Source organism: Delftia sp. PX-1, assembly GCF_055797465.1.
On the sequence record NZ_CP184763.1, the window covers coordinates 2812860 to 2867932 of the forward strand.

General features: G+C 66.7%; 51 protein-coding genes and 5 tRNA genes (2 of these 56 cut by a window edge). 34 read left to right on the plus strand and 22 right to left on the minus strand.

Annotated features, from left to right (window positions below; all coding sequences use genetic code 11):
- Nucleotides 1-244 carry the 3' portion of an aminotransferase-like domain-containing protein gene (locus tag ACN20X_RS13040; RefSeq protein WP_016445250.1) on the plus strand. The gene continues 953 nt to the left of window position 1, outside the view, so 244 of the gene's 1197 nt are visible here — the last part of the coding sequence; the start codon falls outside the window, past its left edge; its stop codon occupies nt 242-244.
- Nucleotides 241-498, plus strand: a complete 258-nt coding sequence (locus ACN20X_RS13045; RefSeq protein ID WP_034363106.1) for a SlyX family protein — start codon at nt 241-243, stop codon at nt 496-498. The genes ACN20X_RS13040 and ACN20X_RS13045 overlap by 4 nt, the downstream gene beginning before the upstream one ends.
- Before the next feature lie 52 nt (nt 499-550).
- Here ACN20X_RS13045 and ACN20X_RS13050 read toward each other — a convergent pair whose 3' ends face one another.
- The 3 genes from ACN20X_RS13050 to ACN20X_RS13060 all read right to left on the minus strand — a co-directional run bounded on the left by ACN20X_RS13050 (nt 551) and on the right by ACN20X_RS13060 (nt 3346).
- Nucleotides 551-685, minus strand: a complete 135-nt coding sequence (locus tag ACN20X_RS13050; protein WP_016445252.1) for a DUF3149 domain-containing protein — start codon at nt 683-685, stop codon at nt 551-553.
- A gap of 208 nt (nt 686-893) precedes the next feature.
- Nucleotides 894-2321 carry a M20 family metallopeptidase gene (locus tag ACN20X_RS13055; protein WP_016453036.1) on the minus strand — a complete coding sequence of 476 codons (1428 nt, stop codon included), beginning with the start codon at nt 2319-2321 and terminating at the stop codon, nt 894-896.
- The gene (locus ACN20X_RS13060; protein WP_016453035.1) at nt 2318-3346 is read right to left on the minus strand and encodes a tripartite tricarboxylate transporter substrate binding protein BugE; all 1029 of its coding nucleotides are present in this window, start codon (nt 3344-3346) and stop codon (nt 2318-2320) included. The genes ACN20X_RS13055 and ACN20X_RS13060 overlap by 4 nt, the downstream gene beginning before the upstream one ends.
- A 189-nt stretch (nt 3347-3535) precedes the next feature.
- Here ACN20X_RS13060 and ACN20X_RS13065 point away from each other — a divergent pair, with 189 nt between their 5' ends.
- Both ACN20X_RS13065 and ACN20X_RS13070 read left to right on the plus strand, forming a co-directional pair.
- Complete coding sequence (locus tag ACN20X_RS13065) at nt 3536-4525, plus strand: LysR family transcriptional regulator (RefSeq protein WP_016453034.1); 990 nt, start codon at nt 3536-3538, stop codon at nt 4523-4525.
- A gap of 109 nt (nt 4526-4634) precedes the next feature.
- On the plus strand, nt 4635-5183 hold the full coding sequence (locus tag ACN20X_RS13070) for a DUF2721 domain-containing protein (protein WP_016445256.1): 549 nt from the start codon (nt 4635-4637) through the stop codon (nt 5181-5183).
- Nucleotides 5184-5214: 31 nt separating this feature from the next.
- On the opposite strand, the gene ACN20X_RS13075 is transcribed toward ACN20X_RS13070, so the two are convergent.
- Nucleotides 5215-6120 (minus strand): HTH-type transcriptional regulator ArgP, encoded by a 906-nt coding sequence (locus ACN20X_RS13075; protein WP_017404434.1) that lies wholly within the window; start codon nt 6118-6120, stop codon nt 5215-5217.
- Between the two features lie 71 nt (nt 6121-6191).
- Here ACN20X_RS13075 and ACN20X_RS13080 point away from each other — a divergent pair, with 71 nt between their 5' ends.
- On the plus strand, nt 6192-6842 hold the full coding sequence (locus tag ACN20X_RS13080; protein ID WP_016445258.1) for a LysE/ArgO family amino acid transporter: 651 nt from the start codon (nt 6192-6194) through the stop codon (nt 6840-6842).
- Nucleotides 6843-6872: 30 nt separating this feature from the next.
- Here ACN20X_RS13080 and ACN20X_RS13085 read toward each other — a convergent pair whose 3' ends face one another.
- Nucleotides 6873-7181: a hypothetical protein gene (locus tag ACN20X_RS13085; protein WP_016445259.1), complete on the minus strand. Its 309-nt coding sequence runs from the start codon at nt 7179-7181 to the stop codon at nt 6873-6875.
- 56 nt (nt 7182-7237) lie between these two features.
- A complete protein-coding gene (locus ACN20X_RS13090) occupies nt 7238-7726 on the minus strand; it encodes an Lrp/AsnC family transcriptional regulator (protein ID WP_016445260.1) in 489 nt (162 codons plus the stop codon).
- A gap of 97 nt (nt 7727-7823) precedes the next feature.
- On the opposite strand from ACN20X_RS13090, the gene ACN20X_RS13095 reads away from it, so the two are divergent.
- Entirely contained in the window at nt 7824-8726 is a 903-nt protein-coding gene (locus ACN20X_RS13095; RefSeq protein ID WP_473210672.1) for an EamA family transporter, read from the plus strand.
- A 93-nt stretch (nt 8727-8819) separates the two neighbouring features.
- Here the strand turns inward: ACN20X_RS13095 and ACN20X_RS13100 are convergent, their stop codons facing one another.
- A complete protein-coding gene (locus ACN20X_RS13100) occupies nt 8820-9605 on the minus strand; it encodes a MetQ/NlpA family ABC transporter substrate-binding protein (protein ID WP_017404430.1) in 786 nt (261 codons plus the stop codon).
- Nucleotides 9606-9803: 198 nt separating this feature from the next.
- On the opposite strand from ACN20X_RS13100, the gene ACN20X_RS13105 reads away from it, so the two are divergent.
- Nucleotides 9804-10022: a DUF3820 family protein gene (locus ACN20X_RS13105; protein ID WP_034363114.1), complete on the plus strand. Its 219-nt coding sequence runs from the start codon at nt 9804-9806 to the stop codon at nt 10020-10022.
- Nucleotides 10023-10062: 40 nt separating this feature from the next.
- Here the strand turns inward: ACN20X_RS13105 and ACN20X_RS13110 are convergent, their stop codons facing one another.
- The gene (locus ACN20X_RS13110; protein ID WP_473210673.1) at nt 10063-11403 is read right to left on the minus strand and encodes an aminotransferase-like domain-containing protein; all 1341 of its coding nucleotides are present in this window, start codon (nt 11401-11403) and stop codon (nt 10063-10065) included.
- A gap of 102 nt (nt 11404-11505) precedes the next feature.
- Between ACN20X_RS13110 and ACN20X_RS13115 the strand changes: the two genes are divergently transcribed.
- Nucleotides 11506-11991 carry a PaaI family thioesterase gene (locus tag ACN20X_RS13115; protein WP_012204692.1) on the plus strand — a complete coding sequence of 162 codons (486 nt, stop codon included), beginning with the start codon at nt 11506-11508 and terminating at the stop codon, nt 11989-11991.
- A 63-nt stretch (nt 11992-12054) separates the two neighbouring features.
- Here ACN20X_RS13115 and ACN20X_RS13120 read toward each other — a convergent pair whose 3' ends face one another.
- From ACN20X_RS13120 to mfd, 4 genes are all read right to left on the minus strand, one after another.
- The gene (locus tag ACN20X_RS13120; protein WP_016453029.1) at nt 12055-12585 is read right to left on the minus strand and encodes a hypothetical protein; all 531 of its coding nucleotides are present in this window, start codon (nt 12583-12585) and stop codon (nt 12055-12057) included.
- A 306-nt stretch (nt 12586-12891) separates the two neighbouring features.
- On the minus strand, nt 12892-13605 hold the full coding sequence (gene serB, locus ACN20X_RS13125; RefSeq protein WP_016445267.1) for a phosphoserine phosphatase SerB: 714 nt from the start codon (nt 13603-13605) through the stop codon (nt 12892-12894).
- Between the two features lie 135 nt (nt 13606-13740).
- Nucleotides 13741-14406 carry a hypothetical protein gene (locus ACN20X_RS13130; RefSeq protein ID WP_473210674.1) on the minus strand — a complete coding sequence of 222 codons (666 nt, stop codon included), beginning with the start codon at nt 14404-14406 and terminating at the stop codon, nt 13741-13743.
- Nucleotides 14407-14422: 16 nt separating this feature from the next.
- Nucleotides 14423-17917 (minus strand): transcription-repair coupling factor, encoded by a 3495-nt coding sequence (gene mfd / locus ACN20X_RS13135; protein WP_047217664.1) that lies wholly within the window; start codon nt 17915-17917, stop codon nt 14423-14425.
- A gap of 161 nt (nt 17918-18078) precedes the next feature.
- Here mfd and ispD point away from each other — a divergent pair, with 161 nt between their 5' ends.
- A complete protein-coding gene (gene ispD / locus ACN20X_RS13140) occupies nt 18079-18909 on the plus strand; it encodes a 2-C-methyl-D-erythritol 4-phosphate cytidylyltransferase (RefSeq protein WP_034363171.1) in 831 nt (276 codons plus the stop codon).
- Between the two features lie 16 nt (nt 18910-18925).
- A complete protein-coding gene (gene ispF / locus ACN20X_RS13145; protein ID WP_013803157.1) occupies nt 18926-19405 on the plus strand; it encodes a 2-C-methyl-D-erythritol 2,4-cyclodiphosphate synthase in 480 nt (159 codons plus the stop codon).
- 102 nt (nt 19406-19507) lie between these two features.
- Here the strand turns inward: ispF and ACN20X_RS13150 are convergent, their stop codons facing one another.
- Together ACN20X_RS13150 and ompR are read right to left on the minus strand one after the other, a co-directional pair.
- On the minus strand, nt 19508-21010 hold the full coding sequence (locus tag ACN20X_RS13150) for an ATP-binding protein (RefSeq protein ID WP_012204699.1): 1503 nt from the start codon (nt 21008-21010) through the stop codon (nt 19508-19510).
- Between the two features lie 242 nt (nt 21011-21252).
- Nucleotides 21253-21990: an osmolarity response regulator transcription factor OmpR gene (ompR, locus tag ACN20X_RS13155; RefSeq protein ID WP_017404718.1), complete on the minus strand. Its 738-nt coding sequence runs from the start codon at nt 21988-21990 to the stop codon at nt 21253-21255.
- Between the two features lie 305 nt (nt 21991-22295).
- On the opposite strand from ompR, the gene ACN20X_RS13160 reads away from it, so the two are divergent.
- Nucleotides 22296-23042 (plus strand): SIMPL domain-containing protein, encoded by a 747-nt coding sequence (locus tag ACN20X_RS13160; protein ID WP_034363125.1) that lies wholly within the window; start codon nt 22296-22298, stop codon nt 23040-23042.
- A gap of 73 nt (nt 23043-23115) precedes the next feature.
- On the opposite strand, the gene ACN20X_RS13165 is transcribed toward ACN20X_RS13160, so the two are convergent.
- A complete protein-coding gene (locus ACN20X_RS13165) occupies nt 23116-23910 on the minus strand; it encodes a 3-hydroxybutyrate dehydrogenase (protein ID WP_016445272.1) in 795 nt (264 codons plus the stop codon).
- A gap of 69 nt (nt 23911-23979) precedes the next feature.
- Between ACN20X_RS13165 and ACN20X_RS13170 the strand changes: the two genes are divergently transcribed.
- The 3 genes from ACN20X_RS13170 (at nt 23980) to ACN20X_RS13180 (ending at nt 27376) form a co-directional block, all read left to right on the plus strand.
- Nucleotides 23980-24987, plus strand: a complete 1008-nt coding sequence (locus tag ACN20X_RS13170; RefSeq protein WP_473210811.1) for an alpha/beta fold hydrolase — start codon at nt 23980-23982, stop codon at nt 24985-24987.
- Nucleotides 24984-27233, plus strand: coding sequence for a RelA/SpoT family protein (locus ACN20X_RS13175; protein ID WP_016445274.1), 2250 nt, complete (start codon nt 24984-24986; stop codon nt 27231-27233). The genes ACN20X_RS13170 and ACN20X_RS13175 overlap by 4 nt, the downstream gene beginning before the upstream one ends.
- A 66-nt stretch (nt 27234-27299) precedes the next feature.
- Nucleotides 27300-27376: transfer RNA gene (locus ACN20X_RS13180), tRNA-Val, on the plus strand.
- 146 nt (nt 27377-27522) lie between these two features.
- On the opposite strand, the gene speG is transcribed toward ACN20X_RS13180, so the two are convergent.
- Complete coding sequence (gene speG, locus ACN20X_RS13185; RefSeq protein ID WP_016445275.1) at nt 27523-28053, minus strand: spermidine N1-acetyltransferase; 531 nt, start codon at nt 28051-28053, stop codon at nt 27523-27525.
- 4 nt (nt 28054-28057) lie between these two features.
- Nucleotides 28058-28738 carry a TetR/AcrR family transcriptional regulator gene (locus tag ACN20X_RS13190; protein ID WP_016445276.1) on the minus strand — a complete coding sequence of 227 codons (681 nt, stop codon included), beginning with the start codon at nt 28736-28738 and terminating at the stop codon, nt 28058-28060.
- Nucleotides 28739-29062: 324 nt separating this feature from the next.
- Between ACN20X_RS13190 and ACN20X_RS13195 the strand changes: the two genes are divergently transcribed.
- From ACN20X_RS13195 to adhP, 9 genes are all read left to right on the plus strand, one after another.
- Nucleotides 29063-30430 carry an NAD(P)-dependent oxidoreductase gene (locus tag ACN20X_RS13195; protein WP_473210675.1) on the plus strand — a complete coding sequence of 456 codons (1368 nt, stop codon included), beginning with the start codon at nt 29063-29065 and terminating at the stop codon, nt 30428-30430.
- A gap of 34 nt (nt 30431-30464) precedes the next feature.
- On the plus strand, nt 30465-31784 hold the full coding sequence (gene preA, locus ACN20X_RS13200) for an NAD-dependent dihydropyrimidine dehydrogenase subunit PreA (protein ID WP_013803150.1): 1320 nt from the start codon (nt 30465-30467) through the stop codon (nt 31782-31784).
- 132 nt (nt 31785-31916) lie between these two features.
- Entirely contained in the window at nt 31917-33410 is a 1494-nt protein-coding gene (locus ACN20X_RS13205) for an NCS1 family nucleobase:cation symporter-1 (RefSeq protein WP_473210676.1), read from the plus strand.
- A gap of 30 nt (nt 33411-33440) precedes the next feature.
- On the plus strand, nt 33441-34901 hold the full coding sequence (hydA, locus tag ACN20X_RS13210; protein ID WP_473210677.1) for a dihydropyrimidinase: 1461 nt from the start codon (nt 33441-33443) through the stop codon (nt 34899-34901).
- Between the two features lie 24 nt (nt 34902-34925).
- Nucleotides 34926-36194, plus strand: coding sequence for a Zn-dependent hydrolase (locus tag ACN20X_RS13215; protein WP_473210678.1), 1269 nt, complete (start codon nt 34926-34928; stop codon nt 36192-36194).
- A gap of 70 nt (nt 36195-36264) precedes the next feature.
- Nucleotides 36265-36341 (plus strand) — tRNA-Val (locus ACN20X_RS13220).
- A gap of 245 nt (nt 36342-36586) precedes the next feature.
- On the plus strand, nt 36587-37126 hold the full coding sequence (gene phaR, locus ACN20X_RS13225) for a polyhydroxyalkanoate synthesis repressor PhaR (protein WP_016445296.1): 540 nt from the start codon (nt 36587-36589) through the stop codon (nt 37124-37126).
- Nucleotides 37127-37218: 92 nt separating this feature from the next.
- On the plus strand, nt 37219-38607 hold the full coding sequence (rimO, locus tag ACN20X_RS13230) for a 30S ribosomal protein S12 methylthiotransferase RimO (RefSeq protein ID WP_473210679.1): 1389 nt from the start codon (nt 37219-37221) through the stop codon (nt 38605-38607).
- Nucleotides 38608-38756: 149 nt separating this feature from the next.
- Nucleotides 38757-39785: an alcohol dehydrogenase AdhP gene (gene adhP / locus ACN20X_RS13235; protein WP_473210680.1), complete on the plus strand. Its 1029-nt coding sequence runs from the start codon at nt 38757-38759 to the stop codon at nt 39783-39785.
- Nucleotides 39786-39848: 63 nt separating this feature from the next.
- On the opposite strand, the gene ACN20X_RS13240 is transcribed toward adhP, so the two are convergent.
- The 5 genes from ACN20X_RS13240 to ACN20X_RS13260 all read right to left on the minus strand — a co-directional run bounded on the left by ACN20X_RS13240 (nt 39849) and on the right by ACN20X_RS13260 (nt 44812).
- Nucleotides 39849-41270 (minus strand): MATE family efflux transporter, encoded by a 1422-nt coding sequence (locus ACN20X_RS13240; protein ID WP_046983666.1) that lies wholly within the window; start codon nt 41268-41270, stop codon nt 39849-39851.
- A gap of 47 nt (nt 41271-41317) precedes the next feature.
- Nucleotides 41318-41917, minus strand: a complete 600-nt coding sequence (locus tag ACN20X_RS13245; protein ID WP_250438777.1) for a DUF2239 family protein — start codon at nt 41915-41917, stop codon at nt 41318-41320.
- Nucleotides 41918-42070: 153 nt separating this feature from the next.
- Complete coding sequence (efp, locus tag ACN20X_RS13250; protein ID WP_016445346.1) at nt 42071-42625, minus strand: elongation factor P; 555 nt, start codon at nt 42623-42625, stop codon at nt 42071-42073.
- A gap of 163 nt (nt 42626-42788) precedes the next feature.
- A complete protein-coding gene (gene earP / locus ACN20X_RS13255; protein ID WP_473210681.1) occupies nt 42789-43922 on the minus strand; it encodes an elongation factor P maturation arginine rhamnosyltransferase EarP in 1134 nt (377 codons plus the stop codon).
- 5 nt (nt 43923-43927) lie between these two features.
- Entirely contained in the window at nt 43928-44812 is an 885-nt protein-coding gene (locus tag ACN20X_RS13260) for a LysR family transcriptional regulator (RefSeq protein ID WP_473210682.1), read from the minus strand.
- Nucleotides 44813-44980: 168 nt separating this feature from the next.
- Between ACN20X_RS13260 and ACN20X_RS13265 the strand changes: the two genes are divergently transcribed.
- The 11 genes from ACN20X_RS13265 to ACN20X_RS13315 all read left to right on the plus strand — a co-directional run.
- Entirely contained in the window at nt 44981-46198 is a 1218-nt protein-coding gene (locus ACN20X_RS13265; protein WP_047217675.1) for a CaiB/BaiF CoA transferase family protein, read from the plus strand.
- Nucleotides 46195-47184: a hydroxymethylglutaryl-CoA lyase gene (locus ACN20X_RS13270; protein ID WP_047327164.1), complete on the plus strand. Its 990-nt coding sequence runs from the start codon at nt 46195-46197 to the stop codon at nt 47182-47184. The genes ACN20X_RS13265 and ACN20X_RS13270 overlap by 4 nt, the downstream gene beginning before the upstream one ends.
- Before the next feature lie 51 nt (nt 47185-47235).
- Nucleotides 47236-48222 carry a Bug family tripartite tricarboxylate transporter substrate binding protein gene (locus tag ACN20X_RS13275; RefSeq protein WP_016453010.1) on the plus strand — a complete coding sequence of 329 codons (987 nt, stop codon included), beginning with the start codon at nt 47236-47238 and terminating at the stop codon, nt 48220-48222.
- A 58-nt stretch (nt 48223-48280) separates the two neighbouring features.
- Nucleotides 48281-50233 carry an excinuclease ABC subunit UvrC gene (gene uvrC, locus ACN20X_RS13280; RefSeq protein ID WP_473210683.1) on the plus strand — a complete coding sequence of 651 codons (1953 nt, stop codon included), beginning with the start codon at nt 48281-48283 and terminating at the stop codon, nt 50231-50233.
- 77 nt (nt 50234-50310) lie between these two features.
- Nucleotides 50311-50880: a CDP-diacylglycerol--glycerol-3-phosphate 3-phosphatidyltransferase gene (gene pgsA / locus ACN20X_RS13285; protein WP_026062576.1), complete on the plus strand. Its 570-nt coding sequence runs from the start codon at nt 50311-50313 to the stop codon at nt 50878-50880.
- Nucleotides 50881-51332: 452 nt separating this feature from the next.
- Nucleotides 51333-51605, plus strand: coding sequence for an HU family DNA-binding protein (locus ACN20X_RS13290; protein WP_012204727.1), 273 nt, complete (start codon nt 51333-51335; stop codon nt 51603-51605).
- Nucleotides 51606-51619: 14 nt separating this feature from the next.
- Nucleotides 51620-51695, plus strand: a tRNA-Val gene (locus ACN20X_RS13295).
- Nucleotides 51696-51752: 57 nt separating this feature from the next.
- A complete protein-coding gene (locus ACN20X_RS13300) occupies nt 51753-53648 on the plus strand; it encodes a SurA N-terminal domain-containing protein (RefSeq protein ID WP_017406148.1) in 1896 nt (631 codons plus the stop codon).
- A gap of 74 nt (nt 53649-53722) precedes the next feature.
- Nucleotides 53723-53798: transfer RNA gene (locus ACN20X_RS13305), tRNA-His, on the plus strand.
- 269 nt (nt 53799-54067) lie between these two features.
- A tRNA-His gene (locus ACN20X_RS13310) sits at nt 54068-54143 on the plus strand.
- Nucleotides 54144-54597: 454 nt separating this feature from the next.
- A protein-coding gene (locus ACN20X_RS13315; protein ID WP_016445404.1) for a GspH/FimT family pseudopilin crosses the window boundary here: on the plus strand, nt 54598-55073 show its 5' portion. It continues 37 nt past the right edge of the window; 476 of the gene's 513 nt are visible here — the first part of the coding sequence; it begins with the start codon at nt 54598-54600; the stop codon falls past the right edge of the window.

Genomic DNA, 55073 nt, shown 5'->3' on the forward strand with positions numbered 1-55073 from the left:
GGAATTCCTGCAGCCCCAGGGCGGCCTGTTCCTGTGGGTGCGCCTGACCGGCAAGGGCGGCGCGCTGGCCGATGCCGGCGAGCTGGCCAAGCGGGCCATCGCCCAGGGCGTGGCCTTTGTGCCGGGCGCGCCGTTCTTCGCGCAAAACCCCGATGCCACCAGCTTCCGCCTCTCGTTCGCCACGGCCGACGAGGACAAGATCCGCGAAGGCATCGCCCGCCTGGCCCAGGCGCTCAAGGCGTGAGCGTGGCTGGGGACAACGAGCGCAGGGGCGAACGCGACGAGGCCCAGGCCCTGCAGGCGCGCGTGATGGAGCTGGAGATCAAGGCCAGCTACACCGACGACCTGCTGGAGCAGCTGAACCTGACCATCTACCGCCAGCAGCAGCAGATCGACCGGCTCCTGGACGAGCTGCGCGACCTGCGCCGACGGGTGCCGGAGGGCGGGCCTGCTGGCGGTGCGACCCATCTGCGCGACGAGCTGCCCCCGCACTATTGAGTGCGCAGGGCTGCATGCGAATGCCCAGGCCAGGCCCTGCCTGGGCATCTTTTCATTCAAGCGGCTTGTTGGCCACGTGCTTCATCTTGCCCAGGAACAGGCGCAGGAAAAAGCCCGCCATGATCAGGATGAAGACGATGACGCCCAGGCTCATCAGCCCGTAGTCGGTGGAAAAGAGATCGATCATCAGCTTCACAAGTCCTCCTGTGGTTTGTAGGTATCGGTGGGGTCCCGATCCGACTATCGCCGTGGCATGGCGTGGAGGGCTTGTGATGGGTCAACGCGGCGGCGGGGCGGGTTTGCGGCAGCGCAAAGGGGCAAGCCCCTGCAAGCCCCTGCAAGCCCGGGAACTGGGCATGGGGTAGGAGTCGATCATCCAGGGCGAGCCAAGCCCATCACCCCCGCATGAACGGCAGGGGCACCTCCGCAGGAATCGGGCAGGCATAGGGCCTGCCGCCGCGGCGCTCGAGCAGCTCCGCCTTGGCCTCGGCCATGCGCTCGGGCCGCTGCAGCAGGGCGATGGCGGTGGCGGCCATCACCTGGGCGGCGCGCACCATGCCGGCGTGGGCCAGGCCGGACTGGCCCTGCGAGACCATCTGCCAGGAATGCAGCGGCGTGCCGAAGGCGTAGCAGGCCACCCAGGCCTGGACGGTGGGCGTGATCCAGCTCACATCGGCCACGTCGGTGGAGCCGAACAGGGTACCCTCCACAGCGGGATCGTAGGGCGCCAGGCCCTCGAACACGGCCGGCACCTTGCCGCGCAGCACGCTGGCCAGCGGGCGGCTGACCTGGTCTACGTCATTGCTGTCCAGCGTAGCCTGGAAGTCTCCGGCCAGGCTGTGCAGTCCGGGGTCCACGCGCAGCGGGCCCAGGGCCTGCATCTGTTCGTACATGACCTGGTTCAGCGTGCGGTTCTGCAGCAGGTTGGAGCAGGCCTTGTCGAAGACGATCTCCAGCCGGCAATCCGTCATCAGCGCTGCGCCGCGCGCCACGTTCTGCACGCGCTCGTACAGTGCGGCCGCCTCGTGGTTGCGTGCGGCCCGCACCAGGTACAGCACCTCGGCGCGCGCCTGCACCACGTTGGGCGACAGGCCGCCCGAGTCGGTGATGGCGTAGTGCACGCGCGCATCGGTGGGCATGTGCTCGCGCAGGTAGTTCACGCCCACGTTCATCAGCTCCACGGCGTCGAGCGCGCTGCGGCCCAGGTGGGGGGAGTGCGCGGCATGCGAGGCCTTGCCGTGGAAGACGAACTTCGCCTGGATATTGGCCAGCGTGCTCTGGCTGAACACGCCGGAGAAGCTGGCCGGGTGCCAGGTCAGCGCCGTGTCCACATCGTCGAAGACCCCGGCGCGCGCCATGAAGGTCTTGCCCGATCCGCCTTCTTCGGCCGGGCAGCCGTAGTAGCGCACGCGCGCCTTGGCGCCGCTGCGGCGCAGGTGCTCCTGCAGCGCGATGGCCGCGAAATGCGCCGAGGTGCCCAGCAGGTGGTGGCCGCAGCCGTGGCCGGCCAGGCCCGGGCTGTCGGTGGACGGCGTGCAGACCAGGGCGCCGCTTTGCTGGTTCAGGCCCGACAGTGCGTCGTACTCGCCCAGGAACGCCAGCACCGGGCCCTCGTCGCCCCATTCGGCCAGAAAGGCGGTGGGAATGCCGGCCAGGGCGCGTGTGATGCGAAACCCGGCCTGCTCCAGCGCATCGATGTGCAGCTGGGCCGAAGCCGTCTCGGCATAGCGCAGCTCGGCCAGCGACCAGATGCTGTCGGCCAGGGCCGCCATGCGCGCGGACTGCTGCTGGAAGAAATCCTGGAGATGATCGACCGCGCTCATTCCGGCTTCACTCCTGCCTTGTCCAGCAGCGCCTTGTTGCGCTGCAGTTCGCTGGCGATCTGGGCAGGGAAGCGGCCCTGGTCCATCTCGGTGACCGATGCGCCCAGCAGCTTCAGGTGCTTTTGCACCTCGGGCAGGCGCACGGCCTTCGTGGACGCTTCCTGCAACTGCTGGACGATGGCGGGCGGCGTGCCGGCCGGCACGACCAGGCCGAACCAGCTGATGCCCAGCTCGTTGAGCTGCGCATAGCCCAGCTCCTTGAAGGTGGGTACATCGGGCAGATCGGGCGAGCGGCTGTCGCCCGACAGTGCCACGGGGATGAGCTTGCCGCCCTTGATCTGGGGCATGGCCGAAGGCAACTGATCGGTCATCACCTGCACCATGCCCGCCAGGGCGTCGTTGAGCGCCGGGCCGTTGCCGCGATAGGGCACGATCTGGATCTGGGTCTTCATGGTCTCGTTGAAGGACGCCACCATCAGATGGCCCAGCGTGCCCAGGCCCGGCACGCCCGCACTGTAGGCGCCGGGCTGGGCGCGCAGCCTGGCCAGGAACCCCGCGAAATCCTTGACGCCCATCTTGGGATGGACCATGTAGACCGATGGCATGGTCACCAGGTTGGCCACGGGCAGGAGCCTGCCTTCCAGCCTGGCGGCGCGCGTATACAGCGAGGGGTTGATGGTGGCCGTGCTCACCGTGGCCATGCCGATGGTGTATCCGTCTGGCGCCGCCTGGGCAATGCTTTCGGTACCGATCAGGCCACCCGCGCCGGCTTTGTTGTCCACCACCACGGGCTGGCCTAGCGTGCTGCGCAGGCCTTCGGCGATCACGCGCGCGACGATGTCGGTGGAGCCGCCGGCCGCAAAGGGCACGATGAGCTTGACGGGCTTGCTCGGATAGGCGTCGGCTGCATGGGCCGTGCGGGCCAGGGTGAGGCCGCACAGCGCGGCGCAAAGGCCCGCGCCCAGGGAAAGCAGGGTGCGGCGCGGCAGGTGAGAGAGAGGCTGTAAGAGGGGCTTGGCTTGCATGGCATGGACTCCATCGACGGGGAGGGAGCCGCAGCCTGGGCCGTGCCGGCTCCCGATGCAGGCGACTATAGAAATCCTGCCGCCCGCGTGGGCCACGGTATTTGTGCCAAGCTATAAGCCGTTCCGATAGCTTGCCCTTTGCCGCCTGTGGCGCGCCAGGGCCTGCCTGGGGAAAACACCAAGATTCCCATGAGCCACGATTTTGACGACCGCGAAGGCCTGGACGATGCGGCCACGCCCCAGGGCCGGCTGCTGTTCTCGCGCCTGACCAAGCATGTGCGCCTGCGCCAGCTGCAGCTGCTGGTGGCGCTGCAGCAATGCGGCTCGGTGGTGCAGGCCGCCGCCACGCTGCACATGAGCCAGTCGGCAGCCACCCAGGCGCTGGCCGAGATGGAGCGCGTGCTGGACATCCGCCTGTTCGAGCGCCATGCGCGCGGCATACGCCCCACGCTGGCCGGCCAGACCCTGGTGGACACGGTGCGCGGCGTGCTGGCCGCGCTGGAGGAGGTGGCGGAATCGCTGGCCGCCATTCGCCGGGGCGCCGCGGCCGCGCTGCGCCTGGGCGCCATTCCGGCGGCGGCCCTGGCCATTCTTTCGCCCCTGCTGGCGCGGTTCTATGCCGAGCATCCCGAGGTGCATGTCGATGTGCACGAAGACGCCAGCACCCGGCTGCTGTCCCAGCTGCTGGGTGGCGGGCTGGACGCGGTGTTCTGCCGCGAGCCGGCGCTGCTGCCCGGCCCCTTCGTCTTCGAGCCGCTGCTGGCCGACACGGCCGTGGTGGTGGCCGCACGCTCGCATGCACTGGCCGGGCGCCGTGGCGTGCCGCTGCAGGCCTTGACCGGCGCGCGCTGGGTGCTGCCCACGGCCAACATCGCCGTGCGCGGGATTTTCGAGGCCGAGGTGCTCCAGGCGCTGCCCGATGCGCCCTGGTTTCCCGTCTCCACCGTTTCCCTGCCGATACTGGAAGGCCTGTTGAGCCAGCCCGGCGCCGTGGCCCTGGTGCCGTTGAGCATCGCGCCGGGCCTGCAGACCCATGCGCGCGTGTGCCGGCTCGACGTGCAGCTGACGGGCCGGCTGGCGCCGCTGGGCGTGGTCCGCCGCCGCGACCGGGCGCCCGCCCTGCTGGACCAGATGCTTTCGCTGTGCGCGCAGGTTCTGCCGGCACCCCCGGCGCGCTGAAAGCGGGCGACATGGCTTCTTGCGGCCCCCGGTTGCGGCCACAATACTGTCCGCGCGAAAACACGGCAGCACGGCCGGACCAGACAACAGAAAGCACGCAGAGGACCGCATGATCAATTGGTCGCTAGACGCCGATACCGTCACCCACAGCATCCAGCTGGCGCTGGCGCCGGTGTTCTTCCTGACGGCCGTGGCCGGCATGATAGGCGCCGTGGCCGGGCGGCTGGCCCGCATCATCGACCGCGCGCGCAAGCTGGAGGAACTGCTGCGCACGCCGCAGGAGGAGGAATTCATCGCGCGCAGCCTGACCGAGCTGCACTTTCTGCGCAAGCGCGGCCGGCTGGCCAATGTCTGCATAGGGCTGCTGACCGTGTGCGGCTTTTGCATCGGCCTGACCATTGCCCTGCTGTTCCTGGGCGAGGCCTACGGCATCAACGGCCATGGCTATGCGGTGCTGGGCTTTCTGTTCGGCGTGCTGATGTTTCTCTCGGCCCTGGCCTGCTTTCTCTGGGAAACCATCATGGCCACCAGCCTGCTGGACTTCCACACCCTGACCCGCGTGCGCGCGGCCGTGCGCACCATACAGCGGCCGGAACGCAACGACCAGGCCCAGGCTGAGCCGTCCACCCCGGCAGACGACACCGGCCGCCAGCCCTGAGCCGGGCGCGGACGGCGCCGCCGTCGCCCCCTCACTCCATCGGGTCAAGACAGGCGGCTGCCGCCTGGATCACGCAGTCCGTCAGCCGCTGCAGGCTGGCCTGCGCATTGCGCGCATGGGCCCAGTACATGGGAATGTCCAGATCGTTGCCGGGCAGCAGCTCCACCAGGCTGCCTTCGGCCAGTTGCGCGCCGATCATCAGCGGCGGGTGCATGCCCCAGCCCATGCCCAGCTCGCAGGCCCGCGTATAGCCCTGGTTGGACGGCAGAAAGTGGCGCGGCGTGCTGCGCCGGCCTTCCGCGCCCAGGCGCTGCAGCCACTGGTCCTGCAGGCTGTCCTTGCGGCCGTAGCTCATCATGGGCGTGCGTGCCATGGCCTCGGGCGTGATGCCGTCCTTCAGGTAGCGGCGGATGAAATCGGGACTGGCGGCCGCCACGTAGCGCATGCGTCCCAGCGGCCAGGTGTTGCAGCCCGGAATGGCCGAGGACGTGGCCGTGACGGCGGCCAGCACCTCGCCCTCGCGGATGCGCTTGGCCGTGTGGTCCTGGTCGTCGATGCTGATGTCCAGCAGCTCGTTGCCGTCGCGCGTGAAGGCGGACATGGCGTCCATGAACCAGGTGGACAGCGAGTCGGCATTGACGGCCAGCTTGAGCGTGGGCAGGGCCGTCTGGCCCTCGGGCACCAGTTCGGGGTTCTTGCGGCGCAGGTCGTTTTCCAGCAGGGCGACCTGCTCCACATGCAGGCACAGGCGGCGGCCTGCCTCCGTGCCTGAACAGGGCTGGCCGCGCAGCACCAGCACCTGGCCCACGCGCTCTTCCAGCAGCTTGATGCGCTGGGAGACGGCCGAGGGCGTGACGTGCAGCTTGCGCGCCGCGCGTTCGAAGCTGCCTTCGCGCACCACGGCTGCCAGGGCTTCGAGTCCGGCGTAGTCGAGCATTTAGATATTCTTCATTTGATTGAGTAAATGTAATTTTACTTAACCATTTGCGAGCCAGACAATCCCTGCCCATGTGGACTGCAAATGTTTCTTCTTCCTGGCTGGCGGGCTTCACGGTCTGCCTGTCGCTCATCGTCTCCATCGGAGCCCAGAACCTGTATGTGCTGCGCCAGGCCGTGCACGGCCAGCATGTACGCGCCTGCGTGGCATGGTGCGTGGTCAGCGACGTGGTGCTCATCGGCCTGGGCGTGGCGGGCATGGCCCGGCTGCTGGGCGACAACCCCGATCTGGCCCGCTACCTGACCCTGGGCGGCGCCCTGTTCCTGCTGGCCTACGGCCTGATGGCGCTGTGGCGCATGGCCATGGCGCCCGATGCGCAGCTGGCCGCCTCGGGCGGGCAGCTGGCGCCGCGCGGCCTGCTGGGCGTGGTCTCCACGCTGGCCGTTATCACCTTGTTCAACCCCCATGTCTATCTGGACACGGTGCTGCTGATGGGCTCCATCGGCGCGCGCCAGGAAGGCGCGCTCAAATGGGTGTATGTGATTGGCGCCGCTTCGGCCAGCCTGTCATGGTTCGTGCTGCTGGCCTTTGCAGGCCGCCGCCTCAGGCGCCTGTTCGAGAAGCCGCGTGCCTGGCGGATTCTCGATGGCCTGACGGGCGTGATGATGCTGGCGCTGGCCTGGTGGGTGGCCGGCAGCGTCTGGGCGCCGGCCGGGGCCTGAGCCGGCCTGAGCCGGCCAGAGGCGGCAGGCTCAGCCCGCCGCCTGCTCCGGCTCCGGTGCCCAGGTGCCCACGGCCTCGATGAGGTTCCAGCTGTTGCACTCGATGCAGTAGTGGCCGGTGGTGCCGGTCTTCTGGCTCTCGGCCTCGATCACCACGCGGTGACCATGGCGCTGGGCCGGCGACAGCGGACGGATCTTGTCGTACTTGAACTGCTCTGCCAGATCGCCGCGAAAGGCGATGGTGATGCGGTCGCGCTTGGGGAAATAGTCGTTCTCGTACTTGTCGAGGGTGCGGATGGCCACCAGATTGGCCATGCTGTCCGGATGCGGTGCGCTCATTGAAGTCTCCCTGCCTGTGATGGCGTTCTATGTTCAAAACGATCTGATGACGGTGGTCAGGCATCCGTGGCTTGCGGCTGCAGCGGTAGCTGCAGCCCGGTCTTGACGCGTTCCAGCGCTATCGAGGTGGTGTAGCGCCGGATGTTGTCGTCCCCCGCAAACAGCCGAGCCGCCAGCGCCTGGTACTCCTCCATATCGGCAGCCGTGACGATCAATGAATAGTCGGCTTCACCGGTCACGTAATAACACTGCTGTACCGCGTCCTCCCGATCCACGCGTGCGCGAAAGGCCTGCGACAGATCGGGGCGCTCGTTGACCAGCTGCACGTTGATGAGCACGGTCAGCGGCCGGCCTATGCGCGCCGGATCGACCACGGCCACGTTGGCCGCGATCACGCCCAGCTCCTGCAGCCGCTTGATGCGCCGCTGCACGGCCGGCGCGGAAAGGTGCACACGCTCGGCGATGAGGCGCTGTGGCGTGAGGTTGTCGCGCTGCATCACGTCGAGAATGGCGCGGTCGAAGGAGTCCAGGGCGATGGCGGGCATGGGCGGCTGGCGGCGAGAAGAGGAAAAGAGCGAATATTGCGTGAAGCGGCTCAAAAACGAGCTGTTTGCGCGGTGCGCTTGCAATATCGTACGCGCCATGACAACAAACATCACATGGAACCGCGCCTGGCCGCTGCTGGCCGTGCTGGGCTCGGTGACGGCGCTGGGCGTGGGAACGTCACTGGCCAAGCAGCTTTTTCCGGTGCTGGGTGCCCAAGGCACCTCGGCATTGCGCGTGGGCTTTGCCGCGCTGATCCTGGTGGCCATCTGGCGGCCCTGGCGCTGGACGCTGGCGCGGCCTCAGGCCTGGGCGCTGCTGCGTTTCGGCGTGGCGCTGGGCGCCATGAACCTGCTGTTCTACATGGCGCTGCGCACCATTCCCTTCGGCCTGGCCGTGGCCATCGAGTTCTCGGGGCCGCTGGCCGTGGCCATCTACCACTCGCGCCGGCCCGTGGATTTTGTCTGGCTGGCGCTGGCGGTGGCGGGGCTGGCCCTGATCCTGCCCATAGGCGGTGCCAGCGCCGGCGCCCTGGTGCTGGAGCCCGTGGGCATTGCCTGCGCCGTGGGCGCCGCCATCTGCTGGGCGCTGTACATCCTGCTGGGCCAGCGGTTGGGCAGCATTCCCAGCGGCCAGGCCGTGTCGCTGGGCCTGGTGTTCGCCGCCATGGTGGTGGTGCCCTTTGGCGTGGCCGAGGCGGGGGCCAAGCTGCTGCAGCCATCCATACTTCTTTTCGGGTTGATGGTTGCGGCCATCTCCAGCGCCTTGCCCTACACGCTGGAGATGATGGCGCTGCGCCGCCTGCCGCCCGCCACCTTCGGCATCGCGCTGGCAACGGAGCCCGCGATAGCCGCCCTCATGGGCATGCTGCTGCTGCATGAGCAACTGGTGGGAACGCAGTGGCTGGCCATTGCCTGCATCATGGGCGCGGCCATAGGCAGCGCCATCACGCGGCCGGCTGCTGCGGCCAAGGCGCCGGCGGAGGTGGCCTCCGCAGGCTGAGGCAAGGAATGCCAGCCACAAAAAAAGCGCTGCCCCGGCAGCGCTTTTTTTTTCGCAACGGTCGCAGCCGGCAAGGCTGCGGCCACCTCGCATTCAGAACGCGGGAACGACGGCGCCCTTGTACTTCTCGACGATGAACTTCTTCACATCAGGCGTGTGCAGTGCGTTCATCAGCTTGGCGATGTTGGGATCGTTGGCGCGGTCCTGGCGCGACACCACGATGTTGGTGTAGGGCGAGTCGGCACCTTCGATGAACAGCGCATCCTTGGTGGGATTGAGCTTGGCCTCGATGGCGTAGTTGGTGTTGATCAGCGCCAGGTCCACATCGCCCAGTGCGCGCGGCAGCAGCGGGGCTTCGAGTTCCTTGAACTTGAGCTTCTTGGGGTTCTTGGCCACATCCAGCGGCGTGGGCGTCAGGCTCTTGGGGTCCTTGAGCTCGATCAGGCCCTGCTTGGCCAGCAGGATCAGGGCGCGGCCGCCGTTGGAGGGGTCGTTGGGGATGGCAATGGTGGCGCCGTCCTTCAGGTCCTTGACGTTCTTGATCTTCTGCGAGTAGCCGCCGAAGGGCTCCACATGGACCTTGCCATTGGGCACGGCCACCAGCGAGGTCTTGCGGTCCTTGTTGTAGCTGTCCAGGTAGGGCTGGTGCTGGAAGAAGTTCACGTCCAGCTGCTTGTCCTCGACGGCCGCATTGGGCTGCACGTAGTCGCTGAATTCCTTGATCTGCAGATCGATGCCCTGGGCCTTCAGCGCGGGCTTGATGTGATTGAGGATTTCTGCATGCGGCACGGCCGTGGCACCGACCTTGAGCACGTCGGCGGCCTGGGCTGTCAGTGCCAGCGTGGCAATCGCGATTGCGGAGAGGGCTTTCTTCAACATGACCGGAGGACTTTCTTCAACGGGTTGCGATAAAACGCCGCCGGCCCGGGAGAACGGCTCCGCGTCGGGCTTGGCGGCAGGCAGGCGCATAGTCTAGTGCTGCGCCAGGGGCCGCGTTGAACATTTTTGATATTTGGTTATAAGGCTGTGGTTTTTTATGCGGATTCTTGCGATGACGCAGCGCGTACCATCGCCGCCATGGACTCCGAAATGCTGCAAAAGCTGGTGCTGGTGCCAATGCCTTATGGCAAGTACAAGGGCCGGCTGATCGCCGATCTTCCCGGCAACTATCTGAACTGGTTCGCACGCGAGGGCTTTCCCAAGGGAGAGCTGGGCCAACTACTGGCGCTGATGCAGGAGCTGGACCACAACGGCCTGTCGCACCTGCTGCAGCCGCTGCGCGACGGGCGGCGCTGAAGCGCAAGGCCCCTGAACCGGGCCCTGGCCCGGCACAGGCTCAGGGCGGAAAGCCTTCCACGGTATCCCGCAACTGAACGAGTACGGCCTCCAGTTGCGGCAGAGGCACTGAACCCAGTCCCAGGCGCAGCGCATGCGGGGCATGGGGAGTCGTTGCGTAGGCGTGGGCCTGCGATACGGCGATGCCGCACTGTGCCAGCGCCTTGGCCGCCCGGTCCATCCGCAGCTCCCCGGGCAGGCGCAGCCAGAGGAAAAGCGAGCAGGGGTGGGCCAGCATCTGCATTCCTGCCAGCGCCTTGCGCGCAATCGCCTGCCGGCGCCGTGCCTCCTGCCGCATGCGTTGTTCCTGCTGCCGCACGGAGCCGCTGGCCATCCAGCGCGTGGCCATGGCCGTGACCAGGCCCGGCATGCTCCAGTGGCTGGCGCGCACCACGGCCTTGACGCGGCCTGCCCATGCCTGGGGCACCACCATGAAGCCGAAGCGCAACCCGCTGGCCACGCTTTTCGAGAGGCTGGAGACGTGAATGCAGCGCTCTGGCGCCAGCGTTGCGAGGGCTGCGGGCGCCTTGCCTGCCAGAAAGGCATAGGCAGCATCCTCGATCAGCAGGCAATCGTGGCGCCTTGCGATCTCCACCAGGCGCTGGCGCTGCGCCAGCGGCATCACCCATCCCAGGGGGTTGTGCAGCGTGGGCATGGCATGGATGGCGCGTATGCGCCGGCGTGCGCACAGCCGCTCCAATGCATCGAGGTCGGGACCCTCGTCAAGGGCAGGGACCGGCTGTAGGTCCAGGTCCTGGAGCTCGGCCAGCATCCTGAAGCCCGGGTAGGTCAGCGCGTCCACGGCCACCGCATCGCCGGGCCGCAGCAGCGCACGCACGGCAATGTCCAGTCCTTGCTGCGCGCCGTTGACCAGGAAGATGCGTTCCGGCTCGGCAGCCAGGCCGCGTTCGCGGGCAAGGAAGTCGGCCACGATGCGCCGCTCGTGCAGCCGGCCGCCGGGCGGCTGCTGGTGCATGAGCGCAGCCAGGTCGCCCGAAGCAGCCAGCTCGCGCAGCATGGAGCGCAACAGCCCGGCCTGCCCCGGCCAGGTGGGATGGTTGAAGGACAGGTCGGCCGTGTCCGAACTCAGGCGGGATTCGTCGCTGCCATCCCATTCGCGCTGCTGCGGCCGATCCCGCACAAAGGTGCCGCGCCCGGTTTCGCCGATGACCAGGCCGAGGGAGGCCAGCCGCGCATACACCTTGCTGGCGGACGCCACGGCCATGCCATGGCGGGCCGCGAGGTCGCGGTGCGTGGGCATCAGCGTGCCGGGGGCGAGCCGGCCGGCGCGGATGTCTTCGGCCAGCCGTTCAGTCAGCAGAGCAACGCGAGAGGCAGCCATGGAGTGTAGTTAGGACAATTTTTTGATTGTTCCAGTCTAGGTCATCACACTGGCGAGACGGGCATTCCCGGGCCTTGCCCTCCCGCTCCAGACAGGAAATCCATGCATCTTCCCAGCACTTATCTCCCCGTGCTCGACTATCTGCAGCGGCAGATCGAAGGGCGGCTTGCCGCAGACGAGGCCACGCACATGCGCTATCCGACCGCGATCTCGCAGATGCTGGGGTTTCGCATAGTGGCCGTCGGCGAAGCCATGGCCGTCGTGGAGTTCGACGCCGATGCGCAGCGCCATGGCAACCAGCAGGGCACGGTCCATGGCGGGATGCTGTGCGAACTGGCCGATGCTGCCATAGGCACGGCGCATTCCACTTTGATGGAGCCAGGCCAGAGTTTCACCAGCATCGACCTGAAGGCGGCCTTCCTGCGCCCGGTCTGGCGCTCCAGGCTGTGCGCGCGGGCGTGGGCCGAGCACCGTGGACGCACGATCAGCCACTACCGCTGTGAAATCGAGCGTGATGATGGCAAGACCGTTGCGAGCATCGCCAGCGCCGTGATGACGCTGCGTGGAGAGCATGCGCAAGGCCGTTGAAGCAGCCGCTGGACAAAACAGAAAGGCCGCGACAGGCGCGGCCTTTTGCAAGGAGCAGGCGGTTTACTTGGCGGCGGCGCGGGCGGCTTCTGCCTTGGCCTTGGCTTCATCGGCCTTGCGCTGCAGCTCGGCTGCCTCGGTTTCGGCGGCCTTGGCCTTGGCTTCGGCCTCCTTGGCGGCAGCGTCCTTTTCAGGGGTCATGGCGCCGGCCAGCGCATTGCCGGCCATGGAGCCGGCAACGGCGCCCACGGCGGCGGCGCCCAGCGTGCCCATCATGCCCGGGCCTGCGGCACCTGCAGTGGCAGGTGCCGCTGCCGGAGCGGCGGCTGCGGCGGGCGCGGCCGGCGTTGCTGGCGTGGCAGGAGCTGCCGGGCTGGCAGGCGTTGCCGCCTTGCTGGCGGTGGGCGCCGCAGGCGCTGCGGGCTGGGCAGGGGCCTTGCCGATCGACGCCGGGCGCACGGACTTGCCGCCGCTGCCCATGCGCTTGGCCTGGGCCAGCGTGGGCACGGTCAGCGAGGCAATGGCCAGGGCGATCACGGAGGCAGTGGTGCGGAACGAAGTCTTCACGAAGGTTTTTCCAATCATGGTGGTCATGTGCACGGTCGGCGCAGGCGGGCCTGCGCCGGTCGGAGCGCCACAGGCCGCCCGTCTGCGGGCAGGCCTGCGGCCTTGGGTGTCACATGGGGATGGGGCAGGAGATTCCAAGCACCGGCATGCGGATACGCCGGTGTGCAGCCTGCTGTTGTAGGAGAGCCACCGGCGCTGAGGCGGTGGCCTATGGGGCTGCATCAAGCATTGTAGAAAAGACCGGGGCCTGCCGGAAAAGCAAGCCCACAAAACATTCTCAGCTATTGATTGCGGAGCAGTGCAGCGGCCTGCGCCAGCCCCCGCCGCCGGTTTTCAGCGCAGCACTTCCAGCAGGCGGTCCAGGCCGCCTTCGGTGATGGAGACCTTGGCCTCGTTGCGCACGCGCGGCTTGGCGTGGTAGGCCACGGACAGGCCTGCGACCTGCATCATGGGAATGTCGTTGCTGCCGTCGCCCACGGCGATGCACTGGTCGGGGCGAATGCCCAGCAGCGAGGCGACTTCCAGCAGCGTGCGGCGCTTTTCGGCGCCGTCGCAGATGTCGCCCCAGGGCTGCTCGATCAGGCCGCCGGTCAGCGCGCCATCGCGCATCTCCAGCACGTTGGCACGCACGAAGTCGATGCCCAGCATGCCGCGCACGTGCTCGGCAAAGTAGGTGAAGCCGCCCGAGACCAGCAGCACCTTCAGGCCCGCAGCCTGGGCTGCGCGCACCAGGGTTTCGGCGCCCGGGGAGAGCTTCAGGCGCTCGGCCAGCACGCGGGCCATGTCGGCCTCGGTCACGCCGACGAGCTTGCCCACGCGCTGGCGCAGGCTGTCCTTGAAGTCGGTGATCTCGCCGCGCATGGTGGCTTCGGTGATGGCCGCGACCTCGGCCTTCTTGCCGGTGGCGTCGGCGATCTCGTCGATGCATTCGATGGTGATCAGCGTCGAGTCCATGTCGAACGCGATGAGCTTGTAGTCGGCCAGCTTCAGTGGCGGCTGGATGCCGCGGATCAGCAGTCCGGGCGCGAATTCGGTGACATCGGTCATGGGTGGGGCAGCAAAAAGGGACGGGCCGCCGGGCTGGCGGGTATCAGGCGCGAATCATATCCAGAGCCAGGGCCGCGCGGCGCAGTCACTTGCCTTGGCACTGCGGCGCGCCACGGCTTGTGCCTGGATGTGCCCTCAGGGCGCGGGTGGGCGGCGCAGGTAGATGGCATCCGACCAGGTGGCCAGCCATTGGGGGCGGAACACCACGAAGATGGCCGTCACCATGCCGGTGACCACGGCATCGCCCCATGCCATGAGCCAGCGCGCAATGCGCGACAGGTCCTCGTTGACACCGGGAAGCGAGTGGCCTGCGGCCTGCGCCAGCAGGGCCGAGATGAAGACGCACAGCACCGTGCCCGCAAAGCCGCGCGCGAGAATGAAGACAAAGATCTGGTGCGGCAGCCAGCGCCGCAGCGCCGCACCCCAGAGCATGGCCAGCGTGGCGGGCACGATGCCCTGCCAGACCGAGATGCCCAGCGCATCTCCCCAGCCCAGGGCCGGCGACAGCAGGGCCGCCAGCCCGCCCACAACGAGCAGCAGCGGCACGGCCAGAGGCCAGCCCAGCATGAGCACCACCAGCGGCGCCGAGGACCACTGCAATTGCAGCGGCATGCGGTGCAGCGTGGGCAGGGCCCAGATCCAGGGCAGCAGCACGAGCACGCCCAGCAGCGGCGTGACCAGGGGCGAGGCCATGCGGTCCAGCGGCCCGCCCGGGCCCGGGCGGCCGGCCAGCATGCGCCAGGGGCGCAGCCACAGCGCGGCGGCCAGGGCCAGCAGGGCGATGCTCGCTTCGAGGAACATGGCTAGGACAACCCTTCTATGCGGGCTGGGCCGCCTTTGCCTCCACCAGCGGCTGGCCCAGGCTGCGCAGCACGTCGCGCACCATCTGGGCGCGGTCCTTGGGATTGTCCAGGGCGCGCTCTATGCGCAGCTTCTCGTTGCCGGCCAGCTTGATGTGCTTGTTCTTCTGGATGAGGTGGATGATGGCCATCGGGTCCACCGGCGGCTGGGGCTTGAAGGTGATGTTGATGACGCCGGGCGCCGCATCGACCTTGACCACGCCGTAGGGCTGGGACAGCACGCGCAGGCGGTGCACGTCGATCAGCGTCTGCGCCTGGGGCGGCAGCTTGCCGAAGCGGTCCACGATTTCTTCGAGCAGGGTGTCGATCTGGTCGCTGGTGCGGGCCGTGGCCAGTTTCTTGTAGAAGGACAGGCGCAGGTGCACATCTCCGCAGTAGTCGCCCGGCAGCAGGGCCGGCGCGTGCAGGTTGATGTCGGTGGAGGCCGACAGCGGGCTGAGCAGATCGGGCTCCTTGCCGGCCTTGAGGCTGCGCACGGCCTCGGACAGCATCTCGTTGTAGAGCTGGAAGCCCACCTCCATCATGTTGCCGCTCTGGTTCTCGCCCAGCACCTCGCCGGCGCCGCGGATCTCCAGGTCGTGCATGGCCAGGTAGAAGCCCGAGCCCAGTTCCTCCATCTGCTGGATGGCCTCCAGCCGCTGCTGGGCCTGCTTGGTCAGGCTGTCCAGGTCGGGCACCATCAGGTAGGCATAGGCCTGGTGGTGGCTGCGGCCCACGCGGCCGCGCAGCTGGTGCAGCTGGGCCAGGCCGAATTTGTCGGCGCGGCTGATGAGGATGGTGTTGGCGCTGGGCACGTCGATGCCCGTCTCGATGATGGTCGAGCACAGCAATATGTTGTAGCGCTGGGCCACGAAGTCGCGCATCACGCGTTCGAGCTCGCGCTCGGGCATCTGGCCGTGGGCCACGGCAATGCGTGCCTCGGGCAGGATTTCCTCGAGCTTTTGCTTGCGGTTCTCGATGGTCTCGACCTCGTTGTGCAGGAAGTAGCACTGGCCGCCGCGCTTGAGCTCGCGCAGCACGGCCTCGCGGATCACGCCCGTACCCTCGTTGCGCACAAAGGTCTTGATGGCCAGGCGCCGCTGGGGCGCGGTGGCGATGACGGACAGGTCGCGCAGGCCTTCCAGCGCCATGCCCATGGTGCGCGGGATGGGCGTGGCCGTCAGCGTGAGCACGTCCACCTCGGCGCGCATGGCCTTCATGGCTTCCTTGTGGCGCACGCCGAAGCGGTGCTCCTCGTCGATGATCAGCAGGCCCAGGTTCTTGAACTGCGTGGACTCGGACAGCAGCTTGTGCGTGCCCACGACGATGTCCACCGAGCCGTCGGCAATGCCCTTGACGGCCGCCGTGATCTCCTTGCCCGAGCGAAAGCGCGAGACTTCGGCCACCTTGATCGGCCACTTGGAGAAGCGGTCCACCAGGGTCTGGTAGTGCTGCTCGGCCAGCAGCGTGGTGGGCGCGAGGAAGGCCACCTGCTTGCCGCCCGTGATGGCCACGAAGGCCGCGCGCAGGGCCACCTCGGTCTTGCCGAAGCCCACGTCGCCGCAGACCAGGCGGTCCATGGGCTGGGGGCTGATCATGTCCTGGATCACGGCGTGGATGGCGGCGCGCTGGTCCGCCGTTTCCTCGAAGCCGAAGTCGTTGGCGAACTGCTCGTAGTCCTGGGGCGAGTAGCGGAAGGCGTGGCCCTGGCGTGCGGCGCGGCGTGCGTAGATGTTCAGCAGCTCGGCCGCGGAGTCGCGCACCTGCTCGGCCGCCTTGCGCTTGGCCTTTTCCCACTGCGTGCCGCCGAGCTTGTGCAGCGGCGCGTCCTCGGGCGAGACGCCGGTGTAGCGGCTGATCAGCTGCAACTGGCTGACGGGCACGTAGAGCACGGCGTTGCCCGCGTACTCCAGGTGCAGGAATTCCTGCACGGCCGGCGTGCCGTCGGGGTTCTTCTGGCCCATGTCCATGTGGACCAGGCCCTGGTAGCGGCCGATGCCGTGGTCCGAGTGCACCACGGGGTCGCCCACCTTGAGTTCGGACAGGTCCTTGATCAGTGCCTCGACATCGCTGACCTGCTCCTGGCGCCTGCGCCTGCGGCCCGTGGGGCTGGTGGCGAACAGCTCGGTCTCGGTGACGAAGTCCAGGCCTTCCTCCACCCAGGCAAAGCCGTTCATCAGCCCGGCCGTGGCAATGCCCACCTTCTCGCCCGCATCGCCCTGGAACTCGGCCAGCGAGTCGAAGACCGGCGGGTTCACGCCCGAGGCGCGGAAGAAGTCCAGCAGGCTTTCTCGGCGGCCATCGGACTCGGCCAGCAGCAGGACGCGGTGGGCGCTGGCGGCAATGTGCCTTTGCAGGCGCGCCAGAGGGTCTTCCGCGCCGCGCACCACGGACAGGTCCTCCAGCTTCTGGAAGATGGCGCTGTCTGCCACGTCCTCGGTGCCTGGGCGCAGCGCGAGCTGGGCGTGCTCCTTGGCGCGCGTGTAGAACTGGTCGGCGGACAGGAACAGCACCTCGGGCGGCAGGGCCGGGCGCTCGGGGTCGCCCTGCACCAGTCGGAAGCGCTCCTTGGTGTCCTGCCAAAAGCGCTGGAAGGCCGGCTCCAGGTCGCCATGCATGACCACGGTGGCATCGGCGCCCAGGTAGTCGAAGACGGTGGCCGTTTCGTCGAAGAACAGCGGCAGGTAGTACTCGATGCCGGCCGTGGCAATGCCCTGGCCCATGTCCTTGTAGATGCGGCTGCGCGTGGGATCGCCCTCCAGCAGCTCGCGCCAGCGCTGGCGGAACTTGGCGCGCGCGTCCTCGTCCATGGGGAACTCGCGGCCGGGCAGCAGGCGCACCTCGGGCACGGGGTAGAGGCTGCGCTGGGTGTCGGGATCGAAGGTGCGGATGGAGTCGATCTCGTCGTCGAACAGGTCCACCCGGTAGGGCTGCAGCGAGCCCATGGGAAACAGGTCGATCAGGCCGCCCCGCACCGCGTACTCTCCATGGCTGACCACCTGGGAGACATGCTGGTAGCCGGCCAGGGTCAGCTGGGCCTTGAGTTTGGCCTCGTCCAGCTTCTGGCCGCTCTTGAACTCGAAGGTGTAGCCGGCCAGGAAGGAGGGCGGCGCCAGCCGGTACAGCGCGGTTGTGGCAGGCACCAGCACCACGTCGGCGCCATGCTCCTTGTCGCGCTGGTTGATGCGCCACAGCGTGGCCAGGCGCTCGCTGATCAGGTCCTGGTGGGGAGAGAAGCTGTCGTAGGGCAGGGTCTCCCAGTCGGGGAACAGCGCGCAGCGCAGGCCCGGGGCGAAGAAGGCCATCTCGTCGATCAGCCGCTGGGCATCCGAGGCGTCGGCCGTGACGATGGCTGTCACCCGGCCTGCCGCCTTCTCGCGCTCGCCCAGGCGGGCCAGCAGCAGGGCGTCGGCGCTGCCCACGGGGCGGGGCAGGGTGAAGCGTTTTCCGGGAGTGAGCTTGGGCAGTTCCATGGTGCTTGGACGTGGGCGCCGCAGCGCCTGGGCGAAGTAACGACAAAACCCCTCGGCACGCGCAGAGGGGTATCGAAGCATTTTAGCCAGCACGCATGGCGGCCATGCAGGCATGCCCGCATGGCCATGGCGGCACATGGCCGTCACTACAATGCGCCACCATGACAGATCTGCTTGCGGCGGCTGCGCCCGCATCCCTGGAGCCGGCCCGCCTGTGGGCCTTGATCCCCTGCGCTGGCACGGGCTCGCGCGCCATCGCGCCCGATGCGCCTGCGCCTGAACTGCCCAAGCAATACCACCTGGTGGCCGGTGCGCCCATGGTGGCGCACACGCTGGCCGCCTTTGCGGGCACAGCGCGTGTGCACCACACGCTGGTGGTGATCGCGCCTGGCGACGACTTCTGGCGCCAGGGCCTGCCGGGCCCGTCGCCCACGCGCTACTCCACGGCGGCATGCGGAGGCGCCACGCGGGCCGAATCCGTGACCAACGGGCTCAAGGAACTGCTGGCGCGCGGTGCGGGCGCGCACGACTGGGTGCTGGTGCACGATGCCGCACGCTGCCTGGTGACGCCCGCGCTCATCGATGCCCTGATCGACGCCTGCGAGCACGATGCCGTGGGCGGCCTGCTGGCGCACAAGCTGCCCGACACGCTCAAGACGGCCGTGGCCGGGCCCAGCGGGGTGCGCGTGGCGGGCACGGTGGACCGCAGCGACAAATGGCTGGCGCAGACGCCGCAGATGTTCCGCATCGCGCCGCTGCTCGATGCGCTGCAGCACGCCGGCTCGGCCGTGACTGACGAGGCCAGCGCCATGGAGGCCGTGGGCCAGCGCCCGCGCCTGGTGCCCGGCGGCGCGCAGAACTTCAAGGTCACCTATCCGGACGATTTCGCGCTGGCCGCCGCCGTGCTGTCGCAGCGCGAGCGCAGCACCACGCTGGAGCGATACCGGGGCCAGCGCGACCATCCGCAGGCGTCGGGCAATCCATTTTTCTGAACCTGGAATGTTTCACATGAATTTTCGTATTGGCGAGGGCTGGGACGTGCATGCCCTGGTGCCCGGGCGCAAGCTGATCCTGGGCGGCATCGAGGTGCCGCACGAACTGGGGCTGCTGGGCCATTCCGATGCCGACGTGCTGCTGCACGCCATCACCGACGCGCTGCTGGGCGGCGCGGCGCTGGGCGACATCGGCCGGCATTTCCCCGACACCGACCCCGAATTCCGTGGCGCCGATTCGCTGGTGCTGCTGGTGGAAGCGGCGCGCCGCGTGCGCGCCACGGGGCTGGAGATTGGCAACATCGACAGCACCATCATTGCCCAGGCCCCCAAGCTGGCGCCGCACATTCCCGCCATGCGCGAGCGCATCGCCACGGCGCTGGGGCTGGCGCTGGACCAGGTCAACGTCAAGGCCAAGACGGCCGAAAAGCTCGGACCCGTGGGCCAGCAGCAGGCCATGGAGGCGCGCGCCGCCGCCTTGCTGTTCCGCGCCTGACCAGCGGGGTGCCATCCCCATGCAAAAGGCCCCGGCGATCGGTCAACGATCGCCGGGGCCTTTGTATCTGCCGAACGTATCTGCCGAACGCGCGCTGCGGGCTCAGTCCTCGCCGTCCAGGGCGCCGTCCTGCGCACGCGGGGGCAGCTGGCGCTTGATCTGCGGGCGCTGCAGACGCTGCTCGGGCTCGGCACCCTTGGCCACGCCCGAGGCACGCTGCAACTGCACATGGGCAACCAGCCCGCCCGTGGAGGAGTTGGACAGCGCAAACACGCCGCCCATGCGCTGCACCGTCTTGTCCACGATGGACAGGCCCAGGCCCGCGCCCGCTGCGGCCGTGCGCGCGGAGTCGCCACGGAAGAAGGGCTGGGTCAGGCTGGCGAGCTGCTCGGGCGGCACGCCACGGCCATGGTCGCGGATGCGGATCACCACCCAGCTTTCGCGTTCCGATGCCGTCACATCCACGTGGGTGGTTTCGGTCTCGGGCGTCTTGCCGTAGCGGCGTGCGTTCTCGAACAGGTTGGAGATCACGCGGGCCAGTTCCACCTCGTCGGCCAGCACATAGACGCCTTCGGGCACGGCCATGCTGATCTGCAGCTCGCGGTGGTCCTGCACCGCATAGACGCAGGAGGACACCACGGCATGCAGGTTCACCGGGTTGAGGGTGACATGGTCGGGGCGGGCGTAGTCCAGGAATTTGTCGATGGTGGCGTCCAGCTGCACGATGTCGGCCACCATGTGCTCGCGCGCCACGTCGTCCACCACGCTCATCTCGGTCTCCAGCCGCAGGCGGGCCAGCGGCGTGCGCAGGTCGTGGGAGATGCCAGCCAGCATCACCGCACGGTCCTGCTCCAGCTGGGCCAGTTTCTGCGCCATGCGGTTGAAGCCGATGTTGACCTCGCGGATCTCGCTGGTGACGGCTTCCTCGTCCAGCTGGCTGGCGTCGAAGTCGCCATCTCGCACGCGGTTGGCCGCATAGCTCAACTGCTTGAGTGGCCGGTTGATCAGGCGCGCGATGGCCGCCGCCCCCGCCAGGGACAGCAGGCCGGCCGTGATCAGCCAGATCAGCCAGGTGCGCCCGCTGGCCGGCGTGAAGCGCGAGCGGTCCATCAGCAGCCAGGTGCGGTCGCCATTGATGGTGAAGCCCACCCACAGCCCCGGTTCGCCATTGACGCTGCGCGCCACGATGGTGCCGTAGCCCAGGCGGCGCGTGAGCTCCTCGGTCAGGCGCTTGCCCAGCGTGCTCTGGTCCAGCAGCTCGAAGCTGTCGCCAGGCTCGCGCGGCAGAATGCGCACGCCTTCCTGGTCGGCCATGGTCTTGATCAGCGAGACGCGGTTGATGGCATCCGAATGCACCAGGGCCGCGCGGCTGAGGTTGACCAGCGAGGCGATCTGCTGGGCGGTGTGCAGCGTGCGCGGCTCGAATTCGAAGGCGCGCAGCGTCTGCAGCCACGCCAGGATGCTGCCCACCAGCAGCAGGGCCAGCAGGCAGAAGGTACGCCAGAAAAGATTGAGTCCCAGCGGAGAGCGCGCAGTCATGCGCCGCTCGTAGTCGAGCGGCGCAGGGCTGGTGGCGTCATGGGGCGGGACGGTGAAGGAACTCATGGAAGCGGTTCGTCATTCTAGGGGCCGGCTGCGAGATTACGCCTGTGCCGGCCAGCCTGCGTTACCGGTTGTCTCGGTCGACAGGGTGAGGTTTTGGCGCTGCGCATTGTCAACGGCACATAAAACGTTACGGCCCCAACCCAGGGACGCCGAGCAAGAGCCGCCTCGCGGCGAGGGCGTCGTCCCCCTCCCGCGGAGCGAGAGAGGGGGAAGGCGCGCAGCGCCTCAGGGGGTGATGCATTTCAGTTCGCGCCGTCCGGTACGAACACATAGCCGACGCCCCAGACCGTCTGGATATAGCGCGGAGCGGCGGCATCTTCCTCGATCAGCTTGCGCAGGCGCGAGACCTGCACGTCCAGGCTGCGGTCGAAGGGCTCGAATTCGCGGCCGCGCGCCAGCAGGGCCAGCTTCTCGCGCGACAGCGGCTGGCGCGGGTGGCGCACCAGGGCCTTGAGCATGGCGAATTCGCCCGTGGTCAGCGGCAGTTCCTCGCCGTTCTTTTGCAGCACGCGCGTGCCCAGGTCGAAGGTGAAGGGGCCGAAGCTCACCACCTCGTTGTCGCCGGAAGGCGCGCCCGGCGCTTCCTGCGGCGGGCGGCGGCGCAGCACGGCATGGATGCGGGCCAGCAGTTCGCGCGGGTTGAAGGGCTTGCCCAGGTAGTCGTCGGCGCCCACTTCCAGGCCCACGATGCGGTCCACATCCTCGCCCTTGGCGGTCAGCATGATGATGGGCGTGCGGTCGTTGGCCGAGCGCAGGCGGCGGCAGATGGACAGGCCATCTTCGCCGGGCATCATCAGGTCAAGCACGATCAGGTCCACCGTTTCGCGCAGCAGGATGCGGTTCAGCGCCTTGCCATCTTCGGCAATCATGATCTCGAAGCCTTCCTGCGTCAGGTAGCGGCGCAGCAGGTCGCGGATGCGCGCATCGTCATCCACCACCAGGATCTTGTCGGTGCGGTTGGTCGTAGTGGCCATGTTCATCCTCGGTCGGTCATTTGTAACAGCCGCCATTGTTACCAGCTTGCGCCGAAAAGTCTGGACAAACCCCCGAAATATTGCCGTGTGTTACAGATGTTGCGTTTAAATTTAGAACGGAAAATGTGTCTTTAGAATATTTAACTATGGGTTTTCCATGCTGATGCATTTATCGTTGCAATAATGTTGTCAATGAAGGAGCCGGCAGGCCTGCTTGGCTCCACACCTGTCACCATCTGGCGGCATGCCGTAGCGAAAGGGCGGCATGCAGTTGTATCCCTGAACTACCTTTCATTTCAAAGGGTGAACGCATGAGCAAGCTTTCCAAACAGCTGTCCCGCCCCTGGGTCAAGTCCGTGGTCGCGGCCACTGCGCTGGCCTGTGCCAGCGGTGCCTGGGCGCAGAACGCCGCCACGGCGCCGGCACAGCCTGCCAACGTGGTGCAGTTGTCTGCAGAAGGCTCGGTGGACGTGGTGCAGGACCTGCTGACCGCCACCTTGTCGGCCACGCGCGAAGGGCGTGATGCCGCCACGGTCCAGTCCCAGCTGCAGAAGGTGGTCGAGGCCGCCATGGCCGTGACCAAGCGCAGCGCCCAGCCGGGCCAGATGGATGTGAGCACCGGCAGCTTCGGCATCTATCCGCGCTATGGCAAGGACAACAAGGTGGAAGGCTGGCAGGGCCGCGCCGAGATTCTTCTGCAGGGCCGCGACTTCGCGCGCATCACGCAGACGGCGGCCCAGGTGCAGGACATGACGCTGTCGCAAGTGGGCTTCGGCCTGTCGCGCGAGGCCCGTGAAAAGGTCGAAGGCGAGGCCCAGGCCAAGGCCATCGAACAGTTCAAGCAGCGTGCCACCACGCTGTCCAAGAGCTTCGGCTTTGCCAACTACAGCCTGCGCGAGGTCAACGTGAGCAGCAGCGATACCTCGGTGCCCATGCCGCGTCCGCGCATGATGGCCATGTCCGCCAAGGCCGCCGGCGCGGAAATGGATGCCGTGTCCGTGGAAGCGGGCAAGGCGCAGGTGATGGTCCACGTGTCGGGCTCGGTGCAGATGTACTGAGCAGGCGTGGGCCGCCCATGAAAAAAGGAGCGCCGTGGCGCTCCTTTTTTGACGTGAACCGGTGCTGGCGCGCTTACTGCGCCGCCCAGCCGCCATCCATGTTCCAGGCCACGCCGCGCACATTGGCTGCGGCGGGCGAGCAGAAGAACACCGCCAGTTCGCCCAGTTCCTCGGGCGTGGTGAACTGCATGGAGGGCTCTTTCTCGCCCAGCAGCAGCTTCTTGGCTTCTTCGTTGCTGATGCCGTGCTGCTCGGCCTTGGCGTCCACCTGCTTTTGCACCAGTGGCGTCAGCACCCAGCCGGGGCAGATGGCGTTGCAGGTGATGCCGGAGGTGGCGTTCTCCAGCGCCGTGACCTTGGTCAGCCCGACAATGCCGTGCTTGGCCGCCACGTAGGCAGACTTCTGCGCCGAACCCACCAGGCCGTGCACCGAGGCCACGTTGATGATCCGGCCCCAGCCCTTGCCGCCATCGGCCGCCTGCATCATGGGCAGGACCAGGCGCGAGGTGTGGAAGGCGCTGGACAGGTTGATGGCGATGATGGCGTCCCAGCGCTCGGGCGGGAAGTCTTCCACGCGCGCCACGTGCTGGATGCCGGCATTGTTCACGAGGATGTCGATCTGGCCGAAATTGCGCACGCTGTACTGGACCATGTCCTCGATGTCCGCCACGCGGCTCATGTCGGCGCCGTGATAGGCGACCTGGGCGCCGGCGGCCTGGCCTGCGGCCAGCACTTCGGCACGGGGGCCGTCCACATCGCCGAAACCGTTGAGCACGATATTGGCGCCCTGGCGGGCCAGCGCCTTCGCGATCCCGAGGCCGATGCCGCTGGTCGAGCCGGTCACGAGGGCGGTCTTGCCTTTCAACATAGAGAGTCTCCGAATGAATGTACGATGCAACACAGCCATTATCGGCGCCGGCTCCGCGAATGCGTTTCCATGAATCATCCTACGCTGAACTACGTATCCTGCCCGGGGGTTGCCGGGCGTGCCTCACCCTGGAGCCGTACTGCCAGCCCGGCTGCTCAAGAGAATGCTTCGCACCGCATGGCTTATTGGGAATGGAATCGCACCGGCGATCCGCACCATCCCCATGTCGTGGTCTGCGTGCACGGCCTTTCGCGCCAGGGGCGTGACTTCGACGCGTTGGCCGAGCGGCTCAGCGAACGTGCCCGCGTGATCTGCCCCGATGTGGTCGGGCGTGGCGAAAGCGACTGGCTGCAGGATCCGACCGCCTACCAGGTGCCTCTTTACGCAGCCGACATGCTGGCCTTGCTGGCCCAGGTGCATGCGCAGGCGCCTGTCGAACAATTGGATTGGGTGGGCACCAGCATGGGCGGGCTGATCGGCATGGCGCTTGCGGGCCAGCCGGGGCTGCAGCTGCCGGCGCCCATCCGCAGGCTGGTGCTCAACGATGTGGGGCCTGTCATCGAGTGGTCTGCCCTGGAGCGCATAGGGCAGTACCTGGGCAAGGGCGCGCATTTTGAAAATCTTGAGCAGGCAGCCCATGCGCTGCTCTTGATTTCCGAAGGCTTCGGCCCACATAGCGAAGGGCAATGGTTGCGATTGACGCGACCTATGATGCGGCCGGCCGCCGATGGCGGCCTTGTCCTGCACTATGACCCTCAGATTGCGGTGCCCCTGCAGCACATGACGCGCGAGATGGCCCAGGCCGGCGAAGCGCTGCTGTGGCAGCTGTATGACCAGATCAAGGCACGCGTCTTGCTAGTTCGTGGTGCGCAGTCCGATCTGCTGACGGCGGCCACGGCACAGGCCATGGCGCAGCGAGGGCCGAAGGCGCATTGCGTGGAATTTGAAGGGGTGGGGCATGCGCCCACCTTCGTCGCGGCAGGGCAGGTGGCCTTGCTGTGCCGGTTCTTATGGGGAGAAGAGCGCTTGCCAAGCACCATGAATCTTGCCGAGCAGGCCAGGGAGAGTGACGAATGAAGACTGCCAGCAGCGAGGCCGCCGTGCAGGCGCCTTCGCCCGGCGCAGCCGCGCCGGGCCAGGTGCCGTCGGTGCTGCCGCACCTGATCACGGCCACGTCGCAGACCCTGCCCGAACAGGTCAACGCGCTGGCGCGCGCGCGCAGCTTTGCCGAGCCGCTGATCGCCACCGAGACTATGGAGTCCGGTGAGAACACCATGGCCCATGCCGATGCGGTGGCTGCCATCCTCAAGACCATCGGCGGCTCCGAAACCATGCAGGCGGCGATCTATCTGGTGCATGCCAGCGTGCACCTCAATCGCCCGCAGGAAGTGATCGCCAAGGCCTTTGGCGAGAATTTCGCCACCCTGGCCGTGGAAACCAACAAGCTCATGCGCGTGCAGGAGCAGGCGCGCGGCGCCGAGCTGGGCGGCCAGTACCTGGACGATGAGGCCACGCAGACCGAGAACGTGCGCAAGATGCTGCTGGGTTTCTCGCGCGACCTGCGCGTGGTGCTGCTGCGGCTGGCGTCGCGCCTGCAGACGCTGCGCTATTACGCAGCCAGCAAGCGCCCGGTCTCGCCCGGCATTGCGCGCGAGGCGCTGACGGTGTTTGCGCCGCTGGCCAACCGGCTGGGCATCTGGCAGATCAAGTGGGAGCTGGAGGATCTGTCCCTGCGCTTCCTGGAGCCCGAGACCTACCGCGAAGTGGCCCGCCTGCTCGATGAAAAGCGCGTGGAGCGTGAAGCCTATATGGAGCAGATGCGCGCACGGCTGGAGGCCGACCTGCGCGCGCACAGCATCAGCGCCACCGTGCAAGGCAGGCCCAAGCACATCTACAGCATCGTCAAGAAGATGCGAGGCAAGTCGCTGAACTTCGACCAGGTCTTCGACATCCGCGCCATGCGTGTCGTCGTGCCCACGATCAAGGACTGCTACGCCACCCTGTCCTGGGTGCATGAGCAGTTCACGCCCATCGAGGCGGAATTCGACGACTACATCGCCAAGCCCAAGCCCAACGGCTACCAGTCGCTGCACACCGTGGTGCGCGACGAGACGGGCCGCGCCATCGAGATCCAGATCCGCACCCAGGCCATGCACGACCATGCCGAGCACGGCGTGGCCGCCCACTGGGCCTACAAGGAGGCGGGCACCAAGGGATACGCGGGTGTCACGGCCAGCAGCGAGTACGACGCCAAGATCGCCGTGCTGCGCCAGTTGCTGGCCTGGGGCAGCGACCTGGCGGGCGCCCACCATCGGGGCCTGTTCGAGGACCGCATCTACGTGCTCACTCCCGATGCGGCCGTCATCGAGCTGCCGCAGGGCGCGACGCCCGTGGATTTCGCCTATTCGGTGCACACCAGCCTGGGGCACCGCTGCCGCGGCGCGCGCGTGGACGGCGCCATGGTGCCGCTGAACACGCCGCTGCAAAACGGCCAGACCGTGGAGATCACCACGGTCAAGGAGGGGCGCCCCTCGCGCGACTGGCTCAACGCCGACCTCGGCTACCTGACCAGCAACCGTGCCAAGGCCAAGGTGCGTGCCTGGTTCAATGCCCAGGCCACGCACGAGACCGTGGCGCGCGGCCGCGAGGCGGTCGAGAAACTGCTGCAGCGCGAGGGCAAGACGGCCGTCAAGCTGGAGGAGCTGGCCGTTCAGCTCGGCTTCAAATCGGCCGATGCCTTGTTCGAAGTCGTCGGCAAGGATGAATACTCGCTGCGCAACATCGAGACCGTGCTGCGACCGGCCGAGGCGGAGGAGGAAGTCGAGGAATTCTCCCCGGTGCGCAAGGCACGCGGCACGGACTCGCCCAAGGGCGGCGTGCTGGTCGTGGGCGTGGATTCGCTGATGACGCAGCTGGCCAAGTGCTGCAAGCCTGCGCCGCCGGACGACATCCGGGGCTTTGTCACGCGCGGCAAGGGCGTGAGCGTGCACCGCTGCGACTGCTCCAACTTCCGTGAAATGGCAGCGCGCAATTCCGAGCGCGTGATTGACGTGGCCTGGGGCCAGCCCAAGGCGGCGGCCGTGGCCTCGGCCGTCTACCCGGTCGATGTGTCCGTGGAAGCGGCCGACCGGCAGGGCCTGCTGCGCGATATCTCCGAAGTCTTTGCGCGGGAGAAGACCAATGTCATCGGCGTGCAGACCCAATCCGTCAAGGGAACGGCCTGGATGACCTTCACCGTGGAAGTGGCCGATTCCGGTCGCCTCAACAAGGTGCTGGGCATTGTGGCAGCCGTGGCGGGCGTGCGTTCGGCACGGCGGCGCTGAGCCTGTTCGGGCATTTTTCCGGAGCCCTGGAAAACCCGTGCTAGAATCGCTTTCTCGAACAAACACAGGCGCGTAGCTCAGCTGGTTAGAGCACCACCTTGACATGGTGGGGGTCGTTGGTTCGAGTCCAATCGCGCCTACCAATTTTCCATTGCCAGATGGAATGCAAAAAGCCTTCTGATCACTCAGAAGGCTTTTTTGTTTGGTTTTTTTGTTTGTGCGCCCGCCAACGATGGGGAGACTTGCCGGTCAAGGAGGCGGGCAGGGCCCGCGCTCCTCTGTCAGGAGGTCAGGTGCCGACTCCGGCCTGTGCCTGCAGGTAGTCGTTTTGCAGCAGGTACATGCGGATGGCGTTGCGGTACTGGCCGTTGGCGAAGAACTCGTCGATCAGCACGCCTTCCTGCACGAAGCCTATGCGCGCGTAGATGTGGATGGCCTTCTCGTTCTCCTGGTCCACATGGAGAAAGATCTTGTGCAGGTTGAGCGTCTTGAAGCCATAGTCCAGCGCCAGCCGCGTTGCCTGGGCTGCGATGCCCTGGCCCTGCTGCTCGGGGGCGATGATGATCTGGAATTCGGCGCGCCGGTGGATCAGGTCGATCTCCACCAGCTCGACGAGACCGGCGCGATCGCCCTGGTGCTCGACGATGAAGCGGCGCTCGGTCTGGTCGTGCACGTGGGCGTCGTAGAGTGCGGAAAGCTCGTCGAAGGTCTCGTAAGGCTCCTCGAACCAGTAGCGCATGATGGCGGCATTGTTGTTGAGCAGATGCACGGAGCGCAGATCTTCGCGCTCCAGGGGTCTCAGGCGGATGCTGTGATTCATGCGCTCATTGTGCGAGAGCCGCGGTATCCGGCTGCAGGCCACGGATTACCAGCCGGTAGATCAGGTCGGCCGCCGTGTCGTAGTCGTCGGCGGTCAGTTCCGGCCGGCCCAGCAGCAGCGCGAACTGGGCCTGCTGGTCGGCGTAGGCCTGGGTCACGGACCAGAGGATGAACATCAGGTGGGTGAAATCCACGCGGGCAATCTTGCCCTGCGCCACCCAGCGCTCGAAGGCCTGCACGTCGGCTGCCAGCGCCGGGCCTACCTGGCTCGATATGGCCTGCCCGAAGCGGGGCGCGCCGGCCATCACCTCGCGCGTGAAGACACGGGAGCCATGGGGCCGCTCGCGCGAGGACTGCAGCTTGGCCCGGATGTAGATGCGCAGGGCCTCCGCCGGGTCGTCGCCGCGCAGCAGGTCGGACATGCCGGCCAGCCACTGCGTCAGCACATCGCCCAGCACGCGCAGATACAGCTCCTCCTTGCTGGCGAAGTAGTACAGCAGGTTGTGGCGGCTGAGGCCGGCGTCGTGCGCGATCAGTTCCAGCGATGCGCCTTCGAAGCCGTATTGCGCAAAGTGCAGTTCGGCCGTCTGCAGGATGTTCAGCTCCTTGCGCAGCCGTGCAGCGGTGGGCTTGCGCGTGGCCGATCGGGCCTGGGGGGAGGGCGCATTGTCAGAAAGGGTTGCCATTGCGCAGATGGTAAGTGGAGATAAGTGGCGCCATTTTGGTGCGATTGTCTGGCATCTTTCTTGCTGACGACTTTCTGGGTGATTTTACTGATTGGTAAATTTTTTCACCCGCGTAAATTCCGTTCCACCCCCAGTGCGCCCGACAAGAGGCGTCACTTGCACATGCGAGGACCACGATGAAACCTCCGAAGACTGTGTTGCTGGATCCGGGGCCTTGCAGGAGTTCCTCCTGCGGGCCGCCTTGCGTTGTCCGAGATGGCCCGGCATGGCCCTGCATGCCGTGTCCCCCTTCACGCCCTCAATCCTGACTCTGGAGGATGCACCATGGATAGCCCCGCGCAACGCGCCTGCGGCATTGCCGCCGGCCGCCTGAACCTGGCCGACTACGCGGCCAATTTCTCCGACGCCCACCCCCCGCTGAACCGCGCCCAGGCCCTGATCGAGGCCGAGCGCTGCTACTACTGCTATGACGCGCCTTGCACCACGGCCTGCCCCACCAGCATCGATGTGCCGGCCTTCATCGCCCGCATCGCCCAGGACAACGTCCGTGGCGCGGCGCGCGAGATCCTGACGGCCAACCCGCTGGGTGGCATGTGCTCCCGTGTCTGCCCCACGGAGCAACTGTGCGAGCAGGCCTGCGTGCGCAACACCCAGGAAGACAAGCCGGTCGAAATTGGTGCACTGCAACGCTATGCGACCGATGCCTTCATGGCCTCCGGTGGTGCACCGCTGTTCCAGCGTGCCGCCGCCACGGGCAGGAAGGTGGCCGTGGTCGGAGCTGGCCCTGCCGGCCTGACCTGCGCGCACCAATTGGCGCTGCAGGGCCACGAGGTGGTGCTGTTCGATGCCCGGCCCAAGCTGGGCGGGCTCAATGAATACGGCCTGGCCAGCTACAAGACCCCCGGTGATTTTGCGCAAAAGGAAATCGACTGGCTGCTGTCCGTGGGCGGGATCACGCCGCGCAACAACCAGCGGCTGGGGCGAGATTTCACGCTGGATTCGCTGCTGGCAGAGCATGACGCCGTATTCCTCGGCCTGGGCCTGGCGGGCGTCAATGCGTTGGGCGCGGCCGAGCCGCAGGCCGAAGGCTTGCGCAATGCGGTGGACTTCATTGCCGACATCCGCCAGGCGGCCGACAAATCCACGGTGCCGGTGGGCCGGCGCGTGGTGGTGATCGGCGGCGGCATGACGGCGGTGGATGCGTCCGTGCAGGCCCGGCTGCTGGGCGCCGACGAGGTCACCATGTTCTACCGCCGGGGCAAGGATGCGCTGTCCGCCTCCTGGGTGGAGCAGGAATGGGCGCAGACCCATGGCGTCAACATGCGGCTGTGGGCCGCGCCCCAGGAGATCCTGGTGCAGGACGGCAAGGTCTGCGGCGTGCGCATGGCCTGCACCCGCATGGAGGGCGACAGGCTGCAGGTGACGCAGGAGGTGTTCGACGTGCCGGCCGACATGGTGCTCAAGGCCATTGGCCAGACCTATGTCGCCACGCCGGCGGGCGCGGCCATTGCCTTGCGTGACGGCCGCATCGACACCGACGACGAAGGCCGCACCAGCGTGCCGCGCGTGTGGGCCGGCGGCGACTGCCGCGCCGGTGGCCAGGACCTGACCGTGCAGGCGGTGGAGCACGGCAAGGTCGCCGCGCGGGCCATGCACCAGGCGCTGACCAGCGCCGTGGCGGCCGGGGTTTGAGCGGCTGTGCCCGCGCTTTTCAAGGAGCATCGACATGGCAGACATCAGCAGCCGCTTTCTGGGCATTTCCAGCCCCAATCCGTTCTGGCTGGCCTCGGCACCGCCCACGGACAAGGAGATCAACGTCACCCGCGCATTCGAGGCCGGCTGGGGCGGCGTGGTGTGGAAGACGCTGGGCGAGGACCCGCATGTGGTCAACGTGAACGGGCCGCGCTACTCCACCCTCATGGCGCAGGACCGGCGCGTGATGGGCCTGAACAACATCGAGCTGATCACCGACCGGCCGCTGCGCACCAACCTGGAGGAAATGACCCGCGTGAAAAAGGCCTGGCCTGACCGCGCGCTGATCGCCTCGCTGATGGTGCCCTGCGTGGAGGAAAGCTGGAAGCGCATCCTGCCCATGGTGGAGGATACCGGCGCCGACGGGCTGGAGCTGAACTTCGGCTGCCCGCACGGCATGAGCGAGCGCGGCATGGGTGCGGCCGTGGGCCAGGTGCCCGAGTACATCCAGATGGTCACGCAGTGGTGCAAGCAGTACAGCCGGCTGCCGGTGATCGTGAAGCTCACGCCCAACATCACCGACGTGCGCTTTCCCGCGCGGGCGGCCAAGGCTGGCGGGGCGGATGCGGTGTCCCTGATCAACACCATCAACTCGCTGATGGGCGTGAACCTGGACACCCTGGTCATGCACCCCAGCACCGACGGCCAGGGCTCGCACGGCGGCTACTGCGGCCCGGCCGTGAAGCCCATCGCCCAGAACATGGTGGCCGAGATCGCGCGCGATCCGCAGACGGCGGGCCTGCCCATCTCGGGGATCGGCGGCATCACCACCTGGAAGGACGCGGCCGAATACATCGCGCTGGGATGCGGCAATGTCCAGGTGTGCACGGCGGCCATGGTCTACGGCTTTCGCATCGTGCAGGACATGTGCGACGGGCTGTCCAACTACATGGACGCGCACGGCTTTGCTCGCATCGAGGACTTCCAGGGCCGGGCCGTGCCCACGGTCAGGGACTGGAAGGACCTCAACCTCAACCACATCGACAAGGCCGTCATCAACCAGGACAGCTGCATCCAGTGCGGGCGCTGCCACGTGGCCTGCGAGGACACCTCCCACCAGGCCATCACTTTCAGCAAGGAGGGCGGTGTGCGCCGCTTCGAGGTGGATGACACCGAATGCGTGGGCTGCAACCTGTGCGTGTCCATCTGCCCCGTGCCCGAGTGCATCACCATGCGCAGCCTGCAGCCGGGCGAGGTGGACCCTCGCACCGGCCAGACGGTCACCGGGGAGTATGCGAACTGGACCACGCACCCGAACAACCCCATGCGCCAGGCCGTGACGGCGCAGGGCTAGAGGGGGCATTGCGGCAGGTCGGCGCACGGCCCGCATCCGGGCCGACCTGGCACGAAATGCGCTTGATGGAAAAAGTCAGACCCTGGATCAGCAATGGATTGGTGATTTCTCTCTTCGAGAAGGAGCTTCGCAATGTCGCATGCCCCGCATTCCGGTGAGTCCGCAGGCAGCCTGTGGAACCACGACCTCGCACCCACGCTGCCGAGCCAGCGCACCTGGACCTGGTACCACTTCGCCGCCCTGTGGATAGGCATGGTGATGTGCATTCCGGCGTACACGCTGGCCGCCAGCATGATCACGAACGGCATGTCGTGGTCGCAGGCGGTGATGACGGTGTTCCTGGGCAATCTCATCGTGCTGATTCCCATGCTGCTCATCGGCCATGCCGGGGCCAGGTACGGCATTCCTTTCGCTGTGCTGGCCCGTGCCTCGTTCGGCACCCACGGCGCCAAGCTGCCCGCACTGCTGCGGGCCCTGGTGGCCTGTGGCTGGTACGGCATCCAGACCTGGTTCGGCGGCATGATGATCTACACCCTGCTGGGCGTGCTGCTGGGCCATCCGCTGGAAGGCGAGAAGATCGCTGGCCTGGGCATCAATGTGGGGCAGCTGGTGTGCTTTCTGGTGTTCTGGGCGATCCAGTTCTACTTCGTGGTGCATGGCATCGAGTCCATCCGCAAGCTGGAGACCTGGACAGCGCCGCTCAAGATCCTGATCTGCTTCGTGCTGCTGGGATGGGTCTACCAGAAGGCCGGCGGCTTCGGCCCCATCATGGAGCAGCCTTCGCAGTACGCGCCGGGCGGCCCCAAGGCGGGCCAGTTCATGTCGGTGTTCTGGCCGTCGCTGACGGCCATGGTGGGCTTCTGGGCCACGCTGGCCTTGAACATTCCGGACTTCACGCGCTTTGCCAAGTCGCAGAAGGACCAGGTGGTGGGCCAGGCCATCGGCCTGCCCGTGCCCATGGGGCTGCTGGCCATGCTGGCGGTGGTGGTGACATCGGGCACCGTGGTGATCTACGGCAAGGCCCTGTGGGACCCCGTGGATGTCGCCAGCCGCATGACGGGGGCGGCCGTGCTGATCGCGCTCATCGTGCTGCTGATCGACACCGTGAGCGTGAACCTGGCGGCCAACCTGGTGGGGCCGGCCTATGACTTCTCCGCCCTGGCGCCCAGGAAGATCAGCTACCGCGTGGGCGGCTACATGACGGTGGCCATTGCCATCGTGATGATGCCCTGGAAGATCCTGGAATCGACCGAGGGCTACATCTTCACCTGGCTGATCGGCTACTCGGCACTGCTGGGGCCGATCGCGGGCATTCTGATGGTGGACTACTTCCTGGTGCGCAAAAAGCAGCTGGTGGTGGAAGACCTGTACAGGGAAGAGGGCGTCTACCGCTACTCCAACGGCTGGAACTGGGTGGCCGTGGCCGCCTTCGCCCTGGGCGTGGCGCCCAACCTGCCCGGCTTCCTGCACGCGGCGTTCCCCGCTGCATTCCCGAACGTGGGTGATTTCTTCAAGCATGCCTATGACTACGCATGGTTCATCGGCCTGTTCATTGCCGGCGTGGTCTACCGCATCGGCATGGCAAGCCAGGTGACCAAGGGCGCGCCCGCGCTGAGCAAGGCATAGGCCGGACCAACCAACAGGAGGCATGACGCTATGGGTCAATCACAGGGTTCGGTATGGGTGCGTGGCGGCACGGTGGTGAATGCAGACCGGCAGGAGAAGGCCGACGTGCTGTGCGTGGATGGGGCGATTGCGGCCGTGGGGCCGGATGTGGCGGCCCTGGTGCCGGGCGGGGCGCAGGTGATCGATGCCTCGGGGCAGTTCGTCATGCCCGGCGGCATCGATCCGCACACCCACATGCAACTGCCCTTCATGGGCACGGTCACGGCCGATGACTTCTACACCGGCACGGCGGCGGCGCTGGCCGGCGGCACCACCAGCATCATCGACTTCGTCATTCCCGATCCGCAGGAGCCGCTGCTGGACGCCTACCGCAAATGGCGCGGCTGGGCCGAGAAGGCTGCGGCGGACTACTCCTTCCATGTGGCCGTCACCTGGTGGAGCGACAGCGTCCATGCCGACATGGGCACGCTGGTGCGAGAGGAGGGCATCAACAGCTTCAAGCACTTCATGGCCTACAAGAACGCCATCATGTGCGACGACGAAACGCTGGTGAACAGCTTCAAGCGCGCGCTGGAGCTGGGCGCCATGCCCACGGTGCATGCCGAAAACGGCGAGCTGGTCTACCTGCTGCAGCAGGAAGTGGCCAAGATGGGCATCACCGGGCCCGAAGGCCACCCTCTGGCCCGCCCGCCCATGGTGGAGGCCGAGGCGGCCAACCGGGCCATCGCCATCGCCGGCGTGCTGGGCGTGCCCATCTACGTGGTGCATGTCAGCTGCACCGAGGCGGCGCAGGCCATTGCCGCTGCCCGTGCGCGCGGCCAGCGCGTGTATGGCGAGGTGCTGGCCGGCCATCTGGTGATCGACGAAAGCGTGTACCGCGACCCCGACTTCGCCAAGGCGGCCGCCCACGTGATGAGCCCGCCCTTCCGGGCCAAGGGCCACCAGGAGGCCTTGTGGCAGGGCCTGCAGTCGGGCCAGCTGCACACCACGGCCACCGACCATTGCACCTTCTGCGCCGCGCAGAAGGCCATGGGCCGGGACAACTTCGCCAAGATCCCCAACGGCACCGGCGGCGTGGAGGAGCGCCTGGCCGTGATCTGGGATGCGGGCGTGAACACCGGCCGGCTGACGCCCAGCGAATTCGTGGCCATCACCTCGGCCAACACGGCCAAGCTTTTCAACATCTATCCGCGCAAGGGCCTGGTCGGCGTGGGGGCCGATGCCGATCTGGTCGTCTGGGACCCTGCCGCCACCCACACCCTGTCGGTCAGGACCCAGCATTCCAAGGGCGACTACAACATCTTCGAGGGGCGCACCGTACAAGGCATGCCCAGCCACACCATCAGCCAGGGCGTGGTGGCCTATGCGAAGGGCGATCTGCGCGCCGAGATGGGCAAGGGGCGCTACATCAAGCGCCCGGCCTTCGGCCCCAACTTCGATGCGGTGCAGCGCCGTGCCGCCACGCTGCAGCCCACGGCCGTGGCGCGCTGAAGCCCGCATGACAAGGAGACCGCAATGGATACAGATACCCAAGTGAAGCAGGACATCGCGCAGCTGCGCGTCAACGGAAGCCGGCTGTGGGATTCACTCATGGAGCTGGCCCGGATCGGCGCCACGCCCAAGGGCGGCGTCTGCCGCCTGACGCTGACCGACCTGGACCGCCAGGGCCGTGATCTGGTGACCCGCTGGGCGCGCGAGGCGGGCATGACGGTGACCATCGACAAGATCGGCAACGGCTTCATGCGCCGGCCCGGGCGCGACAACAGCCTGCCGCCCATCATGACGGGCAGCCACATCGACACCCAGCCCACGGGCGGCAAGTTCGACGGCAACTACGGCGTGCTGGCGGGGCTGGAGGTGGTGCGCACGCTCAACGAACACGGCATCGAGACCGAAGCGCCCATCGAGGTGGCCTTCTGGACGAACGAGGAAGGCTCGCGCTTCGTGCCGGTAATGATGGGCTCGGGCGTGTTCGCCAAGGCCTTCACGCTGGAGCATGCCTATGCAGCCACCGACTCCGAAGGCAAGACCGTCAAGGGCGAGCTAGAGCGTATCGGCTATGTGGGCAGCCAGGAACCGGGAGACCACCCGATCGGCGCCTACTTCGAATCCCATATCGAGCAGGGCCCGGTGCTGGAGGACAACGCCAGGACCATTGGCGTGGTTACCGGCGTGCTGGGCATCCGCTGGTATGACTGCGTGGTCACGGGCATGGAGGCCCATGCCGGCCCCACGCCCATGGCCCTGCGCAAGGACGCGCTGCAAGTGGCTGCGCAGCTGATGCAGGAAGTGGTGGCCTGCGCCCACCGCCATCCGCCCCACGGGCGCGGCACCGTGGGCATGGTGCAGGTCCATCCCAACAGCCGCAACGTGATCCCGGGCCAGGTCAAATTCAGCATCGACCTGCGCAACGCCACCGATGCCGACTGCGAAGCCATGGACGCCGACATCCGCGCCGTGGCCGACCGCATCAGCCGGGAGACGGGCCTGCCCATAGCGATCAACCTGGTGTCCAGCTACCCCGCCCAACCCTTCCATGCCGACTGCGTGGATGCGGTGGCGCGCGCCGCCAAGGCCCTGGGCTACTCGCACATGCCCGTCGTCTCGGGCGCCGGGCATGACGCGGTCTACATGGCGCGGCTGGCGCCGGCCGGCATGGTCTTCATCCCCTGCAAGGACGGCATCAGCCACAACGAGATCGAGGACGCCACGCCCGCGGACATCACCGCAGGCTGCAATGTGCTGATGCACGCCATGCTGGAACGCGCCAGGGTGGCGGGTTGATCCAAAAAACTGCGCAACTTGCCCGGAAGCCCTGTTTTGCACTGCTATACTTGCGGCTTCAACAAACGACAGGCGCGTAGCTCAGCTGGTTAGAGCACCACCTTGACATGGTGGGGGTCGTTGGTTCGAGTCCAATCGCGCCTACCAAACAAAGCAGTCTCACCAGGGGCTGCAAAAAAGAAATCCCGCTTCAAGCGGGATTTTTTTTGCCCCAACGGTTGCATGGCGGCCATTTGCCGTGTCGCATGCGTTGATCCCCATCAGGGTTACTGCTGCGCCGGGTGCTGCAGGTGCTGCCTAGAATCTGTTGCAGTGCAATAGCCGATTGCCCGCACGAGCCGGTGCAAGCAGGCGCAAACAGGTACAGCAGGTACAAGAGGAGAAGCATTGCAATGCAAGAGACGACAACAGCCGCCGCCCCCAGCGCACAGCGCGTGATCAAGAAATACCCCAACCGCCGTCTCTACGACACCAACACGTCCTCCTACATCACGCTGACGGAAGTCAAGCAGCTCGTGATGGGCAACGAGCCCGTGGTGGTCAAGGACGCCAAGACGGGCGAAGACCTCACGCGCAGCATCCTGCTGCAGATCATTCTGGAAGAAGAGGCGGGCGGCGCGCCCATGTTCTCCGAGACCGTGCTGGCCAACATCATCCGTTTCTACGGCCACGCCATGCAGGGCTACATGGGCTCCTACCTGGAAAAGAACGTGCAGATGTTCACCGACTTCCAGAACAAGCTCGCCGAGCAGGCCCAGGGCACCTCGCCCGAGGCCTGGAGCCAGTTCATGCGCATGCAGCCGCCCGCCATGCAGAACATGATGAGCAGCTACATGGAGCAGTCGCAGAACATGTTCGCCCAGATGCAGGAGCAGATGCAAAAGCAGACCGAGCAGATGCTGGGCGCGCTCGGGATCAAGCGCAATAGCTGAGCTTGCAGGGATAAGTTCGGGGGCGGTTTACCAAGTTCGCGCAGAACTGGGACAATATCGCCCCTATGACCCCCACGAGCGACGCAACAACCATGACAACCCCTGCCGGCGCGGCCGCTCCGCGCGTGGGCTTCGTCTCCCTCGGGTGCCCCAAGGCACTCACGGACTCCGAACTCATCCTTACCCAGCTCAGCGCCGAGGGCTACCAGACCTCCAAGACCTTCGAGGGCGCTGACCTGGTGATCGTCAACACCTGCGGCTTCATCGATGACGCCGTGCGCGAGAGCCTGGACACCATTGGCGAGGCGCTGGCCGAGAACGGCAAGGTCATCGTCACCGGCTGCCTGGGTGCCAAGGCGGGCAAGGACGGCGGCAACCTGATCCAGGAAGTGCATCCCAGCGTGCTGGCCGTGACCGGTCCGCACGCCACGCAGGAGGTGATGAATGCCGTCCACACCCATCTGCCCAAGCCGCACGATCCCTTCATCGACCTGGTGCCGGGCGCCTTTGGCGAGGCGGGTATCAAGCTCACGCCCAGGCACTACGCCTATCTGAAGATTTCCGAGGGCTGCAACCACCGCTGCACCTTCTGCATCATCCCTTCCATGCGCGGCGATCTGGTTTCGCGTCCGGTGGGCGATGTGCTCAAGGAGGCGCGCGCGCTGTTCGAGGGCGGCGTCAAGGAGCTGCTGGTGATCAGCCAGGACACCTCGGCCTATGGCGTGGACGTGAAGTACCGCACGGGCTTCTGGGACGGCAAGCCGGTGAAGACACGCATGCTCGAACTGGTGCAGACGCTGGCCGAGATCGCCGAGCCCTATGGCGCCTGGGTGCGCCTGCACTATGTCTACCCGTACCCCAGCGTGGACGAGATCATTCCGTTCATGGCCACGGGCCGCGTGCTTCCCTATCTGGACGTGCCCTTCCAGCACAGCCATCCTGATGTCTTGAAGCGCATGAAGCGCCCCGCCAACGGCGAGAGGAACCTGGAGCGCCTGCAGCGCTGGCGCGAGATCTGCCCGGATCTGGTGATCCGCTCCACCTTCATCGCCGGCTTCCCCGGCGAGACCGAGCAGGAGTTCGAGCACCTGCTGCAGTTCCTGCGCGAGGCGCAGATCGACCGTGCGGGCTGCTTTGCCTACAGCCCCGTCGAAGGCGCCGCCGCCAATGAGATCCCCGGCATGCTGCCCGAGGAAGTGCGCGAGGAGCGCCGCGCGCGTTTCATGGCCGTGGCCGAGGAGGTTTCCACGGCACGCCTGCAAAAGCGCGTCGGCCAGACCATGCAGGTGCTGGTAGACAAGTCCGTGGGCCTGGGCAAGAAGGGTGGCGTGGGCCGCAGCTATGCCGATGCCCCCGAGATCGACGGCCTGGTGCACCTGCTGCCGCCCGAGAAGGCCAGCAAGACCTACAAGGTGGGCGACTTCGTCAAGGCGCGCATCGTGGGCACGCAGGGCCACGACCTGGTGGGCCAGCCCGTGTAAGGCCTGCATTCGCATCCCTGAAAAGCGGGCAAGGTTTTCCTTGCCCGCTTTTTTTTCCTTGATGGTCCAAGGCCTGATTTTGATCAAGGCGTTCAGGTCGCTTCGCTGAAATGCTGTACCTACTTTGACGCAAAGAAAGGATGGCGCGAATGAACAGGACCATGAAGGCCGCCGTGGTGCGGGAGTTTGGCAAGCCGCTCACCATCGAGGAAGTCCCGGTGCCCAGGCCCGATCCCGGCCATGTGCTGGTGAAGATCGAGGCCTGCGGCGTCTGCCATACCGACCTGCATGCGGCGCAGGGCGACTGGCCCGTCAAGCCCAATCCGCCTTTCATTCCCGGCCACGAAGGCGTGGGCTACGTGGCCGCCGTGGGCGCGGGCGTCACCCACGTGAAGGAGGGCGACCGCGTGGGCATTCCGTGGCTGTACACGGCCTGCGGCCATTGCGAGCATTGCCTGGGCGGGTGGGAGACGCTGTGCGAGCAGCAAAAGAACACCGGCTACTCCGTCAACGGCGGCTTTGCGCAGTACGCGCTGGCCGATGCCAATTTCGTGGGCCTGCTGCCCGGCAGCGTGGACCTGATCGAGATCGCGCCCGTGCTGTGCGCGGGCGTCACGGTCTACAAGGGCCTGAAGGTCACCGACACCAGGCCCGGCAACTGGGTGGTGATCTCGGGCATCGGCGGCCTGGGCCACATGGCCGTGCAATATGCCAAGGCCATGGGCCTGAACGTGGCGGCGGTGGACGTGGATGACGACAAGCTGGCGCTGGCCCGGCGCCTGGGCGCCCAGGTCACGGTCAATGCCATGACCACGGACCCGGCGGCCTATCTGAAAAAGGAGATCGGCGGCGCGCACGGCGCCCTGGTCACGGCGGTCTCGCCCAAGGCCTTCGAGCAGGCGCTGGGCATGGTGCGGCGCGGCGGCACGGTATCGCTCAACGGCCTGCCGCCCGGCAGCTTCCCGCTGCCCATCTTCAACATGGTGCTCAGCGGCGTGACGGTGCGTGGCTCCATCGTGGGCACGCGGCTGGACCTGCAGGAGTCGCTGGATTTCGCGGCCATGGGCAAGGTCAAGGCCACCGTGTCCACCGACCGGCTGGAGAACATCAACGACATCTTCGCGCGCATGCATCAAGGCAAGATCGAAGGGCGCGTGGTGCTGGACCTGAACGCCTGACGCTTTGCCCACCCCCAAAAAAACAGGCTTCCCTCGGGAAGCCTGTTTTGCATGGCGCACGCCTTACACCATGCGGCGGATCGGGCGCTTCTTCCACACCAGCTTGTAGTAGGCGGTCTGCAGGCACAGCGTCAGGGTGTAGGACAGCGGAAAGGCCATCCAGATTCCCATCAGCCCGAAGCTGCGGCTCAGCCACCATGCCATGGGCAGCTCCAGCACGGCGAGCACCGTGATGGTGATGGCCGTGGGAATGACCACATCGCCGCTGGCACGCATGATGGACGACAGGGCAATGAAGCAGCCCAGCAGCAGGCCGCTCCACAGCACGATGTACAGCAGCTCGATGGCCAGCACCAGCACCTGCTCGTCGGTGATGAACATGCCCAGCAGCGGCCGCGCGAACAGGCTGCCGATCAGGGCCAGGGCGGCACCCAGCACCAGGTTCATGCGTATGGCCGTGGCCGTGATGGCGCCCAGGCGCTCGCTGCGGCCAGCGCCGATGGCCTGGGCGCCGAGGATGGAGGCCGTGATGGCCACCGAAATGACCGGGAACTGCGCAAACGAGTTGATCTGGTTGACCGCACCATAGGCTGCCGTGGCGCTGGAGCCGAAGCCGTTGACCAGCGACACGACGACCAGCCCGGCCATGGACGAGGCGATCATCTGCACGCCCGTGGGAATGCCCACGCGCAGGATGCTCTTGAGCAGGGTCCGGTCAATGCGCATGGCTTTCCACAACGCGGCATTGGGCGCCAGCGGGCTGGCTATGCGGCGCAGCCGCCAGCCCAGCCAGGCCAGGGCCAGGGTGAAGCCCAGGATCATGGACACGCCCGCGCTGGCCACGCCCAGGCGCGGCAGGCCGCCCCAGCCCGCAATCAGCGCCGGCGTGCAGACCAGGCCCGTGCCGGTGGAGATCAGCAGGGCCAGCATGGGCGAGACCGTGTCGCCCACGCCGCGCAGCAGCGAGGTGGCCAGCAGGAACACGAACAGCCCCGGCATGCCCAGCAGCACGATGCGCGAATACAGCGTGGCCTGCTCCATGATGTCGGGCGGCGTGCCCAGCAGACGCATCAGCGGCTCGGTGAACAGTCCGCCGAACAGGGCCACGACGGCGCCGAACAGCAGCCCTATGCACATGGCCGTGCCTGCGATGGCGCGCAGCTTGTCGTGCATGCGCGCACCGTAGGCCTGGCCTATCAGCACCGAGGAGCCTGCGCCCAGGCCGATCACGAAGGCGATGAAGAGAAACATCACCGGAAAAAAGGCCGCGACGGCCGCCAGGGCCTGCACGCCCAGCATCTGGCCGATGAAGACGCTGTTGATGGTGCCCGACAGCGACTGCAGGATATTGGCCAGGACCATGGGGCCCAGGAACACCAGGAAGGTGCGCCACAGCGGCTGGGTGCCGTGGGCGATGGGCGGCCCGGCGGGGCTGGATGCGGCAGGCGCAGCAGCCTGGGGCAGAGGTTCGTTAGGTTTCGTCATGTTGTGTCTGTTAATGCGACGAGAAAATGCAATGGAAGGCGGGGGCTTCAGTCCTGCGCTGGCGATGGCGGCGAGGACCAGGCAGCGCTGCTCAGTTGCTGCAGATAGCTTCGCACATCCTCGGGCCAGGTGGCGGTGTGCCTTGCAAAGGCGTCGGCCTGGTGTGCAAAGAGGGCGCGGCTGGCGTCCTCGAAATGGGGCAGGTCGCCCGCCATCTCGCTCATGAATCGGTAGGCGGCCTCGGTGGCGGCGCGCACGGCATCCTGTGCGGCATGCTTGCCACGCGCCTCGTCCACCAGTCTGCGCAGTGCGCCGGAGGCGCCGCCGGGCTGGCGGTTCAGCCATTCCCAGTGCCGTGGCAGCAATGTGACTTCGCGTGCCACCACGCCCAGCTTGGGGCGGCCCACGCTGCGCGGTGCGGCGGCTTGTCCGGGTGCGGGCGATGCGGCCAGTTCGCTGCGCCAGTCCAGGTCCAGTCGCATGCCGCTGTGGTCGTCGAAAACCCACAGCGGCGGCGCCGATCCGCTGCCTTGCAGCTGCTGTTCATGGCTTTGCAGGAACTGCAGGACGGCAGGCCTGTTCCCCTGGAGCAGGCGGCCATGGCCCTGGAAGATGGTGTAGCTGGGTGCGGGCTCGGCGCCCGCCATGCAAGAGTCGGTAGTCATGTGCTGGATATTAGCCGGGTAAAATATGCAAGTCAATTAAACCCGGGTAAATATCTGCATGGATGCCGCGCGCCCAAAGAAAAAGCCCCTGGCAGAGACTGCCAGGGGCTTCGCAGAGGGAACTGCAAGCGTTGTTTAGACGCGCTTGCGGTACTCGCCCGTGCGGGTGTCGATTTCGATCTTGTCGCCCTGACTCACGAACAGGGGCACGGGCACTTCAAAGCCGGTGGCGATCTTGGCGGGCTTGAGCACCTTGCCCGATGTGTCGCCCTTGACGGCGGGTTCGGTCCAGGTGATTTCGCGTTCCACGGACGTGGGCAGTTCGCAGGAGATGGCCTTGCCGTCGTAGAACACGACTTCGGCCTGCATGCCGTCTTCCAGGTAGTTGATGGCGTCGCCCATGTTGGCGGCTTCCACTTCGTACTGGTTGTATTCGGCATCCATCCAGACGTACATCGGATCGGCGAAGTAGGAGTAGGTGCACTCCTTCTTGTCCAGGATCACGTTGTCGATCTTGTCGTCGGCCTTGAACACGACTTCGGTGCCCATGTTCGACAGCAGGGCCTTGAGCTTCATGCGCACGGTGGCGGCGCCGCGGCCACCGCGAGCGTATTCGGTCTTCAGGACGATCATCGGGTCCTTGCCGTGCATGATCACGTTGCCGGCGCGGATTTCTTGAGCGATTTTCATAGCTTGCTTGGCTGAGGTTGAAGCCGCTCAACAGGGCAGGCAAGCGAAGTCGCTGGGACGGTGCGCCTGCCGCAGTTCCGCGGCGGGTGCAACCCTGGTTGGTCGATGGCGGCCGGCTGGCGGTCGCCCGCAACGGCGCCTCCAGGGAGGCAAAACGTGCATTCTAGCTTTTTTCGGTCACGAAAGCTTGCAGCTGCTCAATCAATGGGGTCTGTTGCAGCAGCCGCAGGCGCGCCGCCTGCACGCATTCCTGCCATTGCTGCAGCAGCGCAGCCGTGATTGCGGGCAGGGTGCTTGCCGGTGCCATGCCGTTCCAGGCATGGTGGAAGGCGCGCAGGCTGGCCGGCGCCTGCAGCCAGTCCAGGAAGGCGTCTAGCTTGTCGTGGTGGGCGTCGTCGTGCTGGGGATAGATGTGCCAGACCAGGGGCTGGCCGGCCCACAGCGCGCGTATCAGCGAATCCTCGCCGCGCACCAGGTTCAGGTCGCAGGCCCAGAGCATCTCGTCGAACTGCGGCTGGGGGCAGGGCTGCAGCGCATGCCGGGTCACCGAACCGTGGTCTGCGGCGGTCACGCCGGCCATGGCCTGCTGCACCGCGGCTGCCGCGCGCCCGGGCGTCACCAGCAGATGCGTGGCCTGTGGTGCGGGCGGCGCAGCATGCAGCTGGCACAGCCAGTGCGGCAGGGCAGGGGGCTCGTAGCAGAACAGCGAGATGGCGCAATCACCGGTGCCTATGCCGTGGCGTGTGCGCCAGGCCTGCCGGCCCTCGGAAGCAAAAGCCGCCTGGCGCGCGGCCAGGTCCGGCTCGCGCAGCAGGCCGCCCGTGGCGGCCGTGAAGCCCGGGTAGAAGAACCAGCGCGTCAACCCCGCAGCCGGCCCCGACATCAGCGGCGAGGGCAGGCGGTGGCAGCGCTCCACATAGTCCTCGGCCGACAGGTACTCCAGGTTGATCCACAGCGGTGCCCGGCGCGCGATGGCCGCCAGAAAGGGCGGCGGGATCTCGCAGCCGAAGGCCTCGATGACCACATCACCCATGGACTGCGGGACATCCTGTGCCTGCGTAGGCCAGCCGTGCACGCTGAGCCCGGCCGGGTGGGGCCGGGGCGCCATCCAGGTCAGGGCGCTGGCGTCGTCCATCCACAGCCGCACGCGCTGGCCGCGTGAGGCCAGGTCGGCCGCCGCGCGCCAGCACACGCCGATGTCGCCGAAGTTGTCTATGACCTGGCAGAAGATGTCCCAGGTCCGTGCAGCGGCCTGTTCTGGCAGAGGGGCCGGGGGGATGGGGTTGAAGGCAAGCATGGGAATCAGGGTTCGCACAGGTGTTCGACCAGCAACTGCGCCACGGGCGGCAGGGCCTCCTGCGAGCGCACGCACAGCATCAGCTGGCGCTCGGCCCAGGGCTCGTCCAGCGCAATGCAGCGCAGCGGCAGGGCGCCCAGGTACAGGCGGGCACTGCCTTCGGGCAGGATGCCGACGCCCAGGCCCGAGGCCACCATCAGGCACAGCGCGTCATAGCCCGTGACCTTCATGCGCAGCCGGGGCTGCAGACCCAGGTCGGCCGCGGCGCGCGTGATCTGGTGGTTGAGCGCGCTGCCGGCGTGCATGCCCACCAGGTCATGGTCCAGCACCTGGGCCAGCCGCAGCGAGCGCCTGCGTACCAGCGCATGGCCTTGGGGCACGATGACGATGAGGCGATCGCGCCGGTACGGGCGCAGGCGGATCTTCTCGCCGTAGCTGCCCTGGTTGAGGATGCCGATATCGGCCTCGTTGTCGGCCACGGCGCGCGCGATGTCGCTGCTCACCCGCTCCTGCAAGCGCACGTCCACATGCGGGTGCTGGTCCAGGAAGCGCTGCAGCTGGGAGGGCAGGAACTGGGTGATGGCCGAGATGTTGGCCATCACGCGCACATGGCCGCGCAGGCCGCTGCCGTACTCGCGCATCCGCTCGCCGATGCCGTCCAGGTCATTGAGCACGCCGCGCGCCATGTTCAGCAGTGCATAGGCGGCGGCCGTGGGTACGCTGCCGCGGTTGCTGCGGGTGAACAGCTCCACCTGCAGCTGGCTCTCCAGCTCGGCCAGCCGCCGGCTGGCGGCCGAGGGGGCGATGTGTTCGCGTGCGGCAGCGCGTGCGATGGCGCTTTCCTCCATCACGGCCACGAACAGGCGCAGCGAAATCGGGTCGAGTTTCATGGGGTGGCGATTATCGCCCGGCCCCGCCCGACCGGGTTCTGCCATGCCGGTTTGCGATGGCAGCGTCGCGCTTGAGCGTTTTGCGGCTGGCGCGGACGGCGGCAAGATCGGCGCCGCGGCAATGCCATCGGAGGCCGGCCGCAGGAGACAAAGAGGAAGCGCTTACCCATGACACAACAGACAAGGCAGGCCCCCACACCCGGCGCGCTCAGCGGCGTGCGCGTGGTCGAGATGGGGCAATTGATCGCCGGGCCGTTCTGCGGCAAGACGCTGGGCGAGTTCGGCGCCGACGTGGTCAAGATCGAGGCGCCGGGCGCGGGCGATCCGCTGCGCAACTGGCGCCTGATCAAGAACGGCACCTCGGTCTGGTGGCAGGTGCAGTCGCGCAACAAGCGTTCGGTGGCGCTGGACCTGCGCCAGCAGGAGGGCCAGGACATCGCGCGGCGCCTGATCGCCGAGGCCGATGTGCTGGTGGAGAACTTCCGTCCCGGCACGCTGGAGGGCTGGGGCATGTCGCCCGAAGAGCTCCATGCGCTCAACCCCGGGCTGGTCATCCTGCGCATCTCGGGCTACGGCCAGACCGGCCCCTACCGCGACCTGCCGGGCTTTGGCGTGATCGGCGAGGCCATGGGCGGCCTGCGCCACCTGACGGCAGAGCCAGGCCGGGTGCCGGTGCGCGTGGGCGTCTCGATTGGCGACACGCTGGCCGCGCTGCATGGCGTGATCGGCGTGATGATGGCCCTGTACCACCGCAAGGTGAACGGCGGTGCCGGCCAGGTCATCGACGTAGCGCTGCATGAGGCCGTGTTCAACGTCATGGAAAGCCTGCTGCCCGAATACAGCGCCTTCGGCGCCGTGCGCGAGGCCGCAGGCAGCGCGCTGCCGGGCATTGCGCCGTCCAACGCCTATCCCTGCCAGGACGGCTGGGTGCTGGTGGCCGGCAATGGCGACTCCATCTTCAAGCGCCTGATGGCCACCATCGGCCGCCAGGACCTGGCTGACGATCCGCAACTGGCCGACAACGCGGGCCGCGTGGCGCGCATTGCCGAGATCGATGCCGTCATCGGCGGCTGGACGCGCACGCAGAGCGTGCAGGCCGTGATGGACCAGTTGGCCGCCGCACGCGTGCCGGCCGGCAAGGTCTACACCGCCAAGGACATTGCCGAGGACCCGCACTACCGCGCCCGCGACATGATCCTCAGCCAGCACACGCGCGACGGCGACGACATCGAGGTGCCGGGCATCGTGCCCAAGCTCTCGCTCACGCCGGGCACGGTGCGCACCAGCGCCCCCCATGTGGGCGACGACACCGACGCGGTGCTGGCCGAGGCCGGCCTCACGGCCGAACAGATTGCGCTGCTGCGCAGCAAGGGAGTGATCCAATGAATGCCGTCCACCCCACGGATGTCTGGCAGGGCGCGGGCCGCCGCGTCTTCTTCAACGAGGTCGGCACGCGCGACGGGCTGCAGATGGAGCAGGCCTTTGTCCCCACCGAAGACAAGATCGCCCTGGTCAATGCGCTGTCGCAGGCCGGCCTGTCCAAGATCGAGGTCACGGCCTTTGTCTCGCCCACGGCCATTCCCGCACTGCGCGACGGCGAAATCGTCATGCGCGAGATAGAGCGCCGCCCCGGCACCGTCTACACCGCCCTGGTGCCCAATGCGCGGGGCGCCGAGCGCGCCATCGAGGCGCGCACGGACGAACTCAACCTGGTCATGTCGGTCAGCGAGACCCACAACCTGTGCAACCTGCGCATGCAGCGCAGCCAGTCGTTCGCGGCGCTGGCCCAGGTCGTGGCCACGGCGCAGCAGGCGGGCGTGCCCGTCAATGTCTCGCTGTCGTGCTGCTTTGGCTGCCCTATGGAGGGCGATGTGCCGCAGCAGGAAGTCTTCGGCTGGGTGCAGCGCTTTGCCGATCTGGGCGTGCAGGGCATCACGCTGTGCGACACCACGGGCATGGCCTTCCCGACCCAGGTGCGCGCCATGGTGGCCGCCTTCCGGCAGCGCTGGCCGCAGCTGGGCATGACCCTGCATTTCCACAACACGCGCGGCATGGCGCTGGCCAATGTGCTGGCCTCCATCGAGGCGGGCGGCGACCGCTTCGATGCCTCCATCGGCGGCCTGGGCGGCTGCCCCTATGCGCCGGGCGCCTCGGGCAATGCCTGCACGGAGGACATCGTCCACGCGCTGCAGCTCATGGGCTACGACACCGGCGTGGACCTGGCGCAGATCGTCGCGGCCGCGCGCAGCCTGCCCGCGCTGATCGGCCATGACACGGCCAGCCAGATCGCCAAGGCCGGCGCGCGGCTGGACCTGCACCAGCCACCGGCCGAGTTCGCAGCCATCCGCGAACGGGCTTTGGCCAAGGGCTGAGGCCGGCGCGCATTCTCATTCACAAGAACCGAGCAAACCAAGGAGACAAAGATGAAGAAGATTCAACGCAGACAGATCGCAGCCGTGGCCATGGCCATCGCAGGACTGGGCCTGGGCGGCACGGCCGCGCTGGCCCAGGGCGGCTACCCCGCCAAGACCATCACCATGATCGTGCCGGCCGCAGCCGGCGGCACCACCGACCTGGCCGCGCGCATGGCGGCCCAGGCGCTGGCGCCGGTGATCGGCCAGTCGGTGGTGGTGGACAACAAGGGCGGTGGCAACGGCTCCATCGCGGCCAGCCTGGTCAAGCGTGCCGAGGCCGATGGCTACACCCTGCTCATGCAGTACTCGGGCTACCACGTGATCTCGCCCCACCTGACCAAGACCCGCACCTGGGAGCAGGGCGACTTCCAGCCCGTGGCCAATGTGCTGTCGGCGCCGCAGATCATCGTGGTGCGGTCCGAGCTGCCCGTGAAGACGCTGGCCGAACTCGTGGCCTATGCCAAGGCCAACCCGGGCAAGCTGAACTACGCCTCGTCGGGCAATGGCTCGCTGCAGCACGTGACGGGCGCCATGCTGGAGCAGCAGGCCGGCATCAAGATGGTCCACGTCCCCTACAAGGGCACCGGCCCCGCGCTGCAGGACCTGCTGGGTGGCCAGGTGGACCTGACCTTCGGCACGGCGCCGCCCTTCATGCCCCATGTGCAAAGCGGCAAGCTGCGCGTGCTGGCCGTCACCGGCACGCAGCGCCTGCCCAGCCTGCCGGATGCGCCCACCACGGCCGAGGCCGGCTACGCAGGCGTCAACGCCACCTCCTGGTTTGCCGTGTTCGCGCCCGCCGCCACGCCCAGGCCCGTGATCGACAAGCTCACGGCCGACCTCAAGAAGGTGGTGGAGAACCCGGCCTTCAAGCAAAAGGCGCAGGAGCAGGGCGCCACGGCCGACTACATGAACCCGCAGCAGCTCGGCGCCATGGTCAAGACCGACTGGGCCAACTGGGCCCAGGTGGTCAAGTCCTCGAAGATCGAGGCCGAGTAAGAGCCCGAGGGCCCGCAGGCCCGCTGCGGCGGGCCCGGGCAGCGGCCACAATAGGCGCATGTCCGAACCCCATTCCGATGAACTGCTGGCCCAGGTGGCAGCGCTGCCGGGCCTGCCCGGCGTCTACCGCTATTTCGACGCGGCAGGCACGCTGCTGTACGTGGGCAAGGCCATCAACCTCAAGCGCCGCGTCTCCAGCTACTTCACCAAGAACCATGGCGGCACGCGCATAGGCCACATGGTGGGCAAGATCGCCTGCATGGAGACCACGGTGGTGCGCTCCGAGGCCGAGGCCCTGCTGCTCGAAAACAATCTGATCAAGACGCAGCAACCCAAGTACAACATCCTGTTCAGGGACGACAAGAGCTATCCCTATCTGAAGATCACCGGCGTCGCCGCGCGCGACGGCCGGGATGGCGAGCCGGCCCACCAGCTCTTTGCCCGCATGGCCTACTACCGCGGCGCCGTTGACAAGCGCCACCGCTACTTCGGCCCCTATCCCAATGCCTGGGCCGTCAAGGAAAGCATCCAGCTGCTGCAAAAGGTCTTCAGGCTGCGCACCTGCGAGGACACGGTCTTCGCCAACCGCTCGCGGCCCTGCCTGCTCTACCAGATCAAGCGCTGCTCCGGCCCCTGCGTGGACCTGATCTCGCCCGAAGCCTATGCGCTGGATGTGCGCAATGCCGAGGCCATGCTGCGCGGCGAGACCCAGGAACTGCTGCGCCAGCTGGAGGCCCGCATGATGGAGCACGCCGGGCGCATGGAATACGAGCAGGCCGCCGAGGTGCGCAACCAGATGACGGCACTGTCGCGCGTGCTGCACCAGCAGGTCATAGAAACCGCCGACGACCGCGACGTGGACATCCTCGCCGTGAAGGTGCAGGGCGGCCGCGCCTGCGTGAACCTGGCCATGGTGCGCGGCGGCCGCCACCTGGGCGACCGGCCGTACTTTCCCGCCAACCTGGGCGATGCCGCCTCGGTCTACGCCGGCGAGGAAGAGGCCAGTCTTGCCGAGTCCGCGCGGCCGGTCGAGGAGATCGTGCTGGAGGCCTTCATCGCCCAGCACTACACCGGCGTGGCCGTGCCGCCCGTGCTCATCGTCAGCCACCCGGTGGACAAGAAACTGCTGGCGCTGCTGAGCGAGCAAGGCGGCGTGCGCATCACCGCCGTGCAGCAGCCGCGCGAGCAGCGGCGCATCTGGCTGGAGATGGCGCAAAAAAACGCCGACATCCAGATGGCCCGCCTGCTGGCCGAAGAAGGCTCGCAGCAGGCGCGCACGCGCGCGCTGGTCGAGGCGCTGGACCTGGCCTGCGAGAACCTGGACGAACTCACCATCGAATGCTTCGACATCTCGCACACGGCAGGCGAGGCCACGCAGGCCTCCTGCGTGGTCTTCCATCACCACAAGATGCAAAGCAGCGAATACCGGCGCTTCAACATCGAAGGCATCACCGGCGGCGACGACTATGCCGCCATGCGCCAGGTGCTGACGCGCCGCTACAGCCGCGTGGCCGAGGCGCAAAGAGAGGCGGGCGGTGCCGAGCTCACCGGCAAGCAGCCGCAACTGCCGGACCTGGTGCTGGTCGACGGTGGCAAGGGCCAGGTCAGCATGGCGCGCGAAGTCTTCGAGCAGCTGGGGCTCGATGTCTCGCGCATCGTGGGCGTGGAAAAGGGCGAGGGGCGCAAGGTCGGCCTGGAAGAACTGGTCTTTGCCGACGGGCGCGAGAAGATCTACCTGGGCTACGACTCGGCCGCGCTGATGCTGGTGGCCCAGATCCGCGACGAGGCCCACCGCTTCGCCATCACCGGCATGCGCGCGGCGCGCGCCAAGGTGCGCGTGGGCGGCGGCAAGCTCGAGGAGATTCCGGGCGTGGGCCCCAAGAAGCGCGCGCGCCTGCTGCAGCGCTTCGGCGGCGTGCGCGGCGTGTCGGAAGCCACGGTGGAAGACCTGTGCAGCGTGGACGGCATCTCGGCCGCGCTGGCTGAAGATATCTACCGTGCATTGCATTGAAACGACTGTCCCGCGGGCTGCACCGCAGGCCCGCAAACAGAACCTCAAACACCAAGGTACGTGACACAATGGCGGCCATGTTTCTCACAATCCCCACCTTGATGACCTGTACGCGGATCGTCGCGATTCCGCTGATCGTCGGGGTGTTCTATGCGCCTTTCGACGTGGCGACCCGCAACCTGGTCGCCACGGTCATGTTCATCGTCTTCGCGGCCACCGACTGGCTCGACGGCTACCTGGCGCGCAAGCTCAACCAGACATCGGCCTTCGGCGCCTTCCTCGATCCCGTGGCCGACAAGTTCCTGGTCTGCGCCTCGCTGCTGGTGCTGGTGCATCTGCAGCGCACCGATGTATTCGTGGCCCTGATCATCATCGGCCGCGAGATCGCCATCTCGGCCCTGCGCGAGTGGATGGCGCACCTGGGCGCGGGCAAGAGCGTGGCCGTGCACATGCTGGGCAAGCTCAAGACCACGGCGCAGATGGTGGCCATCCCCTTCCTGCTGTACGACGGCCGTGTGTTCGGCATGATCGACACCGGCGTCTGGGGCCAGGTGCTGATCTGGGTGGCCGCCGTGCTCACCGTCTGGTCCATGGTGTACTACCTGCAAAAAGCCCTGCCCGAGATCCGCGCGCGGGTCACGCACTGAGGGCGTTGCGGATCGCTCCCCCAGCCCATGCGCCTGACATGCGGGGCGGTCTGGGGTGCTCTTCTTTTGGAAGCATATGAGTGAGGCAGGGCAGCTGCTGCAGCCTTGCCGGCGCGCAGCACCAAGGCGCATTGCAGCACTGGCAAGGCCTGCGGCGGGCAAGTCCATTGTCAACCCTTGTCAATTCGTGAAGCCGCTAGCACCCGCTGCGCGCAAAAAACCGGCCGCAAAGCCAAAGCTGGCGCCAAAACCGCATAGAATCGTGCCCTGTCGTTGCGATGCACAGCGTGCATTGACACCTGGAAGGTCGATGGCTTTAATTCACCGATGCCTGCCCCGAGGCATGCGTCGAACGGCAAGCCAGATTCCGTATCCGTCGCGCCGGGTTTCTGGTCGCGCCAAGTTGGTGGCCGCAGAGACATTCCATTCACTTATTTCTCCAGAGGCATCTTGTGAATAAAACCGAACTGATTGAGCACATCGCTAACAACGCCGACATCTCCAAGGCTGCGGCTGCTCGCGCACTGGATTCCACGATTGAGGCTGTGAAGAAAACCCTCAAAAAGGGTGGTACAGTGTCGCTCGTTGGTTTTGGTACATTCGCCGTTGGCAAGCGCGCCGCCCGCACGGGCCGCAACCCCCGCACCGGCGAGACCATCAAGATCAAGGCCGCCAAGGTTCCCAAGTTCCGTCCGGGCAAGGCATTGAAGGATGCCCTGAACTGACACCAGTCAAGGTGGGGTGCTTAGCTCAGTTGGTAGAGCGGCGCCCTTACAAGGCGTAGGTCGGCGGTTCGACCCCGTCAGCACCCACCAAGAACAAAAGGCGAACGAAAGTTCGCCTTTTCTATTTCTGCCACTGAAAGACAGACCATGTTCGAATCCATCCGCAAGCATTCCAAGTTCGTGATGATCTTGTTGTTCTTGCTGATCATTCCCTCGTTCATCTTCGTGGGGGTCAACCAGAACTACTTCACCGAATCCAGCGTGATCGTCGCGCGTGTGGATGGACATGAGATCAAACAGGCCGACTGGGAGAACGCGCACCGCATGGAAAGCGACCGCCTGCGCGCCGAGAACCCCAACGTCGACCCCAAGCTGCTGGATTCGCCGCAGGCGCGCTACGCCACGCTGGAGAAGATGGTGCGTGACCAGGTGCTGGCCGCTGCCGTGCAGAAGATGCACCTGGCCGCATCGGATGCACAGCTGGTGCGCACGCTGCAGGAGATTCCCGCGATTGCCGCGCTCAAGAAGCCGGATGGCTCCATGGATGCCGAAGCCTACCGCGCCCTGGTCGGATCGCAGGGCCTGACGCCCGAAGGCTTCGAGGCCAATCTGCGCCGCGAACTGTCCATGAACCAAGTGATGGGTGGCGTCACGGGCACGGCCTTTGCGACCGACGCCCAGGTCAAGCAGGCCATCGATGCGCTGTACCAGCGCCGCGAAGTACAGGTGGCACGCTTCGAAGCCAGCGCCTACGCCAGCAAGGTCCAGCCCACCGAGGCCGACCTCAAGGCCTACTACGACGCCCACACCAGCCAGTTCCAGCAACTGGAGCAGGCCAAGGTGGAATACCTGCTGCTGGATGTGCCCAGCATCGAGGCCGGCATCACGCTGAGCGAAGACGATGTGCGTTCCTACTACAACCAGAACGCCGAGCGCCTGGCCGGTCCCGAGGAGCGCCGCGCCAGCCACATCCTGATCAACGCATCCAAGGATGCCCCCGCGGCAGAGCAGGAGAAAGCCAAGGCCAAGGCCGAGGAACTGCTGGCCGAGCTGCGCAAGGACCCCAAGCGCTTCGCCGAGCTGGCCAAGGCCAACTCGCAGGACGGCGGCTCCGCTGCATCGGGCGGCGACCTGGGCTACTTCGGTCGTGGCGCCATGGTCAAGCCGTTCGAGGACGCAGCCTTCGGCATGAAGGTCGGCGACATCAGCGACGTGGTGCACAGCGACTTCGGCTACCACATCATCGCGCTGGTGGACATCAAGAAGCCCAAGGCGCCGAGCTTCGAGCAGATGCGTCCCAAGCTGGAGGCCGAACTCAAGCAGCAGCAGGCCCAGCGCAAGTTCGCCGAACTGGCGGAAGGCTTCTCCAACGCGGTCTACGAGCAGTCGGACAGCCTGCAGCCCGTGGCCGAGAAGTTCAAGCTCACCGTGCAAAAGGCAGACCATGTGACGCGCCAGCCCGGCCCCAACGTCAAGGGCCCCCTGGCCAATCCCCGTTTCCTGGAGGCGCTGTTCTCCAGCGATTCGCTCAACAACAAGCGCAACACCGATGCGGTGGAGCTGGGTTCCAACCAGTTGGTGGCCGGACGCGTGGTGGAGTACACGCCTGCCCGCACGCTGCCCATGGCCGAGGTCGGCGACAAGCTGCGCACCCTGTATGTGGCGCAAAAATCCGCCGAACTGGCCAAGGCCGATGGCGAAGCCAAGCTCGCCGCATGGAAGGCCAAGCCTGACGCGGCGCAATTGCCCGCAGCCAAGGTGATCAGCCGTGACCAGCCCGAAGGCCAGTCGCGCGAAGTGGTGGACGCTGCCCTGCGTGCGCCCACGGCCCAACTGCCTGCGTGGACGGGTGTTGACCTGGGCGCGCAAGGCTATGCCGTGGTCAAGATCAACCGCATCGTCGAGCGTCCGGCCGATGATGCGCAGGCGGCTGCCGCGCAGAAGCAGGACTTCCTGCGAAGCTCGGCCGTGGCGGAAGCTATGGCATACTACGAGCTTCTCAAGAAACAGCTCAAGGTGCAGATCAAGGTCCCGCGCCCCTGATGAGGGAAATTTCTAGAAAAACAGAAATTTCAGAAATCAAGCAGTTTTTTGGAATAGAATAGCGTTCTTCTACGGTGGCTGTAGCTCAGTTGGTAGAGTCCAGGATTGTGATTCCTGTTGTCGTGGGTTCGAGCCCCATCAGCCACCCCAAATAAAAAAATCCCCAGAGCAGAAATGCTCTGGGGATTTTTGCTTTGGGCGGCAGGGGGACTGCTTGTGCCCGGCAGCTTGTCCCCGGCAGCTTCAGGTGCGCCGGACAAGGTCCCTGCCGGCTGCGGCTGCATGGAGGATGGCGCCATCCTGCCCTTTGCCCGCGTCCCCCGATGCGCCGTTGTTCCTGCTGCACCCGATCCGTCACGCAACGCCTGTTCCAAAGCATTTGTCTGCTGGTTTTTGGCATATAATCGAATGCTTCAACGGTGGCTGTAGCTCAGTTGGTAGAGTCCAGGATTGTGATTCCTGTTGTCGTGGGTTCGAGCCCCATCAGCCACCCCAAACAAGAAAATCCCCAGTGCAGAAATGCACTGGGGATTTTTGCTTTGGGCGCAAACTTTATCTTCCTCGGGCTGGAAGCTGACGGGATATTCGCATCGCCAATTGCGCTGCGGCTGGATTGCGACCGCGCATGCTGCGGTGGATTTTCAGGCGCTTGGTGCGAGGCCTGCCTCCTGACTTCGGGACCTGCCGTATCGCCACCGTGGCCATGCCATGCCCGTTGCGCGGGCCGTCCCGCCGAGCTTGCGTGCACGGACGGCGGGCCGGGCTTGCTGGATGGGGTGTTGCGCTTTGCGCAGGTTTTTATAAGACAAGTCCTATATTTGTCCCATAACCTGTGTCAATAGGTGTTCTAAATTGCCTTTGCATTACGATTGCAAACATCAATAAAGAGCAATGGCGCAGGGCTTGCAGGCCTGTCGCATGGTTCCCCAGCAACGAGAAGCACGCTTGCATGAAAAACCCCGGTTACACGCGCAACGGCTGTCCAGGCGGCACATGGCAATGGCCCCGTGGCTTCACCCTCATCGAGATGATGGTGGTGGTGGCGCTGGTCGCGATTCTGGCCGCTCTGGCCGCTCCTTCCTTCATCGCCCAAATAGCCAACCAGCGCGTCAGCTCGGCTGCGCTCGAGTTGCAGTCGTTGCTGCAGCTGGCTCGCTCCGAAGCGGTCTACAAACGGGTGGAAAGCAGCTTCGTGGGCGCGGGGCAGACATGGTCCGCCAAGTCGGGAGGGCAACTGGTGCGCGAGGCCCGGGTGCCTGATGCCGTGACCGTCTCGCCCTCCGGTGATTCTTCCCAGGGTGTCCTGTTCGAAACCACGGGGACCGCCAGGCAGTTCTCCGGCGCCAGCACGCTGTACACGCTGACCGTCACGGCTCGCCATGCCACGCGCATGCAATGCCTGAGAGTGACTCGCGCCGGGCTTGT

What these genes read in the sequence shown, in the direction of transcription:
- mfd (WP_047217664.1), bottom strand. Translation starts at nt 17,917, where the DNA reads ATGGAACTGCCCAAGCTCACTCCCGGAAAACGCTTCACCCTGCCCCGC.
- adhP (WP_473210680.1), top strand. Translation starts at nt 38,757, where the DNA reads ATGAACAGGACCATGAAGGCCGCCGTGGTGCGGGAGTTTGGCAAGCCG.
- efp (WP_016445346.1), bottom strand. Translation starts at nt 42,625, where the DNA reads ATGAAAATCGCTCAAGAAATCCGCGCCGGCAACGTGATCATGCACGGC.
- preA (WP_013803150.1), top strand. Translation starts at nt 30,465, where the DNA reads ATGGCAGACATCAGCAGCCGCTTTCTGGGCATTTCCAGCCCCAATCCG.
- phaR (WP_016445296.1), top strand. Translation starts at nt 36,587, where the DNA reads ATGCAAGAGACGACAACAGCCGCCGCCCCCAGCGCACAGCGCGTGATC.
- ACN20X_RS13300 (WP_017406148.1), top strand. Translation starts at nt 51,753, where the DNA reads ATGTTCGAATCCATCCGCAAGCATTCCAAGTTCGTGATGATCTTGTTG.
- ACN20X_RS13105 (WP_034363114.1), top strand. Translation starts at nt 9,804, where the DNA reads ATGGACTCCGAAATGCTGCAAAAGCTGGTGCTGGTGCCAATGCCTTAT.
- ACN20X_RS13055 (WP_016453036.1), bottom strand. Translation starts at nt 2,321, where the DNA reads ATGAGCGCGGTCGATCATCTCCAGGATTTCTTCCAGCAGCAGTCCGCG.
- ACN20X_RS13215 (WP_473210678.1), top strand. Translation starts at nt 34,926, where the DNA reads ATGGATACAGATACCCAAGTGAAGCAGGACATCGCGCAGCTGCGCGTC.
- ispF (WP_013803157.1), top strand. Translation starts at nt 18,926, where the DNA reads ATGAATTTTCGTATTGGCGAGGGCTGGGACGTGCATGCCCTGGTGCCC.
- serB (WP_016445267.1), bottom strand. Translation starts at nt 13,605, where the DNA reads ATGACCGATGTCACCGAATTCGCGCCCGGACTGCTGATCCGCGGCATC.
- ACN20X_RS13245 (WP_250438777.1), bottom strand. Translation starts at nt 41,917, where the DNA reads ATGGCGGGCGCCGAGCCCGCACCCAGCTACACCATCTTCCAGGGCCAT.
- ACN20X_RS13130 (WP_473210674.1), bottom strand. Translation starts at nt 14,406, where the DNA reads ATGTTCCTCGAAGCGAGCATCGCCCTGCTGGCCCTGGCCGCCGCGCTG.
- ACN20X_RS13085 (WP_016445259.1), bottom strand. Translation starts at nt 7,181, where the DNA reads ATGAGCGCACCGCATCCGGACAGCATGGCCAATCTGGTGGCCATCCGC.
- ompR (WP_017404718.1), bottom strand. Translation starts at nt 21,990, where the DNA reads ATGAACATGGCCACTACGACCAACCGCACCGACAAGATCCTGGTGGTG.
- ACN20X_RS13260 (WP_473210682.1), bottom strand. Translation starts at nt 44,812, where the DNA reads ATGAAACTCGACCCGATTTCGCTGCGCCTGTTCGTGGCCGTGATGGAG.
- ACN20X_RS13205 (WP_473210676.1), top strand. Translation starts at nt 31,917, where the DNA reads ATGTCGCATGCCCCGCATTCCGGTGAGTCCGCAGGCAGCCTGTGGAAC.
- ACN20X_RS13075 (WP_017404434.1), bottom strand. Translation starts at nt 6,120, where the DNA reads ATGCTCGACTACGCCGGACTCGAAGCCCTGGCAGCCGTGGTGCGCGAA.
- ACN20X_RS13095 (WP_473210672.1), top strand. Translation starts at nt 7,824, where the DNA reads ATGACAACAAACATCACATGGAACCGCGCCTGGCCGCTGCTGGCCGTG.
- rimO (WP_473210679.1), top strand. Translation starts at nt 37,219, where the DNA reads ATGACAACCCCTGCCGGCGCGGCCGCTCCGCGCGTGGGCTTCGTCTCC.
- ACN20X_RS13265 (WP_047217675.1), top strand. Translation starts at nt 44,981, where the DNA reads ATGACACAACAGACAAGGCAGGCCCCCACACCCGGCGCGCTCAGCGGC.
- ACN20X_RS13100 (WP_017404430.1), bottom strand. Translation starts at nt 9,605, where the DNA reads ATGTTGAAGAAAGCCCTCTCCGCAATCGCGATTGCCACGCTGGCACTG.
- ACN20X_RS13065 (WP_016453034.1), top strand. Translation starts at nt 3,536, where the DNA reads ATGAGCCACGATTTTGACGACCGCGAAGGCCTGGACGATGCGGCCACG.
- ACN20X_RS13190 (WP_016445276.1), bottom strand. Translation starts at nt 28,738, where the DNA reads ATGGCAACCCTTTCTGACAATGCGCCCTCCCCCCAGGCCCGATCGGCC.
- ispD (WP_034363171.1), top strand. Translation starts at nt 18,079, where the DNA reads ATGACAGATCTGCTTGCGGCGGCTGCGCCCGCATCCCTGGAGCCGGCC.
- ACN20X_RS13080 (WP_016445258.1), top strand. Translation starts at nt 6,192, where the DNA reads ATGTGGACTGCAAATGTTTCTTCTTCCTGGCTGGCGGGCTTCACGGTC.
- ACN20X_RS13050 (WP_016445252.1), bottom strand. Translation starts at nt 685, where the DNA reads ATGATCGATCTCTTTTCCACCGACTACGGGCTGATGAGCCTGGGCGTC.
- hydA (WP_473210677.1), top strand. Translation starts at nt 33,441, where the DNA reads ATGGGTCAATCACAGGGTTCGGTATGGGTGCGTGGCGGCACGGTGGTG.
- ACN20X_RS13070 (WP_016445256.1), top strand. Translation starts at nt 4,635, where the DNA reads ATGATCAATTGGTCGCTAGACGCCGATACCGTCACCCACAGCATCCAG.
- ACN20X_RS13195 (WP_473210675.1), top strand. Translation starts at nt 29,063, where the DNA reads ATGGATAGCCCCGCGCAACGCGCCTGCGGCATTGCCGCCGGCCGCCTG.
- earP (WP_473210681.1), bottom strand. Translation starts at nt 43,922, where the DNA reads ATGCTTGCCTTCAACCCCATCCCCCCGGCCCCTCTGCCAGAACAGGCC.
- ACN20X_RS13270 (WP_047327164.1), top strand. Translation starts at nt 46,195, where the DNA reads ATGAATGCCGTCCACCCCACGGATGTCTGGCAGGGCGCGGGCCGCCGC.
- ACN20X_RS13240 (WP_046983666.1), bottom strand. Translation starts at nt 41,270, where the DNA reads ATGACGAAACCTAACGAACCTCTGCCCCAGGCTGCTGCGCCTGCCGCA.
- uvrC (WP_473210683.1), top strand. Translation starts at nt 48,281, where the DNA reads ATGTCCGAACCCCATTCCGATGAACTGCTGGCCCAGGTGGCAGCGCTG.
- ACN20X_RS13115 (WP_012204692.1), top strand. Translation starts at nt 11,506, where the DNA reads ATGCATCTTCCCAGCACTTATCTCCCCGTGCTCGACTATCTGCAGCGG.
- pgsA (WP_026062576.1), top strand. Translation starts at nt 50,311, where the DNA reads ATGTTTCTCACAATCCCCACCTTGATGACCTGTACGCGGATCGTCGCG.
- speG (WP_016445275.1), bottom strand. Translation starts at nt 28,053, where the DNA reads ATGAATCACAGCATCCGCCTGAGACCCCTGGAGCGCGAAGATCTGCGC.
- ACN20X_RS13090 (WP_016445260.1), bottom strand. Translation starts at nt 7,726, where the DNA reads ATGCCCGCCATCGCCCTGGACTCCTTCGACCGCGCCATTCTCGACGTG.
- ACN20X_RS13110 (WP_473210673.1), bottom strand. Translation starts at nt 11,403, where the DNA reads ATGGCTGCCTCTCGCGTTGCTCTGCTGACTGAACGGCTGGCCGAAGAC.
- ACN20X_RS13160 (WP_034363125.1), top strand. Translation starts at nt 22,296, where the DNA reads ATGAGCAAGCTTTCCAAACAGCTGTCCCGCCCCTGGGTCAAGTCCGTG.
- ACN20X_RS13175 (WP_016445274.1), top strand. Translation starts at nt 24,984, where the DNA reads ATGAAGACTGCCAGCAGCGAGGCCGCCGTGCAGGCGCCTTCGCCCGGC.
- ACN20X_RS13165 (WP_016445272.1), bottom strand. Translation starts at nt 23,910, where the DNA reads ATGTTGAAAGGCAAGACCGCCCTCGTGACCGGCTCGACCAGCGGCATC.
- ACN20X_RS13275 (WP_016453010.1), top strand. Translation starts at nt 47,236, where the DNA reads ATGAAGAAGATTCAACGCAGACAGATCGCAGCCGTGGCCATGGCCATC.
- ACN20X_RS13060 (WP_016453035.1), bottom strand. Translation starts at nt 3,346, where the DNA reads ATGCAAGCCAAGCCCCTCTTACAGCCTCTCTCTCACCTGCCGCGCCGC.
- ACN20X_RS13150 (WP_012204699.1), bottom strand. Translation starts at nt 21,010, where the DNA reads ATGAGTTCCTTCACCGTCCCGCCCCATGACGCCACCAGCCCTGCGCCG.
- ACN20X_RS13170 (WP_473210811.1), top strand. Translation starts at nt 23,980, where the DNA reads ATGAATCATCCTACGCTGAACTACGTATCCTGCCCGGGGGTTGCCGGG.
- ACN20X_RS13120 (WP_016453029.1), bottom strand. Translation starts at nt 12,585, where the DNA reads ATGACCACCATGATTGGAAAAACCTTCGTGAAGACTTCGTTCCGCACC.